This is a genomic window from Acidimicrobiia bacterium, from assembly GCA_035651955.1.
Classification (GTDB): domain Bacteria; phylum Actinomycetota; class Acidimicrobiia; order IMCC26256; family JAMXLJ01; genus JAMXLJ01.
Window position 1 is genome coordinate 1 of sequence record DASRES010000011.1, and the last position, 44,792, is coordinate 44,792.

Annotated in this window: 43 protein-coding genes, 1 tRNA gene, 2 pseudogenes and 1 other annotated feature; of the genes and pseudogenes, 16 read left to right on the plus strand and 30 right to left on the minus strand. The window is 71.4% G+C overall.

Going from position 1 to position 44,792, the window contains the following annotated elements; all coding sequences use genetic code 11:
* From VFC33_02845 to VFC33_02855, 3 genes and pseudogenes are all read right to left on the minus strand, one after another.
* Positions 1–200 (minus strand): IS110 family transposase (locus VFC33_02845; GenBank protein HZR12168.1); only part of this gene is annotated, 200 nt, incomplete at its 3' end.
* Between the two features lie 306 nt (positions 201–506).
* A pseudogene (locus VFC33_02850) lies at positions 507–722 on the minus strand (transposase).
* Between the two features lie 37 nt (positions 723–759).
* Positions 760–1,988 (minus strand): IS3 family transposase gene (locus tag VFC33_02855; protein HZR12169.1). Its coding sequence is split into 2 segments (ribosomal slippage): positions 760–1,709 and positions 1,709–1,988, totalling 1,230 coding nucleotides; the frame shifts between segments, so codons are not numbered across the junction.
* Positions 1,597–1,710: a sequence feature (AL1L pseudoknot), on the minus strand. Its footprint overlaps the gene before it by 114 nt.
* A 145-nt stretch (positions 1,989–2,133) precedes the next feature.
* Between VFC33_02855 and VFC33_02860 the strand changes: the two genes are divergently transcribed.
* Positions 2,134–2,206: transfer RNA gene (locus tag VFC33_02860), tRNA-Arg, on the plus strand.
* Here VFC33_02860 and VFC33_02865 read toward each other — a convergent pair.
* Complete coding sequence (locus tag VFC33_02865; protein ID HZR12170.1) at positions 2,207–2,608, minus strand: DUF1801 domain-containing protein; 402 nt, start codon at positions 2,606–2,608, stop codon at positions 2,207–2,209.
* Positions 2,609–2,755: 147 nt separating this feature from the next.
* On the opposite strand from VFC33_02865, the gene VFC33_02870 reads away from it, so the two are divergent.
* Positions 2,756–3,373 carry a dihydrofolate reductase family protein gene (locus VFC33_02870; GenBank protein HZR12171.1) on the plus strand — a complete coding sequence of 206 codons (618 nt, stop codon included), beginning with the start codon at positions 2,756–2,758 and terminating at the stop codon, positions 3,371–3,373.
* Between the two features lie 40 nt (positions 3,374–3,413).
* Positions 3,414–4,040, plus strand: coding sequence for a dihydrofolate reductase family protein (locus VFC33_02875; protein HZR12172.1), 627 nt, complete (start codon positions 3,414–3,416; stop codon positions 4,038–4,040).
* 21 nt (positions 4,041–4,061) lie between these two features.
* Here the strand turns inward: VFC33_02875 and VFC33_02880 are convergent, their stop codons facing one another.
* The 3 genes from VFC33_02880 to VFC33_02890 all read right to left on the minus strand — a co-directional run bounded on the left by VFC33_02880 (position 4,062) and on the right by VFC33_02890 (position 5,486).
* Complete coding sequence (locus tag VFC33_02880; GenBank protein HZR12173.1) at positions 4,062–4,442, minus strand: metalloregulator ArsR/SmtB family transcription factor; 381 nt, start codon at positions 4,440–4,442, stop codon at positions 4,062–4,064.
* Entirely contained in the window at positions 4,439–4,903 is a 465-nt protein-coding gene (locus VFC33_02885; protein HZR12174.1) for an SRPBCC domain-containing protein, read from the minus strand. Before VFC33_02885 ends, VFC33_02880 begins: the two co-directional genes overlap by 4 nt.
* A gap of 100 nt (positions 4,904–5,003) precedes the next feature.
* Positions 5,004–5,486, minus strand: coding sequence for a hypothetical protein (locus VFC33_02890; protein HZR12175.1), 483 nt, complete (start codon positions 5,484–5,486; stop codon positions 5,004–5,006).
* 200 nt (positions 5,487–5,686) lie between these two features.
* Here VFC33_02890 and VFC33_02895 point away from each other — a divergent pair, with 200 nt between their 5' ends.
* Entirely contained in the window at positions 5,687–8,017 is a 2,331-nt protein-coding gene (locus tag VFC33_02895; GenBank protein ID HZR12176.1) for a CocE/NonD family hydrolase, read from the plus strand.
* Between the two features lie 44 nt (positions 8,018–8,061).
* On the opposite strand, the gene VFC33_02900 is transcribed toward VFC33_02895, so the two are convergent.
* The 5 genes from VFC33_02900 to VFC33_02920 all read right to left on the minus strand — a co-directional run bounded on the left by VFC33_02900 (position 8,062) and on the right by VFC33_02920 (position 14,855).
* Positions 8,062–8,598 carry a cupin domain-containing protein gene (locus VFC33_02900; GenBank protein ID HZR12177.1) on the minus strand — a complete coding sequence of 179 codons (537 nt, stop codon included), beginning with the start codon at positions 8,596–8,598 and terminating at the stop codon, positions 8,062–8,064.
* The gene (locus VFC33_02905; protein HZR12178.1) at positions 8,595–9,023 is read right to left on the minus strand and encodes a DUF4440 domain-containing protein; all 429 of its coding nucleotides are present in this window, start codon (positions 9,021–9,023) and stop codon (positions 8,595–8,597) included. The genes VFC33_02900 and VFC33_02905 overlap by 4 nt, the downstream gene beginning before the upstream one ends.
* Positions 9,024–9,140: 117 nt before the next feature.
* Positions 9,141–11,915 carry a LuxR family transcriptional regulator gene (locus VFC33_02910; GenBank protein ID HZR12179.1) on the minus strand — a complete coding sequence of 925 codons (2,775 nt, stop codon included), beginning with the start codon at positions 11,913–11,915 and terminating at the stop codon, positions 9,141–9,143.
* Positions 11,916–11,987: 72 nt separating this feature from the next.
* A complete protein-coding gene (locus tag VFC33_02915) occupies positions 11,988–13,229 on the minus strand; it encodes a cytochrome P450 (protein ID HZR12180.1) in 1,242 nt (413 codons plus the stop codon).
* A 69-nt stretch (positions 13,230–13,298) separates the two neighbouring features.
* On the minus strand, positions 13,299–14,855 hold the full coding sequence (locus tag VFC33_02920) for an HD domain-containing phosphohydrolase (protein ID HZR12181.1): 1,557 nt from the start codon (positions 14,853–14,855) through the stop codon (positions 13,299–13,301).
* Positions 14,856–14,968: 113 nt separating this feature from the next.
* Between VFC33_02920 and VFC33_02925 the strand changes: the two genes are divergently transcribed.
* Positions 14,969–15,379, plus strand: coding sequence for a nuclear transport factor 2 family protein (locus VFC33_02925; GenBank protein ID HZR12182.1), 411 nt, complete (start codon positions 14,969–14,971; stop codon positions 15,377–15,379).
* 46 nt (positions 15,380–15,425) lie between these two features.
* Positions 15,426–15,806 (plus strand): DsrE family protein, encoded by a 381-nt coding sequence (locus VFC33_02930; GenBank protein HZR12183.1) that lies wholly within the window; start codon positions 15,426–15,428, stop codon positions 15,804–15,806.
* 359 nt (positions 15,807–16,165) lie between these two features.
* On the opposite strand, the gene VFC33_02935 is transcribed toward VFC33_02930, so the two are convergent.
* The gene (locus VFC33_02935; GenBank protein HZR12184.1) at positions 16,166–17,131 is read right to left on the minus strand and encodes a pyridoxal-phosphate dependent enzyme; all 966 of its coding nucleotides are present in this window, start codon (positions 17,129–17,131) and stop codon (positions 16,166–16,168) included.
* Positions 17,128–18,501 carry a hypothetical protein gene (locus VFC33_02940; GenBank protein HZR12185.1) on the minus strand — a complete coding sequence of 458 codons (1,374 nt, stop codon included), beginning with the start codon at positions 18,499–18,501 and terminating at the stop codon, positions 17,128–17,130. The genes VFC33_02935 and VFC33_02940 overlap by 4 nt, the downstream gene beginning before the upstream one ends.
* A 51-nt stretch (positions 18,502–18,552) precedes the next feature.
* Here VFC33_02940 and VFC33_02945 point away from each other — a divergent pair, with 51 nt between their 5' ends.
* The gene (locus VFC33_02945; GenBank protein HZR12186.1) at positions 18,553–19,428 is read left to right on the plus strand and encodes an LLM class flavin-dependent oxidoreductase; all 876 of its coding nucleotides are present in this window, start codon (positions 18,553–18,555) and stop codon (positions 19,426–19,428) included.
* Positions 19,429–19,471: 43 nt separating this feature from the next.
* Entirely contained in the window at positions 19,472–19,852 is a 381-nt protein-coding gene (locus VFC33_02950; protein ID HZR12187.1) for a cupin domain-containing protein, read from the plus strand.
* Between the two features lie 18 nt (positions 19,853–19,870).
* On the opposite strand, the gene VFC33_02955 is transcribed toward VFC33_02950, so the two are convergent.
* Positions 19,871–20,767 carry a thioesterase family protein gene (locus VFC33_02955; GenBank protein ID HZR12188.1) on the minus strand — a complete coding sequence of 299 codons (897 nt, stop codon included), beginning with the start codon at positions 20,765–20,767 and terminating at the stop codon, positions 19,871–19,873.
* Positions 20,768–20,897: 130 nt separating this feature from the next.
* On the opposite strand from VFC33_02955, the gene VFC33_02960 reads away from it, so the two are divergent.
* Positions 20,898–21,314: a ferritin-like domain-containing protein gene (locus VFC33_02960; protein ID HZR12189.1), complete on the plus strand. Its 417-nt coding sequence runs from the start codon at positions 20,898–20,900 to the stop codon at positions 21,312–21,314.
* Positions 21,315–21,323: 9 nt separating this feature from the next.
* Here VFC33_02960 and VFC33_02965 read toward each other — a convergent pair whose 3' ends face one another.
* Both VFC33_02965 and VFC33_02970 read right to left on the minus strand, forming a co-directional pair.
* Positions 21,324–24,668, minus strand: coding sequence for an AAA family ATPase (locus VFC33_02965; protein HZR12190.1), 3,345 nt, complete (start codon positions 24,666–24,668; stop codon positions 21,324–21,326).
* 52 nt (positions 24,669–24,720) lie between these two features.
* On the minus strand, positions 24,721–25,209 hold the full coding sequence (locus VFC33_02970; protein ID HZR12191.1) for a hypothetical protein: 489 nt from the start codon (positions 25,207–25,209) through the stop codon (positions 24,721–24,723).
* A gap of 167 nt (positions 25,210–25,376) precedes the next feature.
* Between VFC33_02970 and VFC33_02975 the strand changes: the two are divergent.
* Both VFC33_02975 and VFC33_02980 read left to right on the plus strand, forming a co-directional pair.
* A pseudogene (locus tag VFC33_02975) lies at positions 25,377–26,437 on the plus strand (transposase).
* A gap of 30 nt (positions 26,438–26,467) precedes the next feature.
* Positions 26,468–26,728, plus strand: coding sequence for an MMPL family transporter (locus VFC33_02980; protein HZR12192.1), 261 nt, complete (start codon positions 26,468–26,470; stop codon positions 26,726–26,728).
* A 72-nt stretch (positions 26,729–26,800) separates the two neighbouring features.
* Here VFC33_02980 and VFC33_02985 read toward each other — a convergent pair whose 3' ends face one another.
* From VFC33_02985 to VFC33_03030, 10 genes are all read right to left on the minus strand, one after another.
* A complete protein-coding gene (locus tag VFC33_02985; GenBank protein HZR12193.1) occupies positions 26,801–27,400 on the minus strand; it encodes a sulfocyanin-like copper-binding protein in 600 nt (199 codons plus the stop codon).
* On the minus strand, positions 27,397–27,657 hold the full coding sequence (locus VFC33_02990) for an SHOCT domain-containing protein (GenBank protein ID HZR12194.1): 261 nt from the start codon (positions 27,655–27,657) through the stop codon (positions 27,397–27,399). The genes VFC33_02985 and VFC33_02990 overlap by 4 nt, the downstream gene beginning before the upstream one ends.
* A gap of 134 nt (positions 27,658–27,791) precedes the next feature.
* The gene (locus VFC33_02995) at positions 27,792–28,595 is read right to left on the minus strand and encodes a hypothetical protein (GenBank protein HZR12195.1); all 804 of its coding nucleotides are present in this window, start codon (positions 28,593–28,595) and stop codon (positions 27,792–27,794) included.
* Between the two features lie 13 nt (positions 28,596–28,608).
* On the minus strand, positions 28,609–29,313 hold the full coding sequence (locus VFC33_03000; GenBank protein ID HZR12196.1) for a cation transporter: 705 nt from the start codon (positions 29,311–29,313) through the stop codon (positions 28,609–28,611).
* Between the two features lie 99 nt (positions 29,314–29,412).
* Positions 29,413–31,104, minus strand: coding sequence for an FAD-dependent oxidoreductase (locus VFC33_03005; protein ID HZR12197.1), 1,692 nt, complete (start codon positions 31,102–31,104; stop codon positions 29,413–29,415).
* A gap of 13 nt (positions 31,105–31,117) precedes the next feature.
* Positions 31,118–32,764: a multicopper oxidase family protein gene (locus VFC33_03010; protein ID HZR12198.1), complete on the minus strand. Its 1,647-nt coding sequence runs from the start codon at positions 32,762–32,764 to the stop codon at positions 31,118–31,120.
* The gene (locus VFC33_03015) at positions 32,761–33,144 is read right to left on the minus strand and encodes a DUF3703 domain-containing protein (GenBank protein HZR12199.1); all 384 of its coding nucleotides are present in this window, start codon (positions 33,142–33,144) and stop codon (positions 32,761–32,763) included. The genes VFC33_03010 and VFC33_03015 overlap by 4 nt, the downstream gene beginning before the upstream one ends.
* Positions 33,141–33,800, minus strand: coding sequence for a DJ-1/PfpI family protein (locus VFC33_03020; GenBank protein HZR12200.1), 660 nt, complete (start codon positions 33,798–33,800; stop codon positions 33,141–33,143). Before VFC33_03020 ends, VFC33_03015 begins: the two co-directional genes overlap by 4 nt.
* Before the next feature lie 170 nt (positions 33,801–33,970).
* The gene (locus VFC33_03025) at positions 33,971–36,832 is read right to left on the minus strand and encodes a LuxR C-terminal-related transcriptional regulator (protein HZR12201.1); all 2,862 of its coding nucleotides are present in this window, start codon (positions 36,830–36,832) and stop codon (positions 33,971–33,973) included.
* 21 nt (positions 36,833–36,853) lie between these two features.
* Positions 36,854–37,825, minus strand: a complete 972-nt coding sequence (locus VFC33_03030) for an AraC family transcriptional regulator (GenBank protein HZR12202.1) — start codon at positions 37,823–37,825, stop codon at positions 36,854–36,856.
* Between the two features lie 167 nt (positions 37,826–37,992).
* Here VFC33_03030 and VFC33_03035 point away from each other — a divergent pair, with 167 nt between their 5' ends.
* From VFC33_03035 to VFC33_03045, 3 genes are read left to right on the plus strand one after another with little or no spacing between them, the layout of a single operon-like run.
* Positions 37,993–38,991, plus strand: coding sequence for an ATP-binding cassette domain-containing protein (locus tag VFC33_03035; GenBank protein HZR12203.1), 999 nt, complete (start codon positions 37,993–37,995; stop codon positions 38,989–38,991).
* On the plus strand, positions 38,988–39,776 hold the full coding sequence (locus tag VFC33_03040; GenBank protein ID HZR12204.1) for an ABC transporter permease: 789 nt from the start codon (positions 38,988–38,990) through the stop codon (positions 39,774–39,776). The genes VFC33_03035 and VFC33_03040 overlap by 4 nt, the downstream gene beginning before the upstream one ends.
* 44 nt (positions 39,777–39,820) lie before the next feature.
* A complete protein-coding gene (locus tag VFC33_03045) occupies positions 39,821–40,249 on the plus strand; it encodes a hypothetical protein (protein HZR12205.1) in 429 nt (142 codons plus the stop codon).
* Here VFC33_03045 and VFC33_03050 read toward each other — a convergent pair.
* Together VFC33_03050 and VFC33_03055 are read right to left on the minus strand one after the other, a co-directional pair.
* On the minus strand, positions 40,223–41,188 hold the full coding sequence (locus tag VFC33_03050) for a GAF and ANTAR domain-containing protein (protein ID HZR12206.1): 966 nt from the start codon (positions 41,186–41,188) through the stop codon (positions 40,223–40,225). The genes VFC33_03045 and VFC33_03050 overlap by 27 nt on opposite strands.
* A 469-nt stretch (positions 41,189–41,657) precedes the next feature.
* Positions 41,658–41,987 carry an STAS domain-containing protein gene (locus tag VFC33_03055; GenBank protein HZR12207.1) on the minus strand — a complete coding sequence of 110 codons (330 nt, stop codon included), beginning with the start codon at positions 41,985–41,987 and terminating at the stop codon, positions 41,658–41,660.
* 638 nt (positions 41,988–42,625) lie between these two features.
* Between VFC33_03055 and VFC33_03060 the strand changes: the two genes are divergently transcribed.
* Entirely contained in the window at positions 42,626–43,780 is a 1,155-nt protein-coding gene (locus VFC33_03060) for a hypothetical protein (protein HZR12208.1), read from the plus strand.
* Between the two features lie 36 nt (positions 43,781–43,816).
* On the plus strand, positions 43,817–44,140 hold the full coding sequence (locus tag VFC33_03065) for a DUF4357 domain-containing protein (GenBank protein HZR12209.1): 324 nt from the start codon (positions 43,817–43,819) through the stop codon (positions 44,138–44,140).
* Positions 44,141–44,153: 13 nt separating this feature from the next.
* On the opposite strand, the gene VFC33_03070 is transcribed toward VFC33_03065, so the two are convergent.
* Positions 44,154–44,792, minus strand: a 639-nt coding sequence (locus VFC33_03070; protein ID HZR12210.1) for an acyl-CoA dehydrogenase family protein, incomplete at its 5' end; no start/stop codon positions are given.

Genomic DNA, 44,792 nt, shown 5'->3' on the forward strand with positions numbered 1-44,792 from the left:
CCGAAGCTGCCCGTCCCTTCGATCGCCCACATCGTTGCGCTGTGCTTGCGACCGAACGCGAGGAGCTGCCGATAGCCCCTCGGGCACGCCGACGCCGTGAGGCACTCGATGACCGCGCCCGTGCCGCTGACCGCGGCAGCCGTGTGCGTGTGCTTGTGCGTGTCGACACCGATGACGACGTCGAGATGTTCTGCCAGCATGGACACCGCTCCTTGACCAAGGGAGTGAACCGTTGTCGGTGCCGGTCCGAGCGGCGCTGCGGCAAGACTGTGATGAGTCACGCCGCATCGCGGCGGACGAGCTTCTGATCAGGCCAACGCACGGCGACCGGGCCGGTGCCGGCGACGCCGCGGACAAGTCCCATTCAAGGCACCCGAAGGGCCGATCAGTTTTCGGGTCACGCGCCGTCACCGACAGCCAGCCTCAACGCCGGCGCCACTCAACCGGTGGACCCGAGACTCACAGTCAGTTTTCGACCGGTGATAAGGGGACGCTTCTATGTTGGGTCAAGTCGTTGACGGGAGCGCTTCAAGCTCGCGGAAGAGCCGCCGGGCGACGTAGCGCTTCAAGCACCGCTTGATCTCGCGGACGCTCTTGCCCTCGGCGATCCGACGTTGTACGTAGATCTTCGTCTCGGCGTCTTGGCGCATCCGAACCATCACGATCGTGTGCAACGCGCGGTTGAGCTGGCGGTCACCGCGGCGGTTCAGGCGGTGGCGTACGACGGTGTGAACCGCCTCGGGTTTGATGGAGACCCGGTCATTGTGTGACGAGCCCGGCGGGGCTCCCGGCCGTGCTCGTCGCTTGTTGTTCGTGCCACATCTTCTCGGACTCGACGGGCGGGATGTCGCCGATCGGTTCGAGGATGCGCTTGGTGTTCCACCAGTGGACCCAGGCGAGCGTGGCGAGCTCGACGTCCTCGACGCTGCGCCACGGCCCTTCGAGCGTGATGCACTCGGCCTTGTAGAGCCCGTTGATCGACTCGGCCATCGCGTTGTCGTAGCTGTCGCCGCGGCTGCCGACCGACGTGACCGCGTCTTCGGCGGCGAGCCGCTCGGTGTAGACGATCGACAGGTATTGCACGCCCCGGTCGGAGTGATGGACGAATCCGCTGAGGTCCTCACCGTGGCGGGTCCAGATCGCCATCTCGAGCGCGTCGAGCGCGAGATCCGCGCGCAGGCTCTTCGAGACCCGCCAACCGACGATCCGGCGGGAGAACACGTCGGTGACGAACGCCGCGTACGCGAACCCCGACCACGTCGCAACGTAGGTGATGTCCGCGATCCACAACCGGTTCGGTGCTGGCGCCTTGAAGCTCCGTGCGACGAGATCCGCCGGCCGGGCACCGACATCGGCCGGGATCGTGGTGCGCCGCCGAGCCCCCCGGACACGCCCACACAAGCCGAGCTCACGCATCAGCCGTTCGATGCGACAGCGCGGCTCGACGATCCCTTCCCGTCGCAGCTGCTTGTAGACCTTGCGCGCCCCGTACACGCAACGGTTCTCGCGCCACACGCGTTCGATGTGTGGCTTCAGCTGCTCGTCGCGTACGCGACGGCGACACGGCGGCCGCGACTTCGCCGCGTAGTACGTCGACGGGGCGAACTGCAACGCTGTGCAGATCGGCTCGACCCCGAACCTGTCGCGGTGCACGTCGATGTAGCGGATCACCTCTTCGGTCGGCGGTCGAGCTCCGCCCCGAAGAAAGCCGCCGCGGACTTCAAGATCTCGTTCGCGCGGCGCAACTCGAAGTTCTCGCGTTCGAGTTGCCGGACGCGTTCCTTCTCGACGGTCGTCAACCCCGCCCGGCGGCCGCCATCGACGTCGTCTTGGCGAACCCAGTTCCGCAACGTCTCCGGGTGCACGCCGAGCTGCTCACCGACCTCCTTGAACCCGCCCGTGTCGCGGCCACGCGCGCGACGCCACTCGAATACGAGCGTCACCGCACGCTCGCGAACCTCATCCGGATGCTTCCTCGGAGCTGCCATCGGCCCCATCCTCCCGCATAGGGACGGAGCCTCCACCAGACCCGGGGCGGTTCACGTCAAGCCACGGCGACTACCGTCACCGCGGGACGCGACAGCCGTGCGCGGTTAGTCGCCACGTTGGCAACCACGTTCGTCACATGCCCCAGCCCTCGTAGCTCAGGGGATAGAGCAACGGTTTCCTAAACCGTGTGTCGCAGGTTCGAATCCTGCCGGGGGCGCTACTTCCAGCCTGGGGTTCGGCCGGCCTGCTCGAGCCACGCGTGCAGCTCCGGTCCGTCCGCCTCCTCCATCGTGGTCACCTTGACGTAGCGGGTGCGGTCGGCCGTGCCGAGTGGCGGCGGGGCATCGAAGTCCGCGCCCCCGAGGAAGACGACATTCACGGAAACGTCGTACGCGGCGAGCTCGATGATCCACCCGAGCTCCGGGAGCCCGTAGTACGGGCGCTTCCACTTGACGGCGTAGTGAAGGCCCGGGATCGTCGCTCGGATCGACTCGTCGAGGTGCCGGAGGATGGGCTGCAGGTGGGGCACCTGGCGCTCGAACCACTCGTCGATGTCGGCGTGGCTCGCGGTCGGCTCGGGCGGCTTCCGCCCTGCATTCCCCTTGATCGCCTTCGGCATCGCGTGCCCTCCTTCGCCACCCTGTTCGCCGACGTACCCGCTCCGGTCTATCGAACTGCCCGAGCGTGAGACGACGCGGCGCCCGAGCGCGTCCGAGGGTCCGTCGTCGAGCGATGAGTCGGCGGCGCGAGGGGAGTCGTGAGGGGCATGACCAAGGTGCTGACGCACATGTGCATGTCGCTGGACGGGTTCGTCGCCCAGCCCGACGACAACCCGGCGGAGCTCTTCGACTGGTACTGGAGCGGCGACGTCGTCGTGCCGAGCGCGCAGCAGGGCATGACGTTCTCGGTCGACGCGGCGAGCGCCCCGATGTTGCGGGACCTCACGTTGGGCTGCGGCGCGCTGATCGCGGGCCGTCGGTTGTTCGACCAGACCGACGGCTGGGGCGACAACCATCCTGCCGGCGCGCCGGTGGTGGTGGTGACCCACCGTCCACCGCCCGAAGACGCCGCGGAGCGGTTCCCGCGAACGACCTTCACGGGCAGTGTCGAGGAGGCGGTCGCGACCGCGAAGGAGATCGCGGGCGACAAGTTCGTCACGATCGCGAGCGCCGACATCATCCAGCAGGCGTTGAACCTCGGCCTCGTCGACGAGCTCTGCATCAGCCAGGTGCCCGTGCTGTTCGGGAGCGGCATCCGCTACTTCGGCGAGCTCGTCGGCGGCCACGTCGTGCTCGACGATCCCGTCGTCGTCCAAGGCACGCGCGCGCTGCACCTCCGGTACCCGGTGCGCCGTTCCGGCGCGGTCACCAGTGATCCCGCGTGAGACGCGCTCAGAATCGGTGGCGCGCGTCGTCTGCATCGACATGAAGCTCACCGTTCAGACGTTCCTGACCCTCGACGGCGTGATGCAGGCCCCGGGCGGACCCGAGGAGGATCCGAGCGGGGCGTTCGTGCACGGCGGTTGGCAGGCCCCGTTCGCGGACCCGGCCGTCGGCGAGTTCGTCACCGAGCTCAACGGGCACGCGAGCGCGTTCTTGTTGGGTCGCCGGACGTTCGAGATCTTCCGCGGCTACTGGCCCGATCAGACCGACCCCGCCAATCCGATCGCCAGCGCGATCAACTCGCGGCCCAAGTACGTCGTGTCGCACTCGCTCGGCGAGGCCGACGCGACGTGGCGCGGCGAGCACCCCGACACGGCGCGCCTCGTGACGGGCGACATCGTCGCAGCGGTGCGCGCGCTGAAGGACGAACCCGGCGACGAGCTGCAGATCTGGGGAAGCGGCAACCTGCTCCGCACGCTGTTGCAGCACGAGCTCGTCGACCGCTTTCGGTTGATGACGTTCCCGCTCGTGCTCGGCTCGGGTCGCCGCTTGTTCGACGAGGGCGTCCGCCCGGCGACGATGCGTCCCGTCGACGTCACCGTCACCGAGCTCGGAATCGTCCTCGGCACGTACGAACCAGCCGGCCCGGTTCGCCACGGCGAGATGTGACGGAGCCGTCGACCACAAAGGTCAGGTCGTCGGACGCTGATCCGCGTCGCGTTCGGCGCGCGTCGCGCGCTCGGCGGCGTGCGCCTCTTCGGCGAGTTGCTTGATCACTCGTAACCGGCGATCCCAACGCTTGGCGACCTCGGACAGCGCTCCGGTCGCTTCGGCGAGACGTTGTTCGCGGACCTCGTAGCGAACCTCGCGCCCTTGGCGGTGTCCGTCGACGAGGCCGACGCGCTGCAGCAGCGCGAGATGCTTCGAGATCGCTTGCCGACTGACGGGCATCTCCGTCGTGAGCGTCGTCGCGGTGGCCTGACCGCGCGCGACGAGCAGATCCAGCAGCTTGCGGCGCGTCGGATCCGCCACCGCCTCCCAGAGATCGTCGTCGTCGGATGCATTGGTCATGGCGATGCGCGTCCGGCGGCGAACAGGTCGCGCAGGCGGTCTCCCTGGACCTGCCAACCGTGTCGGTGCTCTTCGAAGAACTTCCGCTTGTCGTCCTCGGTCATGTCCATCTGGTCGAGGCCGCTCTCGACGACGCGCAGTCGTGTGCGTTCGTCGCCGTCCGCGACGAGTGTGAACGTCACGAGCGTCGAGTTCGTCTCCGTCGCGCGCTCACCGGGCGGATACACCCAGCGGTACGAGAAGCGGTGCGGACGATCGGCGGTGACGACCGTGATGCCGACGACGTTGGGCGCGTCGCTGTCGGCCCGGAACGTGAGCGACCCGACGGCGCCCGGTCGCGCCTCGACGTCGGCGACGTCCGCGAACCACGTGCGGATCAGGTCCGGTTCGGTGATCGTGCGCCACACCACCTCGACGGGCGCGTCGATCTCGATCTCACGTTCGATCGTGTAGTCGCTCATCGGACCAGTCTCCTTCGCGGTCGGGTTCGGCGCCGTCCGGCAGTGCTCGCTGCCAGTCGGCGCCGAACCCGACGCGTCGTGCGAGGAGGCGGCGTCGGGATCAAGCCGACGGGTCGCGGGGCTGGTTCGGCCGGCCCTCGCCGGTCTCGAGGAACTGGTGCAGGCTCGGCATGAAGTGGTTCCAGCCGGCGCGGCACTGGTCGAAGCACTCGAGCGCGGGGCGCAACCCGACGTGGCGGAACTCGACCGCGCTCGTGCCGTCGTCGTTCTGTCGCGCCGAGAACGAGGGCTTGGTGCCGATCCAGTCGTCGAGCACGCACTCGGTGACGGTCCACGTGACGGCGTCGGTTCCTGGCGCGTGCTCGATCGTGAAGCCGGCGAGCAGCGCGCCGTTGTCCATGAAGAGGCGCACGTCGTCGCCGTCACGCTCGGACCGTGTCGCGGCGGTCCACCAACCGCGGATCAGCGCGTCGTCGGTCACCGCCGCGATGACCTGGGGCAGCGAGGCGTGCACCGTCATCGCGTAGGCGTAGTCGTCGGAAGCTGCGGTGAGCGGAGCGGGGGAACCTGAGCGGGTGGCCATGATCGTCTCCTTGTCTCGTGGTCTCGTGCCGCCGGGCTCGTCCCGACGCGCAACCGATAGTTGCACATCCCGGCCGGACGCGCAACCCCTAGTTGCGTGTTTTTGGGTCCCGCGCTCGCTCGGTGCGATGTTTGAGCCCGCCCGAAGACGAACACGCTGGTCACACGGCGTCGACGGGGGGTCATCGGGGGGTGCGCGGGATGCGGACGGGCAGGGCGGGACGGACCATCATCGCCACGGGCGCCGCCGTGCTCCTCGCCCTGACGGCGGTCGCCTGCACGCCCGGGGGACCGCCGCCACCGCCGTTCACCGCCGTGGGCAGCGCCGAGCAGGTGTACGTCACCGGTCTCGCGCCGAACGCGCAGATGTCGCTCCTCACGCCGACCGGGGCGACGCTGTCCACGCAGAACGCCGATTCGCTCGGCGGCTTGCTCTTCCGCAACGTGCCGCCCGGCAGTGGCTACCGCGTGCGGCTGCAGCCGGGCGGGCCCGAGTCGGGTCCGCTGACCGTTCACTCGAACGCCGCCGCGCCGTGGGATCCCGGCATCTACAACCAGTCGATCCCCGACAACGGCTACACGTACCTCACGACGCGCGACGGCACGAAGCTCGCGATCGACGTCCACCCGCCGACGAGCCCCGCGGGTGAGCCCGGCCTTCCGTCGTCGATCCACCTTCCGAACCTGCCGGCCAGCACGAGCTACGCGCCGCCGTACCCGACGCTGATCGAGTACTCGGGCTACGGCTACGCGGACCCGGCCGGGCCGGTGAACGGCATCGCGGTCCTCGCGAACCTCATGGGGTTCGCGGTCGTCGACGTGAACATGCGCGGGACCGGTTGCTCGGGCGGCGCGTTCGACTTCTTCGAGCCGCTCCAGAACCTCGACGGCTACGACGTGATCGAGACGATCGCGCACCAGCCGTGGGTGCTCGGCAACAAGGTCGGCATGATCGGCATCTCCTACGGCGGCATCAGCCAGCTCTTCACCGCCCAGCTCCAGCCGCCGCATCTCGAAGCGATCGCGCCGCTGTCGGTGCTCGACGCGACCGCGACGACGCTCTACCCGGGCGGGATCCTGAACACCGGGTTCGCGGTCGCGTGGGCGCAGCAACGCCAGCAGGAAGCACAGCCCGCTCCCGCGCCCGGCACGCAGCCGTACGCGAGCCAGCAGATCCAGTCGGGTGACCAGACCTGCAAGGACAACCAGGTCCTGCACGGCGAGGCCGCGGACCTCATGAGCAAGATCCGCGCGAACAACTACTACAACCCGTCCGTCGCCGACCCGCTCGACCCGGTGACGTTCGTGAACAAGATCAACGTGCCGACGTTCCTCGCCTGCCAGTGGGAGGACGAGCAGACGGGCGGCCACTGCGCGGATCTCGCGCAGCACTTCACCGGCACGAACCAGAAGTGGTTCACGTTCACCAACGGCGCGCACATCGACTCACTCGATCCGTACACGTACGACCGCTGGTACGACTTCCTCCAGCTCTTCGTCGCGCACCAGGCGCCGATCGTGAACCAGGCCGCGACCAGAGCCGCGGCGCCGGTGATCTACCAGGCGGCGATGGGGCTTCCCCAGAGCGACGTCGTCACGTTGCCGCCCGATCCGATCCAGCTGCAGCCGACCTACCAGAGCGCGCTGTCCGCGTTCGAGGCGTTGCCCCCGGTTCGCATCCTGTTCGACAACGGCGCCGGGCACCTGGTGGGCGCGAGCTCGAACCCCGGCGACCCGTATCCGGCGTTCGAGCAGTCCTTCTCGGCGTTCCCGATCCCGGGCACGACCGCGCGCACGTGGTACTTCGGGCCCGGCGGCACGCTGAACGCGACGCCTCCGGTCCTCCCCGGCAGCGACACCTACACCTCCGACGTCACCGCGCTCCCGCCGAACGACTACTCGGGCAACACCGGATCGGGCGGCCTCTGGGGCAACGCGTCCCAGTGGCAGTGGAACTGGCAGCACAACCCGGCCGGCACCGCGGTGTCGTACACGTCCGCGCCACTCGCGACGGACACGTCCGTCATCGGGGGTGGTTCGGTCCAGGCGTGGGTGAAGTCGTCGACGCCCGACGTCGACCTCCAAGCGACCATCAGCGAGGTCCGGCCCGACGGCAGCGAGACGTTCGTGCAGAACGGTTGGATCCGCGCGAGCGAGCGCAAGCTCTCGACGACGTCGGACAACATCTTCAAGCAGCCGAGCACGCCGCTCGAGCCCATCCCGACGTTCCTGGCGTCCGACGCGCAGCCGATGCCGGCAGGACAGTTCGCCGCGGTGACGATCCCGCTCTACTTCGAAGGACACGTCTACCGCGCCGGCTCGCGGATCAAGGTCACGATCGCGGCACCGAACGGCACCCAGCCGATCTGGTCGTCCGACGAGACCAAGCCGCCGACGGGCACCGCGACCGAGTCGATCGCGTTCTCGACGGCCATGCCGTCGAACCTGACCCTCCCGGTCGTTCCGGGCGTGCTCGTCCCGTCCGCGTTGCCGGCCTGCCCGAGTCTGCGCAACGAGCCCTGCCGCCCGTAACGAATGGCGCGCGGCGCGCGGACGCCGACGACACGGGCTCGCGATCAGGAGCGGACGTCCACGCCGTGGAGGCGCGCGCCTTGGAGGCGAGAGCCGCGCCTATGAACGAGCAGCGCGCGGGCCTCGTCCTCCTCCATGCACTCGCCGACGGTCTCCATGCCGTGCGCGGCCATCAGGTGCGCCAGGGTGTCGGCGTCGGGACCATGTGCTCGCGGGCCTGCGTCTGCGGGCGTGCCGATCGCTCGCGCGAACGCCAGGAACGAGTCGTCCGCGTGAACCATGAGGACGCGCGCGGGGCCGTCGAGCACCCGGAAGGTGTGCGGGGCGCCGCGCGGGAACGGCACCCAGTCGCCTGCAGTGACGACGTCGACGTCGTCACCGCACCGGACGACCATGCAGCCGTCCAACATGAAGAAGCTGTCGTCGAGATCGTGGTGGACGTGCAGCGGCGGCGACGCCCCCTCGGGCAACGTCGCGAGCGCGACGACCGGGCGAGCGTCCCGGTCCGACAGCTCCTCGACGAACACGTCGAGGAACCACCACGGACGACGGCTGCCGCGCCCGGTCAGGCCGCGGTTCACGACCGCTCCGGGACGGGTTGGAACATGTAGCGCGCGATCTTCCACGCGTCCGTCCCGCGCCGCAGCACGAACAGCTCGCGGTAGCGACCGGGCACGAGGTCGCCTGTCGCGCGGACGGTGTTCGTCCCGACGGTGTGCGAGCGAACCGTCGCGGTGTCGCCCCAGACGGCGACGTCGTCGAACGTGAACGTGAAGTCCATCGCGACCGCGTCCAGCGCGGCGCGATAGACGTCCGTGAGCGCGGCCCGCCCGACCGCGACGTCGAGGTCGGGCGCCATGACGGCGGCGTCCTCGGTGAACAGGTCGACGATGCTTGCGACATCGTCGGCGCGCATGCGGTCGGCGTACGCCTCGATGACGCGACGGACGGCCGTTGCTTCGTCGTCGGTCGCCACACGTGCGGTCGCCTGCTCGGACTGGATCATCCTGTTGACCTCCTGGACCGGTGTCCGCGGCCAGGGTGTGACGCCAGCCGGGCGTCGCACATCGGCAGGACCACGTAGGCGTGCGGAGCGGTCTACGTAGTGAGGTCGCGTGAGTCGCTACGAGTTGCGCCGGCGGGCGGGCGACGCGCTCGCGACCGCCAGCTCGGTGCGGCTCCGCGCACCGGTCTTGCGCAGCAGGCTCTCGACGTGCTTCTCGACCGTGCGCGGCGAGACGCGCAGCTCGGCCGCGATCTCCTTGTTCGCGAGCCCTTCGATGACGAGACGCAGCACGTCCGCCTCGCGCGCGGTGATGCCGTTGCCGGCCCACGGGTTCGCTCGCGTGCTCGCGAGCAGCTCGCGACAACGCTGGGCCGGCCACGGCAGCCCGCGCTCGGCGAAGTGCGCGGCTGCCGCGGTCAGCCAGCGCTCGGGATCGCCCCAGCCGTCGGCGAGCGCCGCTTCGGCGGCGAGCAGGCGAGCCAGCTCGGCCCAGGCCTCGCAGTTGCGGAACGCTCGATCGGCGTCGGCGACCAGCTCGTCGGCTCGGCGCCCTTGCCCGGCCCGCCCCGCGAGGATCGCCTCCGCGTACGCGATGAGCCCGCGGTTCAGGTGGAACGCGGCGACACCGAGCCGGCGCGCCTCGTCGATCGCGGGCTGGGCACGCCGATCGCCGACCGACGCCAGCAGCACCGGCCACAGCGCGCGGATCGCGGCGGGCTCGGCGTGGGGGAGACGTGCGAGGACGCCCATGCCCCGCCCGAACAGCGCGAGCGCCTCCTCCGTGTCACCGCGGAGCAGCGCGACCGTGCCCCGGGCTCCGGAGCCGAACCCTTCGAGCATCCGGTCCTCCGGCGCAGCGCTCGTCATCAACGTGACGTAGCGCTCGGTCTCCGCGACGTCGGCGCGCATGCTCGCGCTGCCCGCGAGCATCGCGAGCGCCTTCGAACGGACGATGTCCAACGCGAGCCGCTCGGCGATCGCGATCGCGGCGCGCGCGTGGTCGTCGCACGCGTCGAGATCCCACCGGCAGGTGAACGCGGCGGCGAGCTGGAGGTCGAGGACGGCGGCGGTGCTGAGCGCACCCATCTGCTCGGCGGCGCGCCGCGCGTCCGAGAGACGCGCGATGCCGGCGTGGTCGAAGAGGTCGATCGTGCCGAGCTCGTGGAGCGCGCGCAGCCGCCAGACGGGCAGGTTCGCGGCCTCCGCGGTCGCGAGCGCGCGCTCGAACGCGTCACGCGCGGCGACGAGATCGTCGAACCGGTGGCTGCGCCCGACGATCTCGAGCGCGTGGCACCGGACGTCCGCACTCACGTCGCGCGCGCCGAGAGCGTCCTCGGCGAGCCGTCGCGCGGCGTCGAGGTCGTCCGCGGCGAACGCGATCTCGGCCTCGAGGACGTCGATGCGCGGCCGCACCGCGGGCGCAGGCCGGTCCCGGCACAGCGCGCGAGCCGCGTCGAGCTGGTTGCGCGCGGTCGGCCAGCGCGATGCGGCGACCGCGGCCTGCGCGAGACGGAGGTACACCTCGACGCGCGTCGGCTCGGTCTCCGGATCGTCACGCAGACGCGCGATGAGCTGGCCGCCCGCCGCGGACGCCTCGTCGGCCCGTCCCGCGAGCGCGAGCGCCTCCACGAGCAGCACCTCGCTCCGCGTCGCCTGGGTCTCGCGCTGCAGCTCGACCGCACGCCGCAGCGCGTCGATCGCGGTGGCGAGCGCACCCCAGTCGAGCGCCTCGCGCCCCGTCTCTGCGAGCAGCGCGCCTGCCCGCGGCCGGTCGCCGGCCCGCTCGGCGAGGTCCGCGGCGACCTCGCGCCAGGAGCCGTCGAGCGCGGGATGGGCCGTGTCGACGGCGGCCAACGCGGCCGCCGCGACCGCGCGGTGGGCCGGTGGGAGCATCCCGTCCAGCACGGCCTCACGGGTCAGCGCGTGCCGGAAGCGGTACGACAGCCCGTCGGAGGTCAGGAGCAAGCGGTCGTGTGCGCGCGCGAGCGCGTCGCACACCGTGTCGACGGACGCGCCCGTCACTGCGGGCAGCAGCTCCCAGTCGAAGTCGCGACCCAGCACCGCTGCCGCCTCCACGACCGCGCGCGCGTCGGGCGTGAGGTCGGCCAGGCGCTCGCGCACCGTCTCCGCGAACGACTGTGGCAGACCGGGCGACGCGAGCAGCTCCTCGACGAGGAGGGGAACGCCCTCGGCCGTGCGCTGCACGTGCGTGATCACCTCGTGCGGCGCATCGGGGACGCACGCGGCCGCCATCGCGGCCATCGCCTGGGCGTCGAGGCGCTCCAACGCGAGATGCACGACGCCAGCGCGGCCGCGCAGGCGTCGGAGGAGCTCGAGCGCGGGTGACTCCGGCGCGTCGCGCAAGGTCATCGCGCACAGCACCCGTTCCGAGGTGAGGTTGTCGGCGAGGTACTCCAGCACCGCGACCGTGTCGCGGTCGGCCCAGTGCAGGTCCTCCAGCACGACGACGAGCCCGTCGGGCGCGACCCGTCGCAGGAGCTGGACGAGCGCTTCGCCCCGGATCGCGGGTGACGTCGCGGTCGCGGTCTCCGTCTCCGCGACACCGGGCAGCAGCGCGCCGAGCGCGCCACGCCACGGCGCGAAGCGCTCGTCGTCGGGCAGGTCGCGGTCGCGCAGCAGCTGCAGCAGCGCCTCGGTCAGCGGCCGGTACGGCACGCTCGTGGACGACGGCACCGCGCGACCGCACACCGTCGGGACGCCGTGCGCGGCGGCCCGCGCCGTCAGCTCGCGCACGAGACGCGACTTGCCGATCCCCGGCTCACCGCTGAGGACGACACACCCGCCCCGGCCGTCGAGCGCGCCGGTCAGCGACGCGTCGAGCCGTGACAGCTCGGCGTCCCGGCCGACGAGCGTCGGGCACAGCACCTGCACCGGGACAGTCTGCCGCCTGCCGGACGGCAACCGACACGGTCACGACACCGCTGCGACACTGCTCCGACGCTGCTACGTCGCTACGGGACCCGCGACCACCGGCAACGACGTCAGGCCGCGCAGCACGAGCCCGTCGCCGTGCCCCCAGTGGAGCCGCTCGACGGGCACCGCGAGTCGCAGGTCGGGGAAGCGCCGGAACAGCTCGCCCAAGGCGATCTCGCCCTCCATCCGGGCGAGCGGCGCGCCGAGGCAGAAGTGGATCCCGTGGCCGAAGCCGAGGTGTCGACCGTTCGAACGTGTGATGTCGAAGTCGTCGGGCCGCGCGTAGTGCGACGGGTCGCGGTTGGCGGACGCCAGGTTGACGACGATCTGCGCGCCGGCGGGGATCACGACGCCACCGAGCTCGATGTCCTCACGCGCGTACCGGAACGTCGCGTGCGGTACGGGCGCGTCGTACCGGATCACCTCCTCGACCACGTTCGCGACCAGTGACGGATCGCGGCGGAGTCGAGCGAGCTGGTCCGGATGCGTCAACAGCGCGACGACCGCGTTGCCGATCAGGCTGGCCGTCGTGTCGTGGCCGGCGACGATCAGCTGGAAGATCGTCGACAGGAGCTCCTGCTCGCTCAACCGGTCCTCACCGTCGCGCGCGCCGATCAACGCGCTCACGAGCGCGTCGTCCGGCTCTCGTCGCTTGCGCGCGACGAGCTCGACCAGGGTGGCGACGACGTCGTCGGAAGCGAGCTTCGCGGCCGCGAGCTCCTCGGGTGTGCGCGTCGGCACGAGCATGTCGCGCAGCGAGCGGCCGAACGGTGCGCGCCACGCTTCCGGCACGCCGAGCAGCGCGCAGATCACGGTGAACGGCAGCGGGAACGCGAACGACGGCACGAGGTCGACGACCGCGTCGGGACCGCGGGCGACGATCGCGTCGAGCATCGTCCCGACGATCGCTTCGACATCGGCGCGGAGCGCTTCGACCCGTCGCATCGAGAAGGCACCCGCGACGAGGCGGCGGAGGCGGGTGTGGTCCGGGGGATCGACGGCGAGCATGTGGCGCGCGAACGCGGGCCCCGGCAGGCCTTCCGCGACGACGCCGCCCGACGACGCGAGGGCCGCGTGCATGTCCTTCGAGATGCGCGGGTCGTTCAGGGCGGCCTTTGCCTCCGCGTACCGGACGACCAGCCAGGCGTCGTGACCGTCGGCGAGCGTCACCTCGTGCACCGGCGCGCGCCGGCGTACCTCGTCGAACAACGGGAAGGGGTCGTCCGGATCGAAGTCGCCCCACGCCGCCAGCGCCCGGTCGATGGTCTCCACGGTGCGGTTCTACGCCGCCGGCGCGCGGAGCGAATCGGGTGATTGCCCGATCTTTCTGGCCGCGCGTCGTCAGCCCGCGGTGCCGCTGGTGAAGCCGTGCTGCATCGCGAACAGCGCGGCTTCGGTGCGGGTCGAGATGCCGAGCTTGGCGTAGATGTGCTCGAGGTGCGAGGACACCGTCTTGCGCGAGATCGACAGCTCCTTGGCGATCTCCGGGTTCGACCGGCCGCGCGCGAGGCAGACGAGCACGTCCGCCTCACGCGGCGTGATACCGCCCGGAAGCTCGGCCCGGCGGCGCACGCGCTCACCGCTCGCGCGCAGCACCGCGTTCACGACCTCGCCGTCGAGACGGGCGGCCCGCACCTCGTCGCGCATGATCTCCGCGACGCGCGTGGGATCGACGGCGTCGCGGTGCGGGCGGGGCTGCCCGAGCGCGTTGTGCACGTCGGCAGCCGCGAGGATCCGGGCCGGCAGCGGCAGCGCGTCGCCGCGCAGACCGTGCGGATAGCCCGACCCGTCGAGCCGCTCGTGGTGCAGCGACGCGCAGCGCGCGACGTCGGCCAGCAACGGTGTGCGCGCCAGCATGCGCTCCAGCAGGTAGGGATGTGTCCGCGCGCGTTCGCGCCGGCTCAACGACCACGGGCCCGGCTCGTCCCACACGCCGCTCGGGACACCGATCATCCCGACGTCGTGCACGAGCGCGGCACGGCGGATCATCTGCACGTCGCCCGCACCCAGCCCCAGCGCGGTCGCTGCCGTCGCGGCCGTCGCGGCGACACCGCGTGAGTGACCCGCCCGGCACGGTGACTTCAGGTCGGCGAAGTCCGCGAGCGCTTCGAGCGCGGCGTCGAGCTGCTCGTCGCTCAGCTCGGCACCGAGACGGGGGTCGAGCGCGATCACCTCGTCCCACGCCGAGACCTCGTCGATGCCGGCGAGCACGTCAGCAGCGTGCCCGCAGAACACGTCGACGAGCTCGGGATCGAAGTGCGTGCCCCGCCGTCGACGGGCGACGTCGACGGCCGCCTCGCGTCCCGCGGTGAAGTGGTACGCCTCGACCGCGTCCGCGAGCTGGACGATGCGCGCGGCCAACGCGAGGTCGTCCCTCCCGACCGCGCCCGGAACACCGCGCCCGTCCCATCGTTCGAACGCCTGCACGAGCGGCCGCTGCACCTGGTCGCCGAGGCCGAGACGCTGCGCGAGCTCGCCGGTCGACTGGCAGTGCGAGAGCATCACCTGCCGTACCGAGCGACCGCCGCTCGCGACGAACCGGCTCGCCATGCTGAAGCGCCGGACCGGTGAGCGGCCCCGGCCGAGATGGCGGAGCATGAAGACGGCCAGCGTCATCCCCGCGAGATCGCCGTCGTGCGTGTCCGCGAACAGTCCCGTCTCGTCGCCGAACAGCTCCGCGAGATCACTCGTGTCGGCCGCGCAGCCGACCCACGTCAGCAACGACGTGTAGTACGTCGCCGATCGAACCTCGTCGCCCGCACCGGCGAGGTCGGCGAGGCGCATCGCGATCACCGTCTGCCGCAGCACGCGCTCGACTGGCCGGCCCATGCCGAGGTCGGACACCAACGACAACGTCGCCACGAGCTCCGAGAGCCGCACGGTCGAGGTCGACTGCATCGCACGAATCCTCCCACGTGCCGCGGAGGCAGCGAGCCGCTGTGCCGTTGCGCGCCCGAAAGATCGGGTGGTTGCCCGATGTGGACGCGCCGGACCCGTCGTACAACGACACCATGACCGAGGTTCAGCCGGCCGCCAACGCGCAGTTCGGTGTCGCGGGTGTGCTCCTCGACGCGTTCGCCGCGCACGACTTCGACGGGCTCGCGGCCGCGCTCGATCCCGCCGCGACGATGTCCGCGCTGCTGCCACGCGGTCTCGTCGAGTGGGAGGGCGCGGACGAGATCTGCGGCGCGTTCGGGACGTGGTTCGGCGACGTCGAGGACTTCGAGGTCGTCGACGTCGCGGTCGGCCAGGTGGGCGCGCTGCTCCAGCTCCGCTGGCGTGTGCGCGTCCGCGGCGGCCGCTTCGGTGACGAGGCGACGATCGCCGAGCAGTGCGCGTACGCGAGCTGCGGTCCGAGTGCGCGCATCACCCGCGTCAGGTTGCTGTGCTCCGGGTTCTGGCCCGAGCACGGCGCGACCTGACCGCCGCGCACCGCACATCCCCGACCACCCGAGAGGAGCACCAGCCGTGACGACCACCGCCGCCCCCGACAGCAAGGTCCTCATCTGCCTGAACCACGGGGCCGAGGAGCCCGAGAACGTGCTGATCGCCTACCTCGTCGGCGTCGAGGCACTCCGCGCCGGCAAGCAGGCGCTGATGTTCCTCACCAAGGACGGGATCCACGCCGCGACGCCGGGGTTCGCCGAGAAGATCGAGGTGCCCGGTGCGCCGTCGGCCAGCGCGCTGAACGACGAGTACCTCGAGAGGGGCGGCCGGTTCTTCGCCTGCCCCGTGTGCGTGAAGACGCGCGACATGCAGAACGCCGAGTGGCTGCCGAACGCCGAGGTCGCCGGCATGCCATCGGTGTACGAGTACACGCAGGGCGGTGCACTCGTCTTCAACTACTGATCCGCGCACGGCGGCGGCCGTCACAGCGTCCATGCGTCGCCGGCACGGCGCCGGGCCAGACGAGCGACGCATGAAACGAGGGCTGTGCGGCGAGGCCGGTGGCGCCCGCCGAGCTTCGTGCCGTCGGCGAGTACCCTTCGCTGGGACGCGCGCGTCGCGCGCAGAACGGCGGCCGATGGATCGTCCGAGTGAGACGACGCGGCCGCGACCGGGGCGGGGTCGGCCGGCGGACGAAAGGCGTACGAGCGGGCCGCACGAGCGCATCGCGTCGCCGAGGAGCGGCATCTCGACGCCGCGAATTGTCACGACCGCGCCGCGCTGCTCCAGGCGGAGCACGCGCGGCACCTCGTCGAGGGTTTCTAGCCCGCGGCTCCGCGGTCGAAGGGCAGCCGGGCGGGGTCGGCGTTGCCTCCCGACAGCACGATGCCGACCGTGTCGGGAAGCGCACGTGTTCGCGCGAGCGCGAGGACGCCGGCGAGCGCGGTCGCCGCGCTCGTCTCGACGACGAGCTTCGTGCGCGTGAACAGCAGACCCATCGCGTCGACGATCTCGGCGTCGGTGACGCGGACGATGCCGGTCGCGAGGCACGACAGGATCGAGAACGTGCGGTCGCTCAGCTCGGTCAGCAGGCCGTCGGCGATCGACGCCGCGGTGGCGTTCTGCTGACGACGGCCCGAGGCGAGCGCCCGGTAGGCGTCGTCGACCGTCTCGGGCTCGGCACCCCAGACCTCGCGGGCGGGGTCGAGCGCGCGTGACGCGATCGCGGTGCCGCTGAGCAGGCCGCCGCCACCGACGGGCGTGATCACGAGCCCGGTCTCGGGATGGTCCGTCAGGAGCTCGAGCGCGGCGGTCCCCGCGCCCGCGATCACGTCCGGGTCGTCGTAGGGGTGGACGACGCACGCACCCGTCTCGTCGACGACCGCGCGCAACGTGCGCTCGCGGTCTGCCAGCGTCGGCTCGCACGGCACCACGTGAGCGCCGTAGGCGCGGACGGCGTCGAGCTTGACGCGCGGCGCCGTCGTCGGGATGACGACGTGGGCCGGGATCCCGCGCCGCGCTGCCGCGTAGGCGAGCGCGGCCGCGTGATTGCCCGACGAGTGCGTCGCCACGCCGCGCCCGGCGTCGTCCGCGCCGAGCCGGAACACCGCGTTGCACGCGCCGCGGGCCTTGAACGAACCCGTGCGTTGGAACGTCTCGCACTTGAGCAGCAGGCGCGTGCCGGCGAGGGAGTCGAGCAGGCGGCTCGTGAAGACCGGCGTCCGGATCACGTGCGGCGCGATGCGCGCGCTCGCGTCACGGATGTCGTCGATCGTCGGGGCGGTCACCGGTGCGCGGCGCGCATCGTCGAGGCGGACCTGCCCGCGGTCGCCGCGACGATGTCGAACGTCGCGCGCGTCAGCGCGACGAGCGTCCGCCGGTCGACCTTGTCGATGGTGTCGGCCGGGTCGAACAGGTACCACGGCGCGGCGAGATGGTTGACGAGCGGGACGCCGACCTCGTGGAAGAAGCCGCCGTCCGTCGTCGGTCGCGGGCCCAGCGCGGTCGGGGTCATGAGCAGCGACCGGTCCAGATCGTGCGTCCGGATCGCGTCCCACACGATCTGCTCGAGCGGCGGGATCTCGCTCGTGAACCACCAGCGCGGGGTGACGGGCATGCCGTCGACGGGCGGCCCGGCGCCGGTCGCGTCGAGGGCGGCGTGCTCGAGATGGACCTCGAGCACGATGTCGTCGAGCGCGTCACGGTGCTGCGCGATGAACGCGCGCGTTCCCGCGCCATCGGCCATGTGCGCGGCGGTCGCGACGAAGACGAGCCGGTGCGGCCGCTCGTTCGCCGCCACCGAGGCCCAGGCCTGCGCCTGCGCGCGCACGAGCGCGAGGCCGGTTCCGTCCTCGACCGCGGACGCCCACGGCGCGTCGTGATGCGTGCCGACGACGACCCACTCGTCGTCTACACCGGGCAGCTCGCCGACGACGTTGCGCGTCGTCGTCCTGTCGCGCGTCGCGTCGACGGTGATGCTCGCGAGCGCGTTGTTCGCGGCTGCCTCGTAGACGCGGTCGGCGTCCGCTTCGGCTATGTACACACCCGGGATCGGCCGCGCGCGACCGTCGTACGGCACGTAGTACCGGCAGTCACCCGGATAGCCTTGCAGCACGCCGACGAACCCGACCGCGCCCGCGTCGATCGCGGGCTGCATCGTGTCGTGGATCTCCGGCGCGAAGGGCAGCACGTGCAGACGACCCTCGAAGGTGTCGTTCGGGTCGTACGCCCAACCCCCGGCAGCGGGCGAGCCCGGTTCGGCGCTGTCGGTCGGGCGCGCGCTGACGGGGAACCGTTCTGGGAACGTCATCATCGTGACGTCGTAGACGGCGATCCGGTCGCGCACGAGCTCGGGCGTGCCGCGTTCGAGTCGCGCGAGCGGCGCCTCGACGGTTGTCGGCTCGGACAGGGGAACGGCCGAGCACGTCACGGTGGCGGCGTCGTCGCGCGCGTGCAGGTCGAGTCGCGCGTTCGTGTCGCGCCAGTACGTGCACTCGACCGGCTCGTAGCGCACGTGGTCGAGCCCGAGGTCGACGAACGCGGCGTGGATCCACTCCTCCGTCCAGCGGTCGGCCTCGTACCCCGGGCGGCGGACACCGCGCGCGACGACGTCCTCGATCCACGAGCACATCTCGCGTTCGGTCGGGAAGCTCGGCACGCGCGGCCACAGTACCGACGGTGTCGACGGCGCGAAGGCGAGGATGGGGTGATGGACCTCGGTGTGGTGTTCCTGCCCGAGCACCGCTGGAGCGAGGGGGCTCGGCTGTGGCGGCGCGCGGAGGAGCTCGGCTTCGCGCACGCGTGGACGTACGACCATCTCGCGTGGCGCACGCTGCGCGACGGCCCGTGGTTCGGGAGCGTCCCGACCCTGACCGCGGCCGCGACGGTGACGCAGCGGATCCGGCTCGGGCCGCTCGTCGCGTCACCGAACTTCCGTCATCCGGTGCCGTTCGCCAAAGAGCTGATGACGCTCGACGACGTGTCCGGCGGTCGTCTCGTCGTCGGCATCGGGGCCGGCGGGTACGGCTGGGACTCGAGCGTGCTCGGCGAGCAGCCGCTGTCGCCCGTCGAGCGCGCGGCTCGGTTCGCCGAGTTCGTCGAGCTGACCGACCTCCTGCTCCGGCAGCCCGAGACGACGTACCGCGGCCGCTTCTACGCGGCCGACGGCGCGACGAACCATCCGGGGTGCGTGCAGCGGCCGCGAGCGCCGTTTGCCGTCGCCGCCACCGGTCGGCGCGGCATGGAGCTCGCGGCGCGCTTCGGCGACTCCTGGGTCACGACAGGTGACCCGTCGCTCGGCGAGGACGTCGCGCCCGACGACGGCGCACGGGCCGTCGCCCGTCAGATCGAGCGGCTCGACGAATGTTGCGCGCGCGTCGGCCGTGACCCGTCGACGCTTCGTCGCATGGTCCTCACGGGCCCGCAACTCGATGCCGGCCTCGACTCGGAGGGCGCGTTCGGTCACGCGCTCGGCTGCTACGCGGCCGTCGGCGTGGACGATCTCGTCGTGCACTGGCCGCGGCCGACCGACCCGTATCGAGGCGACGTCGACACGTTCGAACGCGTCGTCACGTCCGCGCTGTGACGCCGCGGTGGCGTCGTCAGCTCGGTGGGGCGAGAATCGGGCGATGGCGTCGTTCGATCTCGGTCGTGCCGTGGTCGCGCTGCTGCGCGACGGGTCCTCGTCCGTGATCGATCCCGCGCCCGGGCCGCCCGTCCGCGTCGACGGCTACACGGTCGGTGCGCCCGAGCTGACGGGCAACCCGCCCCATCGCGGCGAGCTCCATCCCGACGGTGACGAGCTGCTGTTCCTCGTATCCGGTCGCGTCGACGTGATCCTCGAACAGGGCGGCGACCAGCACACCGTCGGCGTCGAACGTGTCCACCCGCTCGGTGCGGGCGAGGCGATCGTCGTGCCGAAGGGGGTGTGGCACCGGATCGAGGTGCGCGAGCCGAGCCGGCTCGTGCATGTCACACCGGGGCCGGGTGACGGCCACCGCCCGCTGTGACGCGGGCGGTGGGCGGCGTCAGTCGACGCGCAGGCGAGCAGGATCGGGCGCGCCGTCCGGGAAGCTGAAGAACATCGTCTGGGTCGCGAACGCGACGAGACCGCGCTCGGGGTCCCAGATCGAGTTCTGCGCCGACGCGTAGCCGTCGCTCGCGTGGCGGGCCTCGGTGTGGGTGAGGAGCCACTCCGAGTACGCGTCGCCGAGGATCTGCACGTTGAGATCGACGCTGGGCGAGTAGCCGACGGGCATGTCGTCGGCGCGTCCGATCCGTTCGAACACCGCGCCGGGCATCGAGTCGCATACGCTGACGAGCGCGAGCGGGTCGAGACGGCCGTCGGAGAGTCGCGGCGGCTCGTCGAACCGCCACCAGTACGCGCAGCCGTCGGGATCGGGTGGGTGGTTCTCCCATGCCGGGTGCCCGAACGCGGCGCGGCTCTCGACGTTGTCCCAGTAGCCGAACCGCATGCCGCGCAGCTCGACGCCGTCCGGAGGCGGGTCGCGCCACGGCCGGGACTCCTCGGGCGGCGGGACGACGGGCATCGTCACGTTCGTGAACTCGAAGCCGACACGCGTCGTGCCGAACACGGCGGTGACCGTGTGGCCCGCGCGCTCACCGGGCGCGCGGATCGTCGCCGTCGCGTGCGACATCGTGCGCCCGCGTCGTAACACCGCGACGTCGACCTCGAGCGACCCGGACGGCACCTGCGCGACGAACACCGTGTTGACGGTGCGCAGCTGCTCGTGCGGCTGGTCGAGCTCGGCCATCATCGCCCGCAACGCGACGACCGTCGTGATCCCACCCTGCGGGTTGAGCGGCGCGTTCCAGTCGTCGGTGAGCTCCGCGACGTAGCGGCCGGGGACCGCAGGATCTGCCTTGACTGCGGTGTCGAGCGCGAACTTCGAGTCGTTCCCCACCGCGCGACCTTCGCACACGAGTCGCACCGGCTGCGCACGAGATTCATTCACTGATGCGGGACCACGTATGCGGACCGGGCCGATCGGGTAGCCCCCCGTGACGTGCAGTCGGCACCTTGGAGGTGCGGGGGTGGATCGCAGTCAGTTGATCGCGGCGTTGAACGAGGATCTCGAGCTCGAGTTCCGCTCGATCGTGCAGTACGTGTCGCACATCTCGACGGTGAAGGGCGCTGAGTACCAGTCCGTGCTCGACGAGCTCACCGTCCACGTGCGCCAGGAGCTCGACCATGCGTTGACGCTCGCGCGCCAGGTCGACTTCCTCGGCGCGACACCGTCGACGAAGGTCCCCGACGTTCCCGTGGAGACCGATCCACGTCGCGCGCTCCGTCAGGATCTCGCGCTCGAAGAGGCGCAGCTCCAGCGCTACCGCGATCGGGTCGAGCAGGCCGAAGGGGTCGGGCTCCCCGACGTCGCGAGCGTGCTCGCGCCACTGCTCGAGCAGACCCAGGAGCACGTTCGCGACCTGCGGAGCGCCCTCGGCGACTGACGCAGTTGGTCACCCTTGCTGGATGCGTGCTCCGCGAAGGTCGCCGGCCGCGTCGCGGATCGCCTCGGCGCGGCTCGCGAGCGCCGGCATGTCGAGCTCGCGACACGTCGCGAGACAGGCCTCGAGCAACCGGTCGGCGCGCTCGCGGTCGTCCGGCCGGTCGCGCGCCAGGAGTACGCCGGCCAGCTCCGCCTGCGTCGTCGCGAGCCACGGGCGCGCGCCCATCCGCTCGTTGCAGGCCAACGCTTCGCGCGCGTGGCGCTCGAAGTCGTCCCAGTCCTCCGACGTCGCCGCGAGCAGCATCAGGAAGTGGTGCGCCGAGCCGAGGATGTCGGCCGGTAGCCCGGCCAAGACGACCGCGTCCTCGTAGCGCGACAGCTGGTCGTATAGCACGGCCGCTCGCGCGCGATCGCCGACGAGATGGCACACGGTCGCGAGGATCGCGGCGCCCACCATCCAGTTGCCGTCGGGGGGCAGCGCCGCGAACTCGTGGACCGCGAGCACCTCGAGCTGCTCGCGCGCGTGCTCGACGTCACCGAGCTCGCGGTACAGGTACGCGAGTCCCGAGCGCCACGCCGGGACCAGCGGGTACTCCTCCACCATCGCCGCCACGAGCGGCACCAGCTCCTCGAGCCCGCCCCGGAGACGGCGCAGCGCCATCTGCGTCACGCCGTACATCTGCATCGTGCTCTGGATGCCGACCTGCTGCCCGACCGCGAGTGCCTCGTCGGCGAACCGCTGCGCGTCGTCGAGACGACCGGTGAGCGTCGCCAATGCCGACGCGTGGACGAGCGCACCCCAACGCAGCTCGGGCTGGCGCAGCGCGTCGGACAGCTCCGTCTCGCGCGCGGAGTGCTCCCTCACGGCGTCGACGTCGCCGATCTCGGCGAAATCGGTGAGCAGCCACGAGTGCGCGACCACCTCGGCACCGCGGTCGTTCGACGCCTCGGCGACCGCGAGCAGCTCCCGGCCGGCCGCGACCCGCTGCGGCGCGTTGCCCGGCACAAACATTCCCCAGTGCGCCGCGCTCAGGACGTACGCCAGCGTCGGCACGTCACCGAGCCGTCGTGCCATCGCGATCGCCTCGTCCGACAGCGCGCGCCGCCGGTCGTCCGCGCCTTCCGCGAAGTAGAGCTCCGCGGCGAGACGCGCGGTGACCATCGCCCGCAGGCCGGAGTCGCCCGGTGGCAGCAGTGTGAGGGTCTCCTCCATGAGCTGCACGAGGCGCTCGTCGACGAGGCCGGCCTCCGTCCACGCCCGGATCCCGCCACTCGTGATCACCGCGTCGGCGAAGACGTCCGCGCGGCCGCATTCCCGCGCGAGGGCGATCGCTTCGTCGAGATGCTGACGCGCACGCGCGCGCTCACCCCCGATCCAGACGGCGCGCCCGATGTCGACCAGAAGCTCCGCGCGCGTTGCGCGGTCCTCGGAGCGTTCGGGGTCGAGGCTCGCCAGCGCGCGCTCGTAGTCGGCTGCGGCCTCCTCGTACGCGAGGCGGTCGAGCGCGCGCTGCGCCGCGCGCCGGCCGTACTCGAGTGCCTTGGCGGTTTCGCCGAGCGCGGCTGCCTCGGCGAAGTGGTGCGCGAGCTCGTCGAGATGTGCGTCCGCGTCACGCACCTCGAGTGCCTCCGCGACGCGCCGGTGCAGACGCAGTCGACGCGTCGTCGGGATCTCGTCGTACAGCGTCGACCGCACGAGCGCGTGCACGAACGCGTACCGACCGAGTCCGCCGACCGCGGTGACGAGGCGCGCCTCCTCCGCCTCCTCGAGCGCGTCGAGCACCGCCTCTCCGTCCGCAGACGCCGCGGTCGTGAGGATGTCGCGGTCGAACTCGCGTCCGATGACCGCGGCGGCGGCGAGCACGTCGTTCGTCGCAGGGTCGAGTCGCGCGAGGCGCCGGCCGACGACCTCGCGCACGCCTTCGGGGATCCCGAGGTCGTCCCCCGCGACGCCGCGCGACCACCGACCGTCACGCTCGACGATCGTGCCCGTCTCCACGAGGTGACGCAGCACTTGGCCCATGAAGAACGGGTTGCCCTCCGTCTCGTCGTGGATGAGGCGGGCCAGGCGCATGCCCTCGCGGTCCAGCTCGTGGCCCGCGGCCGCGCTGAGGAACGTGACGACCTCGTCGGCGTCGAGACCGTGCAGTGCGAGCCGTTCCACCTCGGGGCTGCGCCGAAGGTCGGCGAGCATGTCGGCGAGCGGGTGCGTACGGCTCAGGTCGGTGTCGCGGTACGTCGCGAGCAGCAGCAGTGGGCCGGACCACTCCGTGCGCGTCAGATGACGCAGCATGAGCAAGGTCGGCTTGGCGGCCCAGTGCAGGTCGTCGAGCACGAGCAGCACGGGCGCACCGGATGCGATCCTCGCCAGCCACGACGTGACGGCGTCGAACAGGCGGTAGCGCTCCGTCTCGGGCTCGGCCCGCAACGCATCCGGGAGATCGGGGACGCGCTCCGCGAGCTGCGGGACGAGGCGCGCGAGATCGCCGCCGTAGGGCGCGACCTGCGCGGCGAGCTCGTCGTCGGCGACGTGCGCGACGTAGGGGCGCAGCGCCTCGACGAACGGTTGGTACGGCACGCCGAGGTCCTCGTCGCAGCGGCCGTACAGCACGATCGCGCCCTCGTCGTGCGCGAGCCGGGCGAGCTCTCCGGCGAGACGCGTCTTGCCGACGCCCGGCTCGCCCGACACGAACGCGACGCGACGTGTGCCGGACGCGGCGTCCTTCCACGTGCGGACGAGATGCTCGCGTTCGCTCGTGCGCCCGACGAACGCGACCTGTCCGGCGGTGAGGAGCGCGCTCGGCAGCGGCGGTCGCGCGTCGCGTTGCTCCTCCCACAGCACCTCCGCGGTCGGCAGCGGCGCGGCGAGACCCTTGAGCGCGATGTCGCCGCGTGAGACGTACCGGTGATCACCCCGCGTGCCGGCGAGGACGCGGACGACGTCGCTCGCGAGGATCTGGCCCGCGTCCGCCGCGGCGCACAGACGGCTTGCCTCGACGACGGGCGTCCCGAAGCAGTCGTCGTCCTCCCAGACGACGTCGCCCGCGCTGATCCCGACTCGGATGCGCAGCGGCTCCGTGCTCCGGCGCGAGAGGCGCTCGATGGCGCGCTGGATCGAGATCGCGGCGCCGACCGCCTCCACCGCCGCGCCGAAGACGAGCATGAACCCGTCACCGAGCGCCTTGACCTCCGTCCCGCGGTGCTGCGCCGTGGCCTGACGCACGAGCCGGTCGTGCTCGCGACGCAGCCGGTCGGCGCGGTCGTCGCCCAGCGCCTGTCGCAACGCGGTCGACTCGACCACGTCGGTGAACATGACGGTCACCGTCCCGGCGCGGGCGCCGCCAGCATCGCCCATGGTGGGCAATCGTACGGAGCCGACGGCACGAGCGCCGGCGGATTCAGTGCGCTCACGAACGTCGCGCGTGCGGGTGGTGATGGGCCGGGGCCGGCGCACCGAGCGGCAGCAACTCGTCGATCCGCCGGTTGAGCGCCTGCTGGTCGAGCAGGTGGACGTACACGTCGTTCGGGCGGGGCGACACGGTCCGCCAGGACAGCCCGCCCTGCGCGTTGATGACGGCCGCGCCGCCGCGACCGAGCTCGGTGAACACGCCGGGGAGGTCGCCGACCGCGTACAGGAACGCGGGCGCGTCCCAGTCGCCGTCGCGTGGCGGTCCGCACGCGAACAGCGCCTCGTACACGATGCGCCTGGGATTGGCCGGTGATGCGGTGGTGCACAGCGTCTCGCCGACCTGGGTCCGGATGCCGTCGAAGCCGTCGACCCAGGCGATCGGCCTGGGCCAACCGGCGCCGCCGACAACGGCCCGTGCCGCCGCGAGGTCAAGAGCCTGGTTCGTGAACGGGGGACCGCCGCTCGGGAACAGGCCGTCCATGATCACGAGACGCTTGACCTTCTTCGCGACGAGGGCACGCCCGTCGAGCGAGCTGCGGGAGGTTGTCCCCGGTCTTGTTGAAGTGAGGTGGCGGTCCCCCGCCTGAGACCTTGCCGCTGGCAGGGTGTCGGGCGTCCGCCAAGACATCCGAGCAAGGAAGGGGACCACCACCGATGAACAAGAACGTAGCTGCTGTGCGTCTCGTCGAGCGCGACGACGCGGCCGCGGTCGTCGAACTGCCCGAGGAACTGCGTGTGTCGCTCGCGGCGATCGCCGGTGTGGCCCGTGAGGGCCTGTTGGCGGTCGGCGCGTCGGTCGGTTTGATGGTGATGCACGAGATGATGAACGCGGAGATGACCGCCAAGGTCGGCGGCCCGAAGCACGCCAAGCTCACGGACCGGAACGGCAACTGGCATGGCGACGCCCCGGGTTCGGTCGTGCTGGGTGGACGGCGCGTGCGGGTCGATCGGCCGCGAGGCCGCACGACCGACGGCCACGAGATCGAGCTCGACACCTACGCCGAGTTCGCGAACGATGACCTGCTGTCGCAGCTGGTGTCGGAACGGATGCTCGTTGGTGTCGCGACGCGCCGGCACGCGGCGGTGAACGAACCGGTCGGCGACGATCTCGACACGAATTCGATGTCGACGTCGCGGTGAGCCGCCGGTTCAAGACCGCGACGCAGGCCGGCCTGGACGAGTTGATGAGTCGCGATCTCTCTGAGCTGCGGCGCTGCGTGTTGATGCTCGACGGCGTGCACTTCGCCGAACAGTGCTGTGTCGTCGCCCTGGCCATCCTGGCCGACGGCACCAAGGTGCCGGTCGGCCTGTGGTTGGGCGACACCGAGAACAAGACCGTCGTCACTGCCCTGCTCGCGGACCTCGTCGACCGCGGCCTGTCCGCCGACGGCGGGCTGCTGGTCGTGATCGACGGTGCGAAGGCGCTCGCCACCGCGGTGCGCAAGGTGTTCGGCGACACCGCGTTGATCCAACGCTGCACGCTGCACAAGCGTCGCAACGTCCGAGACCATCTGCCGAAGGATCAGCAGGCGTGGGTCGACCGGAAGCTCGCCGCCGCGTTCACGAACACCGATCCGGCCGCCGGTGAACGCGCGTGCCGTGAGCTCGCGACCCAGCTCGAGGACCGCTGGCCGGACGCGGCCGCGAGCCTGCGCGAACGCCTCACCGAGATGTTCACCGTTCGTCGTCTCGGCGTCACCGGGCGGCTCGAGCGGTACGAGGCGACGGGCGACACCCGCCGTGCCGTGAGCGACGGGATCGCGCGCACCGGCCGACCCATCACGAACGCGGCGCTGGTGATGATCGTCGTGTTCATCGCGTTCGGTATGACGGGACCGATCCCGCCGACCGAGCTCGGCATCACGCTCGCGCTCGCGGTGCTCCTCGACGCCACGATCGTCCGTGTCCTGCTCGTGCCCGCGACCATGGCGCTGATCGGCGACCGCAACTGGTACCTGCCCCGCTGGCTCGACCGCGTGCTGCCGCACGTTCACTTCAGTCACTGATCACACAAGGAGCCGAGCACACGTGACCGGCGCGGGCGCGACGATGCGCGTCGCGGGTACGGATGCGCATGTTCAGGCGACGTCCAGCTCGGTGTACATGCCGGCGCTGTAGTGCCCGGGCAGGTTGCAGACGAGCTCGTAGTTGCCGGCCGGTAGCTCCAGCGTCACCCAGCCCACCGAGCCCGGCTCGATGCCGTCGCCCGCGCCCTTGCCGCACGTGCGCGACGCCTCGCCGAGACTGCCGGTCTCGTCGACGCGCCCGTCGGTGCCGACCGGACGCTCGCCCGCGTGCGCGCCGGGCGCGAGCGGCAACACGACGAGCTCGTGCACGAGGCTGCCGGCGTTCACGACGCGGAAGGACACGGTCCCGGCCGGCACGTTCGTCCGGTCGGCGCGCACGCGCATCGCGCCTCCCGCCCAGTCGCCCATCATGGGCCCGCCATGACGCGCCATCGGTCCGCCCATGCTCATCAGCGCGACGTTCACGACGTTGCCCGGCAGCGCGGGAACGTGGCAGCCGCCGGCCGGTGTCGTCATGTCGCGCGCGGCGCCGCGCGACGTGTGGAAGCCGCCGACGACCGCGGCGACGGCGACCGTCGACAGCGCCGCGAGCGCGAGCACCGCAACGGTCGCCGTGACGGCGACGCCCGTGCGCGAGCGGAAGGCCTTCACCGTGTGCGGAGCAGCTCGCGACGGTGCGTGTACTCCTCGGCATCGATGTCGCCACGGGCGAAGCGCTCGTCGAGGATGCGCAGCGCCTCGTCCTCCGGGCGCGCCTGCGGTCGCGGTGCCGGCGCGTCGTGTGTCCGGCCCGTCGAGCGAACGACGTAGACGATGACCGCGGCGACGGCGGCCCAGAACGCGAGCATGAGGAGGCCCATCGCGACCCAACCGCCCGGGCCCCAACCGCCGTACCAGTCGTGCATCATGGTCGACCACGTCCGCCGTCCAGCCTCGCGACGAGTCGGCTGCCCGGGTAGGGTCGGACGTCCCAGAGGCAGCGCGCGGAATGCCCGTTCCCGCGTCGCCTCAGCGGGCTGAGCCGCCGCATACGGCGATCACGTCACGCGTTGACACGGAACTCGACGCGCGGAGACGTCGCCCCCGCGCGTTCCCACGTACCTCTCGTCGCCGACCATTCCCACCCTGCGAACGTCACGTCGACGATTCCGTACGTGGGTGCGTGGCCGACGAGCCACGATGCGATCGTCCAGCCCCGTCCCGTCGAGACCGGCACGTTGGTGCCCGGTGACCCGAGCGCGGCGACGGCGGCGTTCGCGGCCTCGTCCGCGCTCGTCGTGGTGGGGACCGTGACGAAACGGCATGCGAATCCGGCTGCGACCTCCCCGGTCAGCACCCGCGCGAGCACGCGCGCCTCGGTCTCCCAACGCGCGTACGCCGCGGGAGTCGCGCTGCGTTGCACGCGTTGAGCGGCGTCGGTGACCGGCATCTCCGCCCACCCCGGGACACGTGCCAGCGCGCGGTAGAAGGCGGTCGCCGCATAGCTGGGATCCGACAACTGCGCGGCGCGCCCCCAACCTTGCGACGGTCGCTGCTGGAAGAGGCCGACCGAGTCGCGGTCGCCGCCCGGGAGGTTGTCGAGCCGGGACTCCTGGAGCGCGGCAGCCAGCGCGACCGTGACCGCGTGGTCCGGCATCCCGAGGCGTACGCCCGCGGCCGCGATGGTGGTCGCGTTCGCCGCTCGTGACGGCGTCAGCTCGTAACGCTCGTTCGGGACGGATGCGGTGCACGTCGCTCGTCGTGTGCCGCGCAGATGTGACACGACGAGCAGCACCGCGGCGACGAGCACGCCCGCCAGACCGATCGCGGTCGCGAGGCGCAGCCGTCGACGCACGGTGGAACGCATGTCAGCGGCGCACTCAGTCGGTGTCGCCGTGTGCAACCGTCCGCCACGCGTCCCAGGTGATGCGGAGGATCACACCGGTCATCGCCAGTCCGATCAGTGGGTCGGCGAGGCGCAGGCCGACTGCGACCGCAACGGCACTGGCGACGACGGCGAGCGAGACGTAGCCGTCGACGCGAGCGTGCCGACCGTCGGCGACGAGCGCGGAGCTGTCCAGGCGGCGGCCCGCGTTCAATCGCACTCGCGCGGCGAGCTCGTTGCCGGCGAAGCCAATGATCCCCGCGACCCCGAGCGCCGGGAGGTAGTTGAGGTGCTCGGGGTGCACGAGCCGCTGCACGGCTTCGAATGCGGCGACGAGCGCGGAGACGAAGATCGCTCCGACCACCGCGTACCCGCTCCACCGTTCCCCGCGTTCGCTCCGCGCCAGGAACGCGATCCCGAGCGGGATCGCCGTGAGGGCGTCACCGCCGTTGTGGATCAGATCGGCGAGCAACGCGATCGATCCCGTGAGGACGAACACCGCCGCCTGCAGCGCAGCGGTGACGGCGAGGACGGCGAGGCTGATCGCGACGGCTCGGACGCCGGCCCGCGACCGGATGATGGAACGATCGACCCGACCATGCGAGTGGCCGTGGCGGTGCCCCTCCGCCGCGTGTTCGTGTTCGTGTTCGTGCCCATCGCGACGCGACGGAGCGGCGACCGGTCTGGACGCTCGCAACATCGTCGGATGCCGGTGCGGCCGGTCGTGCGGATGGCAGTGGGTGCGCCGGCCGTGCCGGTGGACCGCGTGATGCACGCGTTCGAGCGTAGTGACGTCGCGTCACGACCGGTCGCCGTCAGCTCCCGGGGTCTCGGCGTCGAGGTACTCGTGGACGACGCGGACGCAGACGGCGCCCTCGCCGGCCGCGGACGCGACGCGCTTCACCGATCCCTGGCGGACGTCGCCGACGGCGAACACGCCGGGCATCGTCGTCTCGAACATGAGCGGTGCACGCGTGGCGTCGTCGTCGACGTGACAGTCACAGTGCCCGCCCGTCGCGATGTACCCCCAGGCGTCGCGGGCGACCGACGGGGGGAGCCAGTCGGTGCAGGGGTCCGCGCCGATGAGGACGAACAGCGCGGCTGCGCCGGTCCGCGCGATCACGCCGGTCGAGCGGTCCCTGAGGTCGATCCACTCGAGGCGGCCGTCACCTCCGCCGTCTGCGACTTCGGTCGCGTAGCGGATCTCGATGTTGCGTGTGCGCTCGATGCTCTTGACGAGGTAGTCGGACATGCTCGCCGCGAGCGACGTCGACCGAACGACGATCGTCACCTGCGCGGCGTACTGAGCGAGGTGGATCGCGGCTTGGCCCGCGGAGTTGCCGCCGCCGACGACGCAGACGTGCTCGCCGGTCAGCGCCCGCGCCTGCGACATCGCCGAGCCGTAGTGGACGCCGACGCCGTTCAACGCGTCGAGTGACGGCACGTCGAGCGTGCGGTAGGCGACGCCGGTCGCGATGACGACCGCCCGCGTCGTCAGACTCGTGCCGTCGGCGAGCTCGACGATCCGGAGGGGGCCTTCGGCACGCAGCGCGACGACGTCGCCGCCGTACACCATCTCGGTGCCGAACAGGATCGCCTGGTCGAGCGCCCGAGTAGCGAGCTCCGCGCCGCTGATGCCGCGCGGGAAGCCGAGGTAATTGCGGATCATCGAGCTCGTCCCGGCTTGACCGCCCATCGACGTACGTTCGACGAGCGCGACGCGCAACCCTTCGGAGCCTGCGTACACCGCGGCCGCCAGTCCGGCCGGGCCGCCACCGATCACGACGACGTCGTACGTCCCCTCGCCGGCGCGCGTCCGCGCACCGAGCGCTTCGGCGACGTCGAGGTTCGCGGGGTCGACGAGCGGCGCGTGCCCTTCGACCACGACGACCGGTTCCCGCGTCGGTGTCATCCCCGCAGCTTCGAGCGCCGCACGCCCCGCATCGGAGTCGACGCTGTGGAACGCGTACGGGAAGTCGTGCCGGTGGAGCAGGTCGCAGATCTCGTGCACGCGCGCCGAGCGGACGTCGCCGATGACGTTGACCGTGTCGTACGGTCGGCCCCGCAACCGCCACCAGTCGTCGAGGAGCTCGGTGACCGCGCGATGGAAGCGCTCGTCGGGTGACCCCATCGGCTTCGTGACGTAGTAGTCCGCGTCGCCACGTGCGAGCAGCTGCACGACCTCCTCACGTGCGGAGCGGTTCTCGTTCCATCCGACGAGCAGCGCGCGCTTGGCGTGCGGATGCCGTGCGCGCACCCTCGTGAGGAGCTGCGAGTGGTCGTCGCGGCGCTCGGCGAGGACGAGCGCGACATCCGCGGATGCCGCGTCGTCGAGGTCCGCGAGCACGTCTTCGCCGGACCGTGCCACGACGACGTCGTAGTGACGGCCGTAGCGGGAGTCGAGCTCGTCGGCGAGCCGCGCCCGGGTGCTCGCCTCGTGATCGACGGCGACGATTCGTGGACGTCGGGACGCACGCCGTTCGTCGTGCATCACGCGCTCCACGTCACGACTCGAGTACGGGGAACGAGAACATCATCCCGCTCTGGTTGTGCTCGGCGATGTGGCAGTGCGCCATCCACAACCCCGGGTTCGTCACGTCGAGCAGGATGTCGACGGTCTCCCCCGAGCGGACGAGGACGGTGTCCTTCCACGCGAGGTTCGACTCGACGACGTCGTCACGGGCGAGGATCAGGAACCGTCCCGCGCCGTGGACGTGGAAGGGATGGTGCATCGGGTGGTCCTGGTCCATGTCGTTGACGAGGCGGATCTTGACGAGATCGCCGACCCGGAAGGCCCAGTCGATCTCCCAGTTCTCCTTGCCGGTGCTCGTGTCGACGAGCTTCCAGATCATGTTCTGCGCGTCGGACGCCGCGTTGATCTCCGGCATGAGGTCCTCCCACTCGAGCCCGTCGGCCGTCTCGTGGCCGTGCGAGTGCTCGTGCGCGACACCGTGGTCGTGCGCGTCGTCGGCGCTCGCGGTCTGCGGGACGAGCCGCATCCCGCACTTCGCGCACGTGGCGGGCTCCGTCGCGACGACGTCGGGATGCATCGGACACGTGTACGCGGCCGCCGTCGTGTCCGTGTCGCCGTAGAGCAACGGCATGAGCGACTTGAAGGCGAGGCTCTTGTCCGGCGGGCGCGCGATGTGCGCGTCGAGCCGGCTGCGCCACGCCGCCAGCTCGTCGTCCGTCCGCAGCTCGTCGAACGCGGACGTGTCCGACGAGGGACCAGGCGCTTCGGTCACGTCGATCGTGCCGAGCGTGTAGGTGCGTCCCGGCGTGCGGTGCTCGAGCGCGACGGTGCCCGGGGACTCGAACTGCACGTCGACGATCGCCCGCTCTGACGGCGCGAGGAGGACTTCGTCGACGAACGTCTCGTGCTCGTAGCGCCCGCTGTCACCGCCGACGAGCTTCATCCGCGTACCCGGGAGCGCGACGTTGAACAGCCGCGTGTTCGCGGTGTTCGTGAAGGAGAAGCGCACGACCTCGCCGACTCGGGCGTCGAGCGCGAGGTCTGTCTCACCACCCGTCAGCATGACGTTGCCGAAGCGGCCCATCGCGACGTGCGTCGGACCAGCCTCGTGGAACGCGGCGATGCGCCCGTCCTCGACGAGGACGTCGTCGAGCGTGACGACGACCTCACGGTCGACGGCCGGCCAGTAGCCGGCGTCCGCGGGTTCGACGACGATGTTGCCGTACAGACCCATGTCGAGCCCGTAGTCCTCCCGGATGTGCGGGTGGTACCAGTACAGGCCGGCGTCCGGGAAGCGCAGCCGGTACGTGAACTCGCCGCCGACGTCGATCGGCGGTTGCGTCTCGAACGGGACGCCGTCGTACGCGTTGTCGAGCCGCAACCCGTGCCAGTGCACCGTCGCCTCGGTGTCACCGTCGTTGCGCACGTGCACGACGACCTCGGATCCCTGCCGGACGCGCAACGTCGGGCCCGGGATCGACCCGTTGTACGACAGCATGCGAACGCGGTCGTCACCGAGCGTCTTCGCGACGGGCGCGATGTGCAGCTCGTAGGTGGCGCCGTCGTGGAGCTCGACGACGGTGGCTCCGGTCGCGTCGTCGAGACCGGTGACGTCGGTGGAGAACGTCGCGGTCGTGTCGGTCGTCTCGGTCGTCGTCTCGTGCGCGCTGTGGTTCACGATGCCTCCACGGTGTCGGCCAGCAGCGGCCGCAGGTCGTCGGGGACGGGCATGGGAGCGAACGGGCTGACGTCGGCGCCGCCGGTGTTGCCGACCGGGTACCTGCCGGTCATCGACGCCGGGCCGGCGACGACGGTTCGGAACAGCTGCCCGACGATCTCGCGACGGTCGCGGCGACGCAACGCTGTCGCGAGCATCGCGACGTGGGTGCGGACGTGGGCACCTGCGAGCGGTTGGCTGAGCACGTGGGCCCGTTCGAGGTGTGCCCACTCCGCACGCGTGTCGCCACTCACGCGTGCGGTGCGCGCGGCGCGGATCTCCTCGGTCCACGCGGTGCGCAGCTGCGTGCGCGTGTCGGGGGTGACCGTCGGAGCGCTCATCGTGCGCCTCCCGCGGTCGGGGCGGGGAGCGCGGGACCCTCGCCGATGAGCTGCCGGACGACGTCGACGAGCGCGGCGGGCGCCTTGGCCGGTGCGCCGGTGTCGAAAGGCGGCTGCGGGTCGTACTCGACGGCCAGCTGGATCATCTGCGCCATCTCGGGCCCGTACATGCGGTCGAGCAGCACGAGCGCCATGTCGATGCCACTCGACACGCCGGCCGCGGTGATCACCTTGCCGCGCTCCACGACGCGCTCTGTCGTGTAATGCGCGCCGAGCTGCTCGAGCGCGTGCTCGCGCGCCCAGTGCGTCGTGGCGTCGAGTCCGTCGAGGATCCCGGCCGCGGCCAGGTAGACGGCACCGGTGCAGACGCTCGTCGTCCACGTCGTCATCGGGTGCACGGCGCGGAGCCACTCGACGAGCTCGGGCTGGAGCTCGGTGTCGCCGAGGCCGCCCGGCACGACGACGACGTCCGGGTCGCGGACCTCGGCGAAGGACTTCTCCGCGATCAGCGTCGCCCGGCCGGTGTGGTCCACGACGGGACCGGCCTCGGCGGCGACGAACACGACCTCGTGGCCGGGGACGTCGGCCAGGATCTGGAACGGCCCGACGATGTCGAGCATCGTGAACTTCGGGTAGAGCGCGAGTGCGATCTGCATCTGGCCTCCTCGGGGCTCGGTGCGGTGCGCTGCGGTGCTTGCCATGCGCCCACCCTCGCCCTAAGGGGCCCGGTCGCACATCGGGCGCGACCCCTCAGATCTGACGGCTCCCTCGGGCAGCGCCGTCCCGGCCGTCCGGCCACGGCGCCGCTTCGTCCGCACGGTTCGCCTCACGCCATCCCGAGGCGTTGCGCGACGGCCGCCGCCTCCACACGGCTCGTCGCCCCGAGCTTGCGCAGGATGTTCGAGACGTGGACGCTCACCGTCTTCTCGGAGACGAACAGCTCGGCACCGATCTGGCGGTTCGTGCGGCCGGCGGCGACGAGCGCGAGGACCTCGGCTTCCCGCGACGTCAGCCCCAGGCGCGACGCGTCGCTTGCGCCGAGAGCGGTGACGGGCTCCTGCTCCACACGCAGGCGCGTGCGCGTCGCGACTGCGTCGATGTCGGCGAGCAACGGCGTCGCCTGGAGCTCTACGGCGGTGTGGTGCGCCGCGCGCAGAGCGTCGCTCGCGCGCGCCGCCTCACCGACCGCGGCGGCGGCCTCGGCCTCGCGCACACGGGCAACCGCCGCACCCCAACGATCGGCGTGCTCGTCCCACGCGGCCGCCGCGCGCGCCCACGCTTCCGGATCGCCGGTCGTCAGCCGCGTGATGCTCGCTTCGGCGTGCGCGAGGAACGGCGCGACACCCACGGGCAGCTCGCCCGTGTCCGGACGCGTGCACGCCGTGCGTGCGTCCGCGACGCGTTGCGCGAGGCACGCCACGACGGCGTCGACGTCTACGGGCTCCCGCCGCGCGAGCGCGTCGAGTGCCTGTTCGACCTCGGCCGCGACGGCGAGCAGTGCGAAGCGGGCCGGCCAGCGGTGGTCCCGTCCGCATTCGCTCGTCCAGCCGTCGCCGGCCGCGCTCGCCGCGACCGCCGGCTCGCCGCACAGCAACGCGACGTCCGCGCGTCCCGCGCTCAGGTGGATCACGTGCCACGGGTCGACCTGCAACTGCTCGGCACGCGCGATCTCGGCCCGGGCGCGTTCGCGCTCGCCGCGACGCGCCGCGAGCGCGGCCGCCGCGACACGGAGACGCAGCGCCGTCGGCGGGACGGCGTCGACTCCTGCGAGCCGTTCGAGCAGTGCTCTCGCCTCCGACCAGCGGCCGAGGCGGGTCAGGCCCTCGACCGCCATCGCCGACAGGTAGCCGCCCATGCTGCGATCGAAGCCGGCCCGCTGTCCCTCCGCGGCACCGTCGAGCGCGACGGCGACGGCGGCATCGAACCGCGCGGCGTGCAGGAGGGACTCGGCGAGGTAGATCGTGGCGAGTGCCCGGTCGTCCGGGAGCTCGGCTGCTGCAGCAGCGCGTTCGCAGAGCGCGATCGCGGCGTCCGTGTCGCCGAGGTGGCTGTGTACGAGACCGAGCACGCGAGTCGCGTGCACCCACGTCGCCCGGTCGACGTCCGGATCGGTCACGACGGCGAGCGCCTGCTCGCACCATGTCTGCGCAGCCGCGTAGCGGCAGAACAGGAACTCGCCCTGCGCGAGCCCGGCGCACACGATCGCGGTGTCGACGGTGCGGTCGTCCGGGTCGACCAGCGCAGCCGCAAGCCGGTACTCGACCTCGCTCTCCGCGAGCCGCCCCGCGGTCCACAAGTAGCGTGCCAACCTTTCGTGGCCCCACGCCTCACCGCGCGAGGGCGCACGGCGCGCGAGCGCCTCGGTCGCGAACGTCACTGCACGGGCACCGTCGCCGGTCACGTACGCCAGCTCGGCCGCCTGCCACTCGCGCGGGGCGCGCTCGTCGTCGGGCGCGCCGGCCTGGTCCCACAGCGCGAGCGCGCGCTCGACCTGCGCGAGCGCCGCTGCGGGCGCGACGCACTGAAGCTCGTCGCTCGCACGCAACATCGCGTGGAACGCCCCTGTGACGTCGCCGGCGCGCTCGAGGTGAAATGCGAGCTCGCCCGCGGCCATCGTCGGCGTCGCCGCGAGCTCCGGCCTCGTCACCAGCGTGTCCGCGATCCGGCCGTGCAGTCGCCGTCGCTCGGACGGCAGCAGCTGCGACGCGACGACGTCGCCGATCAGCGCGTGACGAAACGCGAATCCGTCGGCACGCTCGTCGAGCACGATGACGTCCGCGGCGAGCGCCGCGTGCAGCGCTGCGTCGAGCGCGGCGTCGTCGACGTCGACAACCGCGCGCAGCAGCGCGTCCGGCGTCTCACGCCCGAGCGTCGCGAGCGCCGCGAGGACGGCCTTTGCGTCGTGGTCGAGGTGGCCGATGTCGGCGGCGAAGAGATCCGACAGCAGTTGCGGTATCGACTCGCCTGCGGCGCTGGCCGCCGCCAGCTCCTCGGTGAACAGGGGATTTCCGTCACCACGCGCCATGATCTCGTCGACGACCTCGGGCGGCACGGCATCACCGACGACCGCGGCAGTCAGTCGCGCGACGTCCGCGCGCGCCAGGCGTCCGGGTTGGATGCGACGGACGAGCGGCAACCGGCTCAGCTCCGCGAGGCGCCGGCGATCCTCGACGTCACGCACGGTCGACCCCGCGCGGTACGTCCCGACGACGACGACTCCTTCGTCGACGAGGTACCGCGCCAGGAAGTCGAACAGGTCCCAGGTCAAGGGATCGGCCCACTGTAGGTCCTCGAACAGGACCACTCGCGTGCCGACGGCCGCGAGACGCGCGAGGAGCGTGAGGGTCGCGTCGAACACGGCCAGCGGTGACGACTCCGGCCCCGTGACCGCGGCGCGCCGGCTGACGAGCTGCGCGAGCGCTTCCGCGTCCGGTGAGTCGAGCAGCTCCGGGTGCGCGCGTCGCACCGCGCGCAGGATGTCGACGAGCGACGCGAACGGGATCGTCTCGGCGCTGCCTCGCGACGAGCGCCCGACGACGAGCTCGACACCGGCGGCCGCGGCGGCGTGCGCGACGAGCGTCGACTTGCCGATCCCCGCCTCTCCGAGCACGAGGACGACCGCGGCACCGCCCGCAGCGGCGGTCGCGATCGCGCCCTCGAACTGCGTCAGCTCGCGTTCGCGCCCCACGAACACCCGACGATCCCCGGTTCAGACGGCCGAGAGCTCAGTATCGCCGTTCTCGGCGATCCGTGCGTCCGCGGCCGGGCGACCGGCGCGCCGCCAGCGCAACGGCGTCGTCCCGTGCGCGCGGCGGAACGTGCGTACGAAGTACGCGGGATCCTCGTAGCCGACTCGACGCGCGATGTCGGCAACCGCGAGGTCCGTGGTCACGAGGAGGCGGCGCGCCTCGGACAGCCGCCGCGCCGTGATCCACTCCTGCACGGTGCGTCCCGTCCTCCGGCGGACGACGGTGGTGAGATAGCCCGGCGACAGGGCGACGCCGCGGGCGACGTCCTTCAGCGATATGGACTGCGCGTATCGCTGCTCGATGTAGTCGAAGACGTCGGCGAGCAGCGGTTCCTCGTTGACGCGCAGATCGGTGACGAGATCGGCTGCGAGTCGCGCCGCGTCGACGAGCAGAAGCGTGAGATGCGCGACGACCGCCTCGGAGAACCCGTCGCGTCGCGCGCGCAGCTCCTCGTCGAGCGCCGCGATCCGCGCCGTCCACCGCGGCCGGTCTTCGGCCGGGACTCGCAGGTGTTGCACTCCCGTTCCCTCACCGCGCGCGAAGAGGAACAGCAACGGGTGCGCGCGCCACGACAGCAGCGCGTTCGGCACGGCGTCACCGAGGCCGTCGATCGGGAAGTAGACGGCCCACCCTCGCCCGTACTCGTCGCCCGCGGCGTCGACGACCGCGCCGACGACCTCACCGGGCGCGACGACGTACACGTCTCCCGGCTCGATCTCCCAGCGACGCGAGCCGACACGGATCGTGCCGCCGCCACGCTCGAAGTACGCAAGGGTGAGGAAGTCGTGCGCGTGCGCGTGCTCGCCGGCCGTACCGGCGAGGTCGACGAGCTCCAGCCGGTCCACGCTGATCGGCGGCATGCCCGACACCGGCTCGTACGTGTAGACGGGCGGGCCCGAGCCCCGCCGGCTCACGCGTCGTGTCGTCGCCATCGTCGTCACCTCGTCGGTCGTCGCCGGCCGGCACGGAGCGCAGGGTCGGCCGCGCCGCCGGTCCCAAAGATCGTCCTGGAATCGCCAAGCATCGAGGCTAGGACCGTGTCGTGGCTGAGCTCGATACTCGACGTGCCGACAATGATCGTCCCATACCGAGGTGCATCGTGACCGTCGCCCCGACGACCCAACCGTCCCTGCCGCGCCCCGCCGTCGAGGTGACGCGCCTCGTGAAGACGTTCGGCGCGACACGGGCGCTCGACGGCCTGGACCTCGTCGTCCGGCGCGGCGGCGTGCACGCGCTGTTGGGTCCGAACGGTGCGGGCAAGACAACGCTCATCCGCATCCTCGCCACGCTCGTGCGCGCCGACGCCGGTCGCGCCCGGGTGCTCGGTCACGACGTCGCGCGCGCTGCGGACGAGGTCCGTTCGCGCATCGCCCTCACGGGGCAGTTCGCATCGGTCGACCCCGATCTCACCGGCCGCGAGAACCTCGTCCTCGTCGCGCGGCTGCTCGGTCACACGTGGCGATCGGCGAAGCGTCGCACCGACGAGTCGCTCGAGGCGTTCGATCTCACGGACTCGGCCGGCCGTCAGGTGAAGACGTACTCGGGCGGGATGCGTCGTCGCCTCGACCTGGCGGCGAGTCTCGTCGTCGCACCCGAGTTGCTCTTCCTCGACGAGCCCACCACGGGTCTCGACCCCCACCACCGCGTCGAGCTGTGGGAGATGGTGCGCCGTCTCGTCGGTGGGGGCACCACCGTCCTGCTCACGACGCAGTACCTCGACGAAGCCGACCAGCTCGCGGACCGTGTCGCGGTGCTCGATCGCGGTCGCGTGATCGCGGACGGTTCGACGAGCGAACTCAAGGCGAGCGTCGGCGCGGGCTCGGTCACCGTGCGCGTGCGTGATCCCGAACGTCGTTGCGACGCCGCGGAGCTCCTCGCGCGCACGTTCGCGCAGGACGTCCATCTCGGCCGCGACCGGGCAGTCCTCCAGCTGCGCGCGTCCGATCCGGACGCGGTCGCTCGCGCGTTGCTGGACCTGTCGCGAGCCGGTGTCGCCGTGAGCGAGTTCGCGTTCGGTCAGCCCACGCTCGACGAGGTCTTCCTGACGTTGACCGGGCACGGCGCCGACCCCGACGCGCCGGTGGAGGAGGTCGCATGAGGGCCGTGACGGCGACACCGCCGCACCGGCTGCGGGCCGGCAGGGTCACTGCGTCACTCACGTTCGGGTGGCGAGGTCTGTTGAAGATCAAGCACGTCCCCGAACAGCTTGCCGACGTCATCTTCATCCCCGTGCTCTTCACGGTGCTGTTCACGTACCTGTTCGGCGGCGCGCTGGCGGGTTCGACCGGTCGGTATCTGCACTCGCTGCTGCCCGGCACGCTCGTCATGACCCTCCTGCTTGTGAGCGTCTACACGGGCGTCGGCCTCAACACGGACGTGACGACCGGGACGTTCGACCGCTTCCGGACGCTGCCGATCTGGCGACCCGCCGCGCTCGTCGGCGCGCTGCTCGGTGACGTCGTGCGCAACGCGCTCGCCGGGACAATCGTGATCGCGGTCGGGGTGGCGATGGGCTACCGGGCGGATCCACTCGGCGTTATCGCTGGCGTCGCGCTGATGCTGCTCTTCTCCTTCGGGATCGCCTGGATCTGGATCGTGCTCGGACTGACGTTGCGCGCACCGAGCGCCGTCTCGAGCGTCAGCCTTCTCGTCGTCTTCCCGCTCACGTTCGCGAGCAACGTGTTCGTCGAGCCCGCCACGATGCCGCGATGGCTGCGGTCGTTCGTCGACGCGAACCCGATCTCGCATCTGGTCGACGCCGAGCGCGGGCTTCTGAACGGTGGCGCGACCGCGGCACAGGTCGTCTGGGTCGTCACCGCGGCAGTGGTGTTGATCGCGGTATTCGCGCCGCTTGCCGTGCATCTCTACCGGAACAAGTCGTAACCCCTCGCACCACCGGTGCGACCGAGCGAATGGAGAGCAACGAGATGGCGGAACCCTTCGTGTTCATCACGACGCACCGCGTCGACCCCGCACAGCTCGACGAATTCACGGCGTTGACGCGTGAATACGTCGAGTACGTGACGGCGAACGAGCCCGACGTGTGGGCGCACCTCGCGTGCCTCGACGAGGCCGGGTCGGAGGTGGCACTCGTGCAGGTGCACGGCGACGCGGCGTCGGCCGAGCACCACATGCAGATCGCCGGGGAGATGATCGGTCGTGGGCTCGCGCTCGCGACGACGGTCACGGTCGAGGTGTTCGGCGAGCCCGGGCCGATCGTGCGCCAGGCGCTCGAGGCCAACGCCGCGCAGGGCATCCCGGTAACGGTTCGTGCGCACCGTCTCGCGAGCGCGGTCAATCCCTCGATCGTCGGGCGTGATCGCGCGCCGTCAGCGGCCCGCGCCGGCGCCGGTTGACCGGGCGCGGCCGAACCCGAAGTCACGGTCGTCTTCGGCGATCTCACCTGTGTGCGTCAGATCGTCGGCGACGTCGCGCAGCCGGCGGTTGAGGCGCTGGGACGCGCGCTTCAGGACGTCGAACGCTTCGTCAGCAGTGAGACGGTCGCGCTCCATCAGGATCCCTTTGGCCTGCCCGATGACGTCTCGCGTCGCGACAGCTTCGGAGGGCTGGCGGGTCGTCGTGTCCGCTTGGGCGGCGCGTGCGGCAAGTGTGACGACCGCACCGAGGTGAGCGGTGAGCAGCATGACGCATTCGCGCGCGTCGGCGTCGAAGGCACAGGCCTTGTTGCCGTAATTGTTGAGCGACCCGAACGCGGCGACCGGATCGCGCTCGTCGACGATGGGGGACGCGATGGCGCCGACGGCGACACCCGCCGCGGCGACCGCGGCCGCGAGGTCGGGCCAGCGGGAGTCGGCCGCGAGCTCGTCGCTGATCACGAGATGCAGCGTCGAGAGCGCGTCGAGGGACGGCCCCTGGCCGCTGTCGTATTGCAGGCAGTCGAGGGCGCGCGCCGCGGGGTTCGTCGCTGCGACCGTCACGGGGTCGTCGCCGACGAGCTTCGAGAAGCTGGCGGCGTCGCATCCGGGTACGACCTGCGCCGCCGCGGCGACGATTCGCGCCGTGGCGTCGTCGGGCTCGCACGTGTGAGCGAGGAGACGCGCGATGTCGAGGAGGTGCGACGTCAGCGGTCGAGCGAAGTCCTGGCGGGCGAGGTCCGCGTCGGCGCGCCGCCGTTCTCGCCGGGCGTCCGCCCGCGCGGCGGCGGCCTCCCCGCGCTCCGCTTCGAAGACCGTGGACCCGAGCGCGCTCCCGGTACCCGCCGTCGCGGACGCCGCGTGCAGCCCGACGTCGATCGCCAGCTCACGAAGCTGCTGTTCGCGCGCGTCCGCGAGCACCTCGCGCTCGTCGTCGAGCGTCTCCGCGCGGTCCGCCTGCGCCTGCCGATCGTCGGCGAGGAACTCGCGCCGTTCGCCCGCCCAGTCCGAGTCCTCCGCGCGGTGATCGTCCGTCCGGGGTGTGGCGCGGCCGGCCCGCTCCGCCTGCTGTTCGCGCCGGCGGCGGTTCGAGCGCCGGGCGGCGCAACCACGTCCAGCGCGTCCAGGAGCGCCGCAGCGGAGCTTGGCGCGCGCCGCCGAAGCGCGTCCTCGGCGGCATCCGCCTCGATCTCGCGCCGGTCGGCGAGCTCGTCGCGCTCCGTTGCGAGCTTGTCCCGCTCGTCGGCGACGCGACCTCGCTCGTCGGCCATTCGTGCCCTCACGGCATCTCAGTGTCCCGTCCCGCGTGCGACGCTCGGTCGTCGAAGCGGTCATCCATCGCGTGACTCGAGTGCGAGCGATTGGTGGCGACGCCGAGCGCGACGCGAGGTCAAGCGCGGTCGCTCAACAGCTCGTCGGTGTTCGTCAGCTCGAACAGCCGTCGCACGATCGGCTGCGGCGATCGGAGCTCCAAGCCGGCGCCCTGGCGCTCCGCTTCGGTGCGGCATTGCAGGAACGTCTCGAGCCCGGACGAGTCGCAGAACCTCAGACCCGCGAGGTCGACCGTCACGTGCATGACACCGCTCGCGCACAGGTGGTGAAGGCACGCTGCGAGCTCGGGAGCGCCTGCCATGTCGAGCTCGCCGTGAACGCTCACGACCGTGTGCCCGTCCTCGCCTCGGAGCTCGTATCCGAAGCCCGTTCCGCCGGGCGATCCCATGCGCCCTCCTGAGAGGTAGGGGGAGTGCGCGAGACGGTCTGCTTCACCCCTTGTCCGCACGCGTTCCGTTGACCAGCCATGCTCCGCCCTTCACAACGCTCTGACAACGCAGCGAACAGCTTCCGCGACGCCGCGAACGAGCCGCCACGTACCGTGATACGACGCGGCGCCGTGGTTCGGCCGGTCGTGCCGGTCGCCCTACACGCGTTCGGGACCGTCGAGATGTCGCGTGTGCTCCGCTTGGAGCGATGCGGCGCGCTCGTGGCACGCGACCGCGTCCAGGTGAGCCTTCTCGGCTGCACGGTGCGTGCTCGCAGCGTGTGCGTGCTGCTCGCGACCGGCGGACGTATCCGCGTGTCTCGCGGCCTCGTCGTCGGCGAGGGCCGCGTCGTGCTCGCGCGCGGCGCGACGGCGAGCCTCGTTCGCCCGCTGCAGTGCGCGGGCCTCACGGGTGCCACGGTCGGCCGCTGTCCGATCGTCCATGCTCACGCCGCCTCGGTGACGACAACGCTACCCGTTGCCGCTTCTGCGGCTGTCCCGGCCGGATGCAATGGAGCGAGCGCTGAGCAGCGACGCGCCGAGCGCAGGATCCGGGACCGTGGTTCAATCCGGGCCGTATCCGAAGCGCAGGGGGGCGGATGGGATCGCTGCGTCGCCTGACGGGAGTCCTCGTCGCGACACTGTTGCTGGCAGGGTTGTGCTCGTCGTGCCTGCTGACACCGGGCGACACGTCGAAGATCACGCTCGTGAGCTCCACGACGCTGAACGGCTGGCGTTACGACTACTACCGGAACAACGCGTATCCCTGCAGCATCAGCGGCTACCAGACGTTCGTGATCGGGACGAAGGTCGGATCGTCCGCGAGCGCGTCGGCGCCGCTGTTCGTTTGGATGCACGGGGGCGGGATCGGCTGGTTCGACAGCACGGGCACACCGCGGCCCGACACGCAGCAGATGACCGAGCAGTCTGCGTCCGCACTGCAGTCCACGCTCACGAATCCGGGGCTGTTGACGAGCATCCGCAACGACGCCGCCGGCTTCCGCGTCCTCGCGGTGTCCTACTGCAACCGCGATCTCTACAGCGGCGCGGACGTTCGGGATCCGAACAACCCGAACCTCAATGCCGACGGCTCCGCGAAGACGACCAACGGGCTCGTCGCGACGAAGGCGGCGATCGCGTTCGCGCAGTCCACGTATCCCACGTCGAGGTACTTCCTCGCGGGCGGGAGCGCGGGGTCGGCGGGTGCGTACGAGGTCGCGTGGGCGGAGCAGGAGTCGAAAGACCCGCCGGCCGGCGTCGTCGGCGACGCGAGCGTGCTCAACGCCGAGCAAGGGCAGGCCGCGTACCAGCAGGGGATCTGCTCGAACCCGGCCTTCGGCGCCGCGACGAGCATCATCCAGCAGCGTTTCACACCGGAGATCGGCAACCTCGACAACGAACCCGACAAGCTCGTCAGCCGCGGCCAGCTCACGGTCCCGCTGCTGCACATCTGGAACCACGGCGACACGAACACGTGCGGCAGCACGCCGATGCAGTGCCCCCTGCGTGACGGTTCCGTCGTGACGATGGGCGCGACCGATTGCAACCACCAACCGCTCGCCGCGGCGATCGCCGCGAGCGGCAACAGCCGCTCCATGAACCTGCCGGTGTGCGTCGACGACGACGGCACGCCCGACTGCTCGCTGCACGTCGTGACGACGCACACAGGGTTGACGAACACCGACCCGTCGACACCGCCGGACTACCTCGGCGCGGTCGTCGCCTGGGTCGACGCGCGGCTCACCGATCCGTAGACGCGGGTCCCTCGGTAAAAAGAGGGACAACTGATCGTGCCGGGGGTCATGCCGCCTGACCCTGTTGACGGCGAGCGCGAGCATCAAGTGCTCGAAGCGACCCCGCGCACCCGGACAGGGCGAGCGTCCCGCCGTTTCTACGGCCAGCGCCTGGACCAGGTGCCGGACGGGCCAGCGGAGTACGCGGTCGGTGGCCGTGTCTATCGGGCACAGATCGACCTGGGCGAGATCGTCCTCGCGGACGGGCGCCGCTTCACGTCGCCGTCGAGTGCGGGACGCGCCGCGCACGGGACCGCGATCAACGGCTGGAAGGCATGGACCCGCGATGGTCGGACGCTCGCGGACTTCGTCAAAGAGTAGTTCCTCGACGCCGCTAACGCCGGCGCGCCATGTACTTCTTGTAGTTCTCGGCGGCTTGGGCGAGCTCGGGGCGCGCGTCGAGGACGGGCTGCATCTTCTTCCACGCCTCCTCGCGCTTGTACGGGATGAACTCGGTCGGGAAGTAGCCCTCGTGCGGGCGGTAGTCCTTGAGCACGCGGCGCGCGACCGTCGCCTTGTGCACCTCGTCCACACCGTCCGCGATGCCCATCGTCGGCGCGGCCGCGTACATCGCCTGGATTGGCGTCAGGTCCGTCGTGCCGAGCGAGCCGAGGATGTGCAGCGCGTTGTACGACACCTCGCGCAGCACCTTCGCCATCGTGAACTTCACCGCGGCGATGTCAGTCCGTGCCTCCTGCGTGGACGTCTGGTCGATCTTCCACGCGGTCTCGAGCACGAACAGGCGCAGCATCCGGATCGCGGCGTACGACTCGGCGATCTTCTCCTGCACCATCTGGTGCTCGCCGATGATCTTGCCGTGCGACTCGCGGCTCAGCGCGCGCTCGCACATCATGTCGAACGCCAGCTTGCACTGCGCGATGGTCCGCATCGCGTGGTGGATGCGCCCACCGCCGAGCCGCCGCTGCGCGAGCACCTTCGCCCCGTCTTCCGGGCCGAGGAGATGGTCGAGGGG

Coding starts and splice junctions, on each gene's coding strand:
- VFC33_02865 (HZR12170.1), bottom strand. CDS start 2,608: ATGCCGAAGGCGATCAAGGGGAATGCAGGGCGGAAGCCGCCCGAGCCG.
- VFC33_02870 (HZR12171.1), top strand. CDS start 2,756: ATGACCAAGGTGCTGACGCACATGTGCATGTCGCTGGACGGGTTCGTC.
- VFC33_02875 (HZR12172.1), top strand. CDS start 3,414: ATGAAGCTCACCGTTCAGACGTTCCTGACCCTCGACGGCGTGATGCAG.
- VFC33_02880 (HZR12173.1), bottom strand. CDS start 4,442: ATGACCAATGCATCCGACGACGACGATCTCTGGGAGGCGGTGGCGGAT.
- VFC33_02885 (HZR12174.1), bottom strand. CDS start 4,903: ATGAGCGACTACACGATCGAACGTGAGATCGAGATCGACGCGCCCGTC.
- VFC33_02890 (HZR12175.1), bottom strand. CDS start 5,486: ATGGCCACCCGCTCAGGTTCCCCCGCTCCGCTCACCGCAGCTTCCGAC.
- VFC33_02895 (HZR12176.1), top strand. CDS start 5,687: ATGCGGACGGGCAGGGCGGGACGGACCATCATCGCCACGGGCGCCGCC.
- VFC33_02905 (HZR12178.1), bottom strand. CDS start 9,023: ATGATCCAGTCCGAGCAGGCGACCGCACGTGTGGCGACCGACGACGAA.
- VFC33_02920 (HZR12181.1), bottom strand. CDS start 14,855: ATGCAGTCGACCTCGACCGTGCGGCTCTCGGAGCTCGTGGCGACGTTG.
- VFC33_02925 (HZR12182.1), top strand. CDS start 14,969: ATGACCGAGGTTCAGCCGGCCGCCAACGCGCAGTTCGGTGTCGCGGGT.
- VFC33_02945 (HZR12186.1), top strand. CDS start 18,553: ATGGACCTCGGTGTGGTGTTCCTGCCCGAGCACCGCTGGAGCGAGGGG.
- VFC33_02950 (HZR12187.1), top strand. CDS start 19,472: ATGGCGTCGTTCGATCTCGGTCGTGCCGTGGTCGCGCTGCTGCGCGAC.
- VFC33_02965 (HZR12190.1), bottom strand. CDS start 24,668: ATGGGCGATGCTGGCGGCGCCCGCGCCGGGACGGTGACCGTCATGTTC.
- VFC33_02990 (HZR12194.1), bottom strand. CDS start 27,657: ATGATGCACGACTGGTACGGCGGTTGGGGCCCGGGCGGTTGGGTCGCG.
- VFC33_02995 (HZR12195.1), bottom strand. CDS start 28,595: ATGCGTTCCACCGTGCGTCGACGGCTGCGCCTCGCGACCGCGATCGGT.
- VFC33_03000 (HZR12196.1), bottom strand. CDS start 29,313: ATGTTGCGAGCGTCCAGACCGGTCGCCGCTCCGTCGCGTCGCGATGGG.
- VFC33_03005 (HZR12197.1), bottom strand. CDS start 31,104: ATGCACGACGAACGGCGTGCGTCCCGACGTCCACGAATCGTCGCCGTC.
- VFC33_03015 (HZR12199.1), bottom strand. CDS start 33,144: ATGAGCGCTCCGACGGTCACCCCCGACACGCGCACGCAGCTGCGCACC.
- VFC33_03020 (HZR12200.1), bottom strand. CDS start 33,800: ATGCAGATCGCACTCGCGCTCTACCCGAAGTTCACGATGCTCGACATC.
- VFC33_03030 (HZR12202.1), bottom strand. CDS start 37,825: ATGGCGACGACACGACGCGTGAGCCGGCGGGGCTCGGGCCCGCCCGTC.
- VFC33_03040 (HZR12204.1), top strand. CDS start 38,988: ATGAGGGCCGTGACGGCGACACCGCCGCACCGGCTGCGGGCCGGCAGG.
- VFC33_03045 (HZR12205.1), top strand. CDS start 39,821: ATGGCGGAACCCTTCGTGTTCATCACGACGCACCGCGTCGACCCCGCA.
- VFC33_03055 (HZR12207.1), bottom strand. CDS start 41,987: ATGGGATCGCCCGGCGGAACGGGCTTCGGATACGAGCTCCGAGGCGAG.
- VFC33_03060 (HZR12208.1), top strand. CDS start 42,626: ATGGGATCGCTGCGTCGCCTGACGGGAGTCCTCGTCGCGACACTGTTG.